This is a genomic window from Lampropedia aestuarii, from assembly GCF_004803635.1.
Taxonomy (GTDB): Bacteria; Pseudomonadota; Gammaproteobacteria; order Burkholderiales; family Burkholderiaceae_C; genus Lampropedia; species Lampropedia aestuarii.
In genome coordinates, this window is record NZ_SSWX01000026.1 from 1 (window position 1) to 56,074 (window position 56,074).

Sequence of the window (56,074 nt, forward strand, 5' to 3'; positions counted from 1 at the left end):
CTTGCTGCGATCAGCGAAGCCCTCTACTATAACACAGAAATTCGAAGTATTTTAAAAACATTTCAAATTTCTTTTCTTTGCCAGAAAATTCGATCTCTCAAACCCTCATCAGCAAAGCCCGCTATTGTATCACGGTTTTAAGACTCTCGGAAAAATTTTTCTTCGAATCCTTTCGCAACCTCTGCATCGGTCTCTTGCGAAACCAACGCTGTCTGTCGCGAAGGGCGCAACTATAGCGCAGTTTTGGCGCCATGAAANGCCCAAATTCTTCTCAAACAGCCGGTCGCGGCCTTGCACAAGAAGCCCTCGCTAAAAGCAAGTACTTAATAAGCTCGACATAGAACGCACGTGCATCCGCTTGCGAAAAGCGAATACAGAGCACCAATGGCTCACGGCCTACCCACTTGATGGATCGGTTAGTATCATCGCCTCTGAGTGAAGGTGATCACGGCCCTGTTCTGCCATGGCCATGCCTTCCCACCAAAACAACATCAACTTCGTTTCCACGCATGCGCACACCTGCCGCCTCTGACGCCTCCACGTCCACCACTTACAACCGCACACTTTCACTGCTGAAAGCACTGTTGGCCAATGCATCGATTACGCCGGACGACGCTGGCTGCCTGCCTTTGATTGGGCAGCGCTTAGAGGCCTTAGGCTTTCAACTTGAGTGGATGAACGCAGGCCCGGCCGATGCGCGTGTTACCAACTTGTGGGCTACACGCAACTCGACGCAGGCCAATGCCCCCACGGCGGTATTTGCTGGCCATACCGACGTTGTGCCCACCGGCCCTTTGACGCAATGGACCAGCCCACCATTTGAGCCTACAGAACGTGATGGGCGCTTGTTTGCCCGTGGAGCCAGCGATATGAAGGCTTCAATTGCTGCCTTCATTGTGGCCACTGAGCAATTGCTGGAACAGCACCCGGATGTGCCATTGCGTTTGGCCTTTTTATTGACCAGCGATGAGGAGGGCCCTGCGGTGCACGGCACGACCCATGTTGTGGAGAGCTTGCGCAGCCGTGGTGAGCGCTTGGATTACTGCATCGTGGGCGAACCCACCGCCGTCACTCAAACCGGCGACATGATCAAAAATGGCCGCCGCGGCTCACTCAGTGGCCGCTTGACCGTCAAAGGCATCCAAGGCCATATTGCCTACCCGCATCTGGCACGCAATCCTGTGCACCAAGCCTTGCCAGCCTTGGCCGAGCTGGCAGCCATCAGCTGGGATAGCGGCAACCAGCACTTCCCCCCTACCAGCTGGCAAATCAGCAACGCCAAAGCCGGCACTGGCGCGACCAATGTGATTCCAGGTGAGTTCATCGTGGACTTCAACTTCCGCTTTAGCACCGAGTCCACCGAACAGGGCTTGCGCGAACGTGTCCACGCCGTGCTGGACAAACATGGGCTGGAATACCAATTGAATTGGACGCTAGGCGGCCAGCCATTCCTCACAGGCGTAGGCACCTTGGTCGAAGCAGCCCAACAAGCGATTGCCGACGTAACAGGCCTGCGCACTGAGCTGTCGACTACCGGCGGCACCAGCGATGGCCGCTTTATTGCGACACTGTGCCCGCAAGTGATTGAACTGGGCCCCCCTAATGACAGTATCCACAAGGTCGATGAAAACATCGCTTTGCGTGAGTTGGCTCCACTCACACACATTTATCAAGCCTTGCTGGAGCAATTGGCTAGGCGCTAAGCAAGCCACCAATTGACTGAGCTTGCAATCTTGGAGCCTGTTGACGATCTTTCGCAGACAGCCTTGCCCGTTTGACACTGCCTATTTTGCGTTCCTTGCGCGACTGCGTAGAGATTGTGAACAGGCGCTTAGATGGCCAGTCTGTATGCAAAGCGGCCTTCAGGCCAGCTTCTGCTGTTTTTCTTTTATGGACTCTTTGCCTTTATGAGTACCACCACCTCGACCACACTGCGCCAAGCGATTCACGCCACCGCCGACCAACTCACTGCTGCCCAAGTCGCTTTTGGCCATGGCACAGACAATGCCTTGGATGAGGCTGCTTGGCTGGTTTTATGGGTTTTGAAACTGCCGCTCGATAGCGACTTCAACACTGAAATTGGCGAGCAACTACTGGATGCAGACCAATCACAGCAGCTTGCTGCCCTCGTGCAGCGCCGCATTGAAGAGCGCAAACCTGCCGCCTATCTAACCCAAGAGGCCTGGTTGTATGGTGTGCCTTTTTATATCGATGAGCGCAGCATTGTGCCGCGCAGCCTGATTGCCGGCCCAATTGTCGATGGCACGCTGGACTACTGGCTCAACGAGCGCACGCACAAGGTGTTGGACATGTGCACCGGCAACGGCAGCTTGGCCATTTTGGCTGCGCTGGCCTGGCCCGATGTCCAAGTCGATGCACTCGACATCTCCAGCGATGCCTTGGCCGTGGCACGCATCAACGTCGACAAGCACGCATTGAGCGAGCGCGTGCAACTGATCAAATCAGATGGTCTGCAAGCGATTGAGCCTGAGCAGCGCTACGATTTGATTCTGTGCAACCCACCGTACGTCAACAGCCAGAGCATGCAGGAATTGCCCGAAGAATTCAAAGCCGAGCCGTCGCTGGCACTGGCTGGGGGCTCAGATGGCATGGACTTTATTCGTCCGTTGCTGCAAGCCTTGCCAGACAGAATGAGTGACGAGGGCATTTTGGTGCTTGAAATTGGCCATGAAAGACCCTACTTTGAAATTGCATTCCCGAATTTGAATCCGATTTGGCTAGAGACACCAGGCGGCCACGATGCCGTTTTGGTGCTGACAAAAAAAGAACTAGCCAATGCGCTATTTGATTACAATTAGTATCAAATACCTCTCATTCTTTGCAAGACTGCGTCACGCACGCTGAACAAGCAGAGGAGCGCTGTGGATATAGCCCATCGATCTGCCTGGTGCAGATCTGTCCATTTCAGAAGTTTGAGTCTCTCACCAACGAAAAAGGAATACCAGCATGACTAACACCCAACTCTCTCCTCTGCGCACAGCCGCAGCAGTGTTCTTGTGCAGTGCAGCCGCACTTGCCCACGTTCAGGCCAGCGCCCAAACGCCAGCGCCTGCCCCACGCAGCGAGTTGAACATGAGCCTAGCATTGGCCAACCAATTGGTCAGCGACACCGTCAAGGCTTGCACCGAGGCGGGCTATGTCGTCTCCGCCGTGGTGGTGGATCGTGCTGGTGTGATGAAAGCCATGCAACGGGCCGACAATGCTGGCACGCACACCGTGCAAGCCGCTGAGCGCAAAGCCTTTACCTCGGCCTCAGCCAAAGCCCCCACCTTCCAAATGATGGAAAATGCACAAAAGAATCCGGGCGCAGCCAACCTGACCGATATTCCTGGCTTTTTGCTGCTGGGCGGTGGCGTGCCCGTCAAGAGCGGTGACCAAGTGATTGGTGCCATCGGTGTGGCGGGTGCTCCTGGCGGCCACTTGGATGACCAGTGCGCCAACAAGGCACTGGAAGCATTCGCCGCCGGCAAATAAACTGCCGGGACTCAACATCTAAGCACGGCATTTGAAGCCAGCTCCCGCTGGCTCCCTTGGTCATTACAGACACTAAAACCACACAGCGAGGCAAACTCAAAGCCTCGCTTTTTTATTGCTTGACCACCGAGGGCAACCACACACTGGCTTTCAAACCGCGCCCGCCCTCCCCCGAGTCGAGCTGCAAGTGCGAGCCCAGCAGCCGTGCATAGCGGGCCACCAAAAACAGGCCCAGACCCGCCCCCTGGCCCAGCAACTCGCCATCATCGCCTTGGGTCCAGCGCTGCATCATCGCCGTACGCACCGAAGCAGGAATACCAGGCCCGTCATCCTCCACCGAGATGCTGCACATTTTGGTCTGCAGATTCACGGCCACCGCCACTGTTACTGTGTCACCGCCATAACGCAAAGCGTTGTCGATCAAGTTATCAAGCAAACCAGTGACCAGTGCAGTATCGGCCTGCACCCAGCTGCCCAAAGCTTCGCTTTCGTCCAGGCCTTGTGCGCCCAAATCCACACCATGGGCATCGGCCTTGTCCAGGTGGCGCAATACCATTTGGCGCACCAACTCAGCCATATCGACATCAACGATGTGCAGGGTCACTTGGTCCTCATCGAGCATGGCCAAGTCCAGCAACTGGTTGACGAGGCGCGCTGCGCGCTCGGTACTCGTGACAATTTGGCTGAGTTGCTCGCGCTGCACAGCCGAATCTTGCCCTGCCAGACCAAACTCGGCCATCGCCTTGATACCAGCCAAGGGCGTGCGCAATTCGTGCGCGACATTGCCAGCAAACTCCCGTTGCAACGCGATATTGCGGTCGAGCCGATCAATCAAATCATTGAGCGCTTTGCCGACTTGCTCGACCTCACGGCTGGTGGTTGCCACTTCCAGCGGCGACAAGTCCTTGGCATCGCGCACGAGCAAGGCATCGTGCAGTTGCGCAAGCGGCTGCAAATCACGCTCAATCCGATCCCAGAGCCAAATGGTCAGCGGAATCAGCATTAAAAAAATAGGTAATGAACCAAACCACATCAAGCGCTGCACCATATGGTTTCTGGCTTGAGTGGTGTGTGCGACAACGACAAAAAACTTCTTATCACCGATGCTTTGACGCAGCGCAATCGAACGCATCGAGCGACCGGCATAATACAGGTAGCCGTAGCGGTACTCCTGAAAATAACTGGGCAAAAATGCGTCTTGCAAATCAACCCCAAGCAGCGGTTGGCCAATGCTGCTGAGGATGGAGTACACCACCATCTCCACAGGCTCATACAGCACGGTCTCGAGCTCTTGCTCCGACAAGTCCAGCTTCAACTCACCATCGGCCTGCATTTGCAGGCGGCTGCTTAGCGCATACGCGTGGTCGAGCAAGGTGCGATCAAACACGCGGCCGGTAAAGTCCTGCGCGACCCCCAGCATCACGGCAGTCGCACACAGCCAGGTCACAATCAATGGCAGCAACACGTGGCGCAACATGCGGTTGCGCAGCAAAGGGGCATTTTTGGCTGCCAACGCCGCGTGTTTCATGGCTTACAGGCTTTCGGCCTCAAGCAAATAACCAATGCCCCGCAAGGTTCGAATCGCTGCGCCACTGCCTTGCAGTTTTTTGCGCAAGCGGGAAATAAACGCCTCCAGCGCGTTATCTCCCAAAGATTCGTCAAAACCAGAGAGTTTGTCCGACAGGCTGCGTTTATTGACCACATGCCCCGGTGGAGTCATCAACTCCCACAACACCTCGAACTCACGCGCGGGCAAGTCGAGCAACTTGCCTGCAATCGCAAAACGACGCGCGCGACGGTCTAATTCAAGCTGGCCCAGCACCACCGTATCCTCGGTGCCACGGCTGCGCCGCACCAAGGCACGCAGACGCGCCTCGACCTCAGCCAGATCGAATGGTTTGCCCAAGTAATCGTCAGCGCCAGCGTCCAGGCCGGCGATGCGTTCTTCGGTGCGGTTGCGCGCTGTCAATACCATGACGGGGGTGCTATCGCCGCGCGCACGCGCTTCTCGTAAAAGCACCAGGCCATTTGCAGCTTCCACCACGTTGCGTTGTGTCAGGCTGGCCTGTGCCGGTAGGTTCAAGTCCAATAAGACTGCGTCAAAGGGCTGGATTTCCCACAAATGTCTGGCATCTTGCAGGTTCGATGCCGCATCCACTCGGTGGCCTGCCATCTCCAGGCTGCGCTTCATGACCTCGCGCAGCACTGAGTCGTCTTCTACTAATAAGATTCGCATAGCCAGAAAGGATACCAGCACTGGCAACACTTGCACCTCTTGTTAGCTCGCTTGTGCGAGACGTTCTGCCGTTTCAAGCTGCTGCTTGGCCTTGATGCTGCTGCGCACGGTCGACCAAATGGCCCATAACAGCAAAGCCGCAGTGATCGCTAGCAAGGAGGCACTGATCGGGCGTTGCACGAAAATAGCCGGGTCACCACGCGAGATCAGCATCGCACGGCGCAGATACTCTTCCAGCATCGGGCCAAGGATATAGCCCAGCAGCAGCGGCGCAGGCTCAAACTTCAGCACCATCAATGCATAGCCCATGATGCCCAAGACCGCGACCGAGTAAATATCAAAGACGTTGTTATTGACGCTGTAGACGCCCAAGGCAACAAACACCAAAATGGCTGGATACATCCAAGAGAATGGAATACGCAGCAAAGCCACCCACAAGCCAATGGTTGGCAAATTCAAGATCACCAGCATGATGTTGCCAATGGCGAAACTCACCACCAAGCCCCAAAACATTTCCGGTTGTTCGGTAATGAACATCGGGCCGGGCTGAATACCGTGAATGATCAAGGCGCCCAACATCACCGCCATCACTGCATCGCCAGGAATACCGAGCGACAAGGACGGAATAAAGGCTGTTTGCGCTGCTGCATTATTGGCCGACTCTGGCGCACAAATGCCTTCAACTGCCCCCTTGCCAAAACGGCTTGGGTCCTTGGCCACACGTTTTTCAATCGCATACGACAGAAATGAAGCAATCGATGGGCCAACTCCCGGCAACGCACCCAAGGCAGCGCCCAGACCCGAGCCACGCACCATCGGCATGACCGTGGTCTTGAACTCTTGCTTGGAAGGCACCATCGAGCGCAATGGCACTTTAGCCACCTTACCGGTCAAGTCACTGGAATTGACACAACGCACGACTTCAGCCACCCCAAACAGGCCCATCGCCAAGGCCACCAGGCTGATGCCATCCATCAACTCAGGCACGCCAAAATAGTAACGTGGCACGCCAGAGTTCACATCGGTGCCAACCATGCCCAGCAGCAAACCAAACACCACCATCGCCAAACCTTTGGCAGCTGAGCCAGAGCTGATTGAGGACGCAGCAACCAAGCCCAGCAACATCATCGAGAAGAATTCAGCCGGGCCAAAGCTCAGACCGATATTGGCAATCAGCGGCGAAAACAACACCATCAAAATCAAACCGCTCATCGCTCCCACCAAAGACGCAATGGTGGTGACAAACAGCGCAATCCCGGCCTTGCCATTTTTGGCCATTGGATAGCCATCCAAACAGGTCACCGCTGAAGATGGCGTGCCTGGCAGGTTCAGCAAAATCGATGCGGTTGAGCCGCCATACTGGGCACCGTAATAAACACCGGCGAGCATGATGATCGCTGCGGTCGGCGTCATATGGTAGGTCAGTGGCAACAGCAATGAAATCGCAGCCAATGCACCAATGCCGGGCAACACCCCGACCACTGTGCCCAAAAAGACACCAAAAAAGCAATACCAGAGCGTGACCGGTTCAACCGCCACTTGCAGCCCCAGCCAAAGGTTTCCTAATAATTCCATGTGATCAATTCCTTAGCGAGGTTTACAGGCTCCAAGGCCAAATCGGCAAGACCATTTGCAAGCTGATGGGAAAAATCAGCGTGGTCAGCAATGCAACAACAGCGCAAACAGTCAACCGGGTACGCAAGTTCATTGCCGAGGGCACCAAGGACACCAGCGAGGCCAAGAAAGAAGACAAGACCACACCGACTGGATACAGGGATACAGCAAACAACACAATGGCTGCAACACACCAAAACAAATTATTCCACTGCACCACCACTGCAGAGCCTTTGCGCCAAAAGGCTGGCAGCGCCACCAAAATGCCCAGCACTGTCAGGGTCCAGCCCAGCACCACAGGAAAATAGCCTGGGCCCATGCGTGCACTGGTGCCCATGTCGTACTGCCCGCCATACAGCGCGAAAAATAAACCAGTCGCACTCATCAGCAGACCGCCGACGATGTCATGGATATCTCTGGTTACCTTCATGGTTTAACCACTCCAATCAAAAAATGAATTCCCCCGCACACGGTCATTCAAAGCCATGCCCTAAAAGGCTTTCAAGGACAACAAGTTCCTTCTTGGCTTACAAATCACCGAACAAACCGCCATGCATGCACCTGAGACAGGCGTTGCCACTTGTCAGCAAACTGGCGTGGAGCGCAAGAATAAAAAAAACACCTGACTGCAGCCTGAGCATGCGCAACTTATAGGGAAATCCCCATAAGAGCCAAACACACTTGGCCCTTGCACGATGGCGATCTGCACGCATGCGCACAAGCTGTGCCACATGCGCGCTCTTTGCATGGCGCCACAGCAAATGGCTTGTTCGCTCAACGCCCACGTATAATTGCGGCTCATTTCCGAGGAGCGTTGCAGCAATCGCCCAGCATTGGCACAGATTGCGAGGCTCGGACTTCATGCTTGTTGGCAAACCCGTCTTTGATGCAAAGAGGGATTGGCCAGGCATTCGCAACGACGCTCAACCGCTTGCATGCGCAAGCTGGAAAGCAGTCTTCCTCGATTTCCGTATGGCTACTTTTCATGCTTGGCGCGTGCAGCGGCATCGTCCACCTGTTGCATAGAAAGCACGTGTTAACCATGAACGCTCATACCGACAACCTGGCGCTACAAAGCGCCATCGCCGATCCATCTCTGGCTCCTTGGGGCCGCAAAGAAATCAAAATCGCCGAAACAGAAATGCCCGGCCTGATGGCCATTCGCCAAGAATATGCCGCAGCACAGCCGCTCAAAGGCGCACGCATCACCGGCAGCCTGCACATGACGATTCAAACCGCTGTGCTGATTGAGACCCTGCAGGCACTGGGCGCGACCGTGCGCTGGGCTTCCTGCAACATCTACTCTACGCAAGACCACGCAGCAGCGGCCATTGCCCTCAATGGTGCCAACAACGGCCAAGGCACACCGGTATACGCCATCAAAGGCGAGACACTCGAAGACTACTGGGATTACACCCACCGCATCTTTGAATTCGCAGGCAAAGGCGAAGCCGGTGAAGGCCCCAACATGATTTTGGATGACGGCGGCGATGCCACCTTGCTGCTGCACCTGGGCAAACGTGCTGAAAAAGACCTGGGCGTATTGGCCAATCCAAAAAGCGAAGAAGAGCGCATCTTGTTTGCTGCGATCAAAACCAAACTCGCAGTAGACGACAGCTGGTACAGCCGCAAAGCCGCTGAGATCATTGGTGTGACCGAGGAAACGACCACTGGTGTGCACCGTTTGAACGAGATGTCGGCCAAAGGCGAATTGCTGTTCCGCGCCGTGAACGTGAACGATTCGGTGACGAAAAGCAAATTCGACAACCTGTACGGCTGCCGCGAATCGTTGGTTGACGGTATCAAACGCGCCACCGATGTGATGATTGCAGGCAAGATCGCCGTGATTGCCGGTTACGGTGACGTGGGCAAAGGCTGCGCACAAGCGATGGCCGCACTGCGCGCGCAAGTCTGGGTGACTGAAATCGATCCAATCTGCGCATTGCAAGCGGCCATGGAAGGCTACAAAGTCGTGACGATGGAGTACGCTGCTGACAAGGCCGATATTTTCGTCACCACCACGGGCAACAAAGATGTGATCCGCCACGAACACATGGTGGCAATGAAAAACGAAGCCATCGTCTGCAACATCGGCCACTTCGACAACGAGATCGATGTCGCCTCGCTGGAGCAGTACGAGTGGGAAGAGATCAAGCCGCAAGTTGACCATGTGATCTTCCCAGACGGCAAGCGCATCACCTTGCTGGCCAAAGGCCGCCTGGTGAACCTGGGCTGCGCCACTGGCCACCCCAGCTACGTGATGAGCTCCTCGTTTGCCAACCAAACCTTGGCGCAAATCGAACTGTTCACCAAGCCTGACCAATACCAGGTTGGCCAGGTCTATGTGCTGCCCAAACATCTGGACGAACACGTTGCTCGCCTGCAATTGTCCAAACTGGGCGTAGAGCTGACCGTGTTGTCGGCTGAGCAAGCGGCCTACATTGGTGTGCCGCAACAAGGCCCTTACAAGCCCGACACCTACCGCTACTAAGCAGCGCAGAGCACGCCGAAAAAATATGGCACTGGCAAGACTTTGCCAAAAGCCTTATTCTTTTGGCGTGTGGTCATTGCCTGGCCATTGAAGCCGCAGGCAGCGCTCTCGCATTGCCTGCCCCTACTACGCTGCTGTAAGAAAGGTCTATTCTGATGCTCGAACTCATTCTCGTGTGGTTGCTCAGTGCCGTCGCCCTGATGGCCGTTGCCTACTTGATCCCAGGCGTTCAAGTCAACAGCTTCAAGTCCGCGTTGCTGGCTGCCGTGATCATCGGCTTGATCAATAGCTTGTTGCGGCCAGTCCTGGCGTTCATCTCCTTCCCAATCACAGTACTGACCTTGGGGCTTTTTTATCTGGTCCTGAACGGTCTGCTGTTTTGGCTCGCTGGCAGTCTGATTCGCAGCTTTAAAGTCGAGGGATTCTGGTCTGGTGTATTTGGCGCCATCACCTATGGCATTATCAACTGGGCCCTGATCAGCATCATTTTGCCTTCAACGCCCTAAACCATTGGCGCTAACGCGCCATTTCTTTTTTGAGCCTTCTTGATGTGTGCAACTTCACTTGCATGGCCATCAGGAAGGCCCATTTGCTTCATGAACTCGACACCCACCTCCACTCGCCGCACTCCCGTCAGTTTGGAGTTTTTCCCGCCTAAAACAGACGCTGGTGCAGACAAACAGCGCCAGGCCCGTGCCGATCTGTATGCCTTGCAACCAGAATTTTGCTCTGTCACCTACGGCGCCGGAGGTTCCACACAAGAAGGCACCTTCCGCAATGTGGCGGAAATTCTGGCCGAAGGCCAGCAAGCGGCCTCGCACTTCTCGTGCATTGGAGCGACACACGAGAAAGTACGCACCGAGCTGCAACAGCTCAAAGCCATGGGCGTGCAGCGCCTGGTCGCTTTGCGCGGTGATCTGCCCAGTGGCTACGGCCTAGGCGGGCAGTTTCATTACGCCAGCGATCTGGTGGCCTTTATTCGCGCTGAAACCGGCGACCACTTCCACATCGAGGTAGCCGCCTACCCTGAAATGCATCCCCAAGCGCACTCGCCCAAGCAAGACCTGCAGGCCTTTGCAAGCAAGGTCCACGCTGGGGCGAACTCGGCCATTACCCAGTACTTTTTCAATGCGGATGCGTATTTGCGCTTTCGCGACGAGGCGCAAGCGCTTGGCCTGGCAATCCCGATCGTGCCAGGCATCATGCCCATCATGGGATCGAGCCAATTGCTGCGTTTCTCCGATGCCTGCGGCGCAGAAGTGCCGCGCTGGATGCGCACCCGGCTGCAATCGTTTGGCGATGACAGTGCATCGATTCGGGCCTTTGGCCTCGACACCATCACCGATCTGTGCGCGCGCCTGATCCGTGAAGGCGTGCCAAGTCTGCACTTCTACACAATGAACCAAAGTCCCTTGGTGCTTGAAATCAGCAAACGTTTGAACTTAGTTTGAACCTGACTCTCATAGTCAAGCTAGCCCAACTGAAAGGATTGATACGAGTTTTAATGCAGGCATGGACCAACTCCCTGCCTGCGCTTTCGCCCTCGCACAGCGGCTCATTACCGCCCCTATTAGCAAAGGGATGGCCTACAGCCAAAGTGCCCAAGACCTGTCACGCACCTGCGCGCGCATGCATGAACGCGCAGGCCAAGCAGGCCGCTCGTTTACACCTCATGCCCAACTCATCCCCTCCCCCTTGTAGTGGCCTGCTTGGCACGCTACTGCGCAACGGCTTGCTATTGAGCGCCGTAGTGCTAAGTGCCTGCACAACCGCTCCTTCAGAAGAGGTGGCCACGCCCATGGAGGCCACGCGCTTCCTGGATCTCGACATCATGCCGCCTGTCTATGAGCTGCTGCTGCCACCATCGGCCATGCCCTATCGCCTTGGTCTGCGCGCCAGCCCTGAATCGGTCAGAAGCAACCTGGTGCCAGGCCTGCATGATTGGTCGCAGCCTGAGCCACAGGACCTCTACCAAACCGGCTTGGCTTCTTGGTATGGCGACAAATTCCATGGCCGTTTGACCGCCAATGGTGAGCGCTACGACATGAATGCAATGACGGCCGCTCACCCCAGCCTGCCATTCGACACCAACGTCTGTGTGCGCAGCCTGCTCACCGGCAAGGAAGTGCAGGTGCGCATCAATGACCGCGGCCCTTTTGTTGGCCGACGCGTGATCGATCTCAGCCGCGCTGCCGCAGAGTCCCTGGGCATGCTCTCGCAAGGGCTTAAAACTGTGGCGATCTGGATTCCGGACGAGGAAAGCCCAGTCTGCGGCGACGGTGTCGTCGCCCTCCAAGGCAAAGGCACAATCCATACCGCCCAAAACGAATAGCCCTCGTTGAGGACCTGCTTAAACCGGCCTGTACCTGCGCTACAAAGCCCCACCATACTACCCAATCGCGCTGACACTTTTCAGCGCCGCTCACCTGCAAGACTGCCTGCCATGCACATCGGCTCTATTGAACTGGACAACCATTTGTTTGTCGCCCCGATGGCGGGTGTGACCGATCGCCCGTTTCGCATGCTCTGCCGGCAACTGGGCGCAGGATACGCCGTCAGCGAAATGGTGACATCGCAGCCCCATTTGTACGCCAGCTTGAAAACTTCACGCCGTGCCAACCACGAAGGTGAGCCTGGCCCGATCTCGGTGCAGATTGCCGGCACCGAGGCGGCCATGATGGCTGAAGCGGCGCGCTACAACATCGAGCGTGGTGCACAAATCATCGACATCAATATGGGCTGTCCTGCCAAAAAGGTCTGCAATGCCTGGGCTGGTTCAGCGCTGATGCAGAACGAGCCCTTGGCCATTGAGATTGCCGAGGCCGTCGTCAAGGCCTGCCTGCCCTTTGGTGTTCCGGTGACGCTCAAAATGCGCACCGGCTGGTCGAGCGACAACAAAAATGCCCCCGTATTGGCAAAAGCCTTTGAGTCAGTGGGCATCCAAATGCTCACCGTACACGGCCGCACCCGAGAGCAGGGCTATAAAGGCCAGGCTGAATACGCCACCGTCACCGCAGTCAAACAGGCGGTGCGCATCCCCGTCGTCGCCAATGGCGATATCAACAGCAGCGAAAAAGCCGCCCAAGTCTTGCAAATCACAGGCGCAGATGCCGTGATGGTCGGCCGCGCAGCCCAGGGCAGGCCTTGGATTTTTCGTGAAATTGCGCATTACCTGGCCACCGGCGAACACTTGGCTGCGCCGCAAACGCTGCAGGTGCGGCAGTGGCTGCTTGACCACTTGCTGGAGCATTACAGCCTGTACGGCGAGCACACCGGCGTGCGCTCAGCTCGCAAGCACATCGGCTGGTATATCAAAGGCATTGCAGGCCAGGACAGCTTGCGCACGCGTATCAATGCCGAGCAAGATTGCCAGCAGCAATGGCAGGCCGTGGCCGATTTCCTTGAAGATTTGGCACGCACACAGCCTGTTTGGCCTATGGCTCAGGCAACAGCCTCCACTGAACCAGTTGCTGACGACGAGGCTGCCTGTGGCAGCTGCTCAAACCACACAGCAAACTGAAAAATACTCCGAGAGCCCATGTCTTGGCGCGACAGCAGGCCTGGCCTTTCCTCCAACACGCAGGCAATAGCAATCAAAAGACAGCTGCGTAAGAACCACCGCCTGCCTTCATAGTTGCAAGCTGGGCGCTATGCTCCCATGCAATCACCCGCGCATTTTCCACGCCTGCATAGTATGCTTTGGCAGATTCGTCTGCGCCTGCTGTGTGATCATCAACGCGTTCACCGCATCGACGGCGCGACAGCTGCGGTATAGTGCCGCCTCGTCCAAAAAACCCCAAACAAGGGGGATACCTCAGTATGAAGCCAACTATCAGTGATTGCGTCCGGGATAACTTACAACAGTATTTCAAAGATCTGGATGGCCAAGATCCAGTCAACGTCTACGACATGGTGATCCATCTGGTTGAAAAGCCGGTGCTCGAAGAGATCATGGCCCGCGCCAATCACAACCAATCCCGCGCAGCGCAATGGCTGGGTTTGAACCGCAATACATTGCGCAAAAAACTGCAGCACCACGCATTGCTCGACAACGACAACTAAGGCGCAAGCCCTGAGCAGATTCACCCGCCCACAATGACCCCAGTAGCATGAGGGCAAGCGCTTGCCAGACATTTAACACAGCACCGCCAATGTTTGAACAATCGTTATATCCGACTAGGGCATTTGCTATTGGCAACTGCCCTTATTTGGCGTTACAGTCCTTCGGCTTTACCGCGTTGGGCTGACAGAGTGCATCCCGGGCACAGCACAGACACTTTTTTTCTATTCACTTCTACTCGGAGCTCTCATGAAGTCCTTCATCCGTCAAAGCACACAATGGTTGGCGCCTGCCTTGCTCAGCATGGCCGCTGCCGCAGCCCTGACCGTGGCAGCCCCAGCTGCCGCACAAGCGCCGCTGAAAATGGCCTATGCGCTGAGCCAACAGTCGCATTACGGGGCAGCCGGCAATGCATTTGCCAAAACCCTGGATGAAGGCAGTGGCGGCAAATACAAAGTACAGCAATTTGCCAATAGCGCCTTGGGCGGTGAGCGCGAAGTGATTGAAGGCCTGCAATTGGGCACCATCGACGTGGCGGTGCTGTCCACTGGCGCGACGATGAATTTCGTGCCGTCAGCGGCCGTGTTTGATGTGCCATTCCTGCTGCGTGACCTCGACCATGCCCGCAATGTGCTGGATGGCGAAATTGGCCAGAACATGCTGGCTGAATTCAACAAACGCGGCCTGGTCGCCTTGGCCTGGGGTGAGCAAGGTTTCCGCCACCTCACCAACAATGTGCGCCCAGTGAGCACACCGGAAGACGCCAAAGGCCTGAAAATCCGCACCACTGAGAACCAACTGCACATTGCTGCATTCCGTGAAATCGGCATTCTGCCAACGCCTATGGCCTGGCCAGAAGTGATGACTGCGCTGCAACAAGGCACGATTGACGGTCAGGAAAACCCCCTGTCGGTGATCACATCGGCCAAGCTGTCGCAAGTGCAAAAGCACCTGGCGCTGACTGGCCATGTGTACGCGCCTGCCGTGATCATCGTCTCGCCTTCGGTGTATGAAAGCCTGTCAGCAGAAGACAAGGCGCTGTTCCAAAAAGCCGGTAAAAATGCTGGCCAGGCAATGCGCGATTTTGTCTCCGACGTGGAAATCTCAGGCGTTGAGCAACTCAAAAGCGAAGGCATGCAAGTCACCGAAGTGGATCGCGCCGCATTCGCCAAAGCCGTCGAGCCTGCCTACAAAGACTACAACAAGCGTTTTGGCGAAAAGCTGATTGAGCAAATCCGCAACACACAATAAGCGCTTAGAGCCTGTTTACCATCTCGACGCAGCCGCGTTGAAGCACCAAGGGATGCGGTGAGCGCCAACAAGCGGCTTGCACTGCCTCTTTTTGTGCCTTGCATGGCTACACAGGGACGGTGGACAGGCTATTGAGAGAAGGGCCTGGCAGCACTCCGCTGCACGTATGGATGCGTGCCAGGACAAGATTGTTCGACAAAGGCCCGTGTTCTCAGTCTAAAATTGCCCCTTCGTCTCATGTGCGCTGGCTGCGCCTCTGTCCTACAGGGCTGTGGCGCGCCCTTTGATTTTCCATCAAACAGGAATCTGCTCTGATCGCCCCCACAACGGTCGCGATTAGCCAGTGATGCCATTGAGCGTGCCCTGTGCTTTGCAGCTACCTCTGCATCAAGCAGGAACACCCAAACCTTGCCTTGCTGGGTGGTGACGGTCACAACGACCACCGCTTGCCACACAAAGGTGGAGACCCTTTTCATGACTCTCATCCATCGCATCGACAAAATCCTGTTTGGTTTTGTCTCTATCGTGGCCCAAGCCCTGTTGTGGCTGGCTATTGCTGCAGGCTTTTTCCAAGTCATCTCGCGTTTTGTGTTGCACTCTCCACTGGATTGGAGTGAGGTGCTGACCCGCTCGGCCATTATCTGGGCTGTGATGCTGGGTGTGGCATTGGCCTTTCGCCAAGGCTCAATGATTGCTGTAGAGTTTTTGCGTGAAAAACTGCAAGGCACCGCCAAGCGGGTACTAGAGGGCTTGGTGACATTGATCTGCCTGGGTTTTCTGGTCTTTCTGACCTGGATCGGCGGGCAAATGGCCTACCGCGTCCGCTTTCAAAGCCTTGCCGGGCTGGAGGTCTCGATCTCCTGGGTCTACCTGGCCATTCCGGTTGGCGCAGGTTTGGCCGCAATCGCCTTGCTGCTGCGCTGGCTGACCCCAGACGCGCCCGAATCTCAAGCCCCTGTGCGCAACGATGCACAAGGCTGATATCCATCTTGACCTCCAACTGACCCCTCTTACGAAAGACCGATCATGCCGCAGTTGATGATTGTCTCGATGATGATTTTCTTTGCCTTGTCACTGCCTGTGGCAGTGGCCATTGGCTTATCCAGCATCACCGGCATTGCTTATGCCGGTATCAATTGGCTGGTCGTGCCCCAGCAATTGTTTGCCGCACTGGACAAGTTCCCACTGATGGCGATTCCCTTCTTCATTCTGGCCGGCAACCTGATGGAGTCAGGTGGCATCTCCCAGCGCATGGTGAATTTTGCCAAAAGCCTGGTCGGCGGTATTCAAGGCGGCTTGGCGATCACCTGTGTGCTCACTTGCATGATTTTTGCGGCCGTAGCCGGCTCCTCCGTGGCCACGACCTTTGCCGTTGGTGCCATTTTGATTCCGGCCATGGTCAAGCATGGCTACCCGACACCTTTTGCCGCCTCGCTGCAAGCCACCGCTGCTGAACTAGGGGTGATCATTCCACCATCAGTGCCAATGATTTTGTATGCGGTCTCGACCGAAACCTCCACTGGCGAGATTTTCATCGGCGGCGTCATTCCTGGCCTGCTGATTGGCTTGGCCTTGATTTTGTACGTATGGCTGTATGCCCGCAAACACGGCTTGGGCAAGAGCGATGGCCAAGATCGCATGGCTGTTTGGCCTGCCTTCAAAAACTCTTGGTTGGCATTGCTGATGCCGGTGATCATTTTGGGCGGCATCTATGGCGGCATATTCACACCGACCGAGGCCTCGGTCGTCGCCGTGGTTTATGCGTTGCTGGTCAGCCTGTTCATTTACCGCACCTTGAGTTTCAAAAAGCTAGCGCCAGTGTTCCACCGCTCGGTCGTGGGCACTGCGGTGATCATGTTCATCATTGCCAACGCTGGCGTATTCAGTTTCTTGCTCAACCGCGCAGGCGTGCCTGACATGCTGGGCCAATGGATTGGCGGTTTGTTTGACAGCAAATACCTGTTCCTGATGGCCGTCAACCTGGCCTTGTTCATCATTGGCATGTTCATTGAGACTTCGGCCTCCATTGTCGTGCTGGCTCCGCTGTTGCTGCCAGTTGCAGTCCAATTTGGCGTTGACCCGGTGCACTTCGGTATCATCATGATCGTCAACTTGGCCTTGGGCATGGTGACACCGCCAATGGGGGTCAATCTTTTTGCCGCCTGCTCGATTGCCAAGATATCGTTAGAGCAAATGGTCAAACCGCTGATCCCGTTTGTCGCCGTGATCATGGGCTGTTTGATGCTCATTACCTATATTCCGGAAATTTCGCTGTACCTGCGCGATGTGGTGTACCGCTAAGCAACAAGGCGCTGAGCCCGTATGAGTGAACCCCAATCGCCCGCGTTTGCCTTTTTAGAGCCGGGCGATCCGTTTCCCGCGCCTGGCACCGTCACCGAAGAACTGGGCCCACTGGCCATTGGGGGCGACTTGTCGGTGAGCACCTTGGTGTCCGCATACAGCCAAGGCATTTTCCCCTGGTATTCATCTGGCCCGATTCTGTGGTGGTCGCCCCAGCCCCGTATGGTGCTGCAAACAGGGCAATTCAAACTCACAAAATCGTTGCGCAAAACCATTGCCAATCTGCACCAGACGGGCCGTTTGCAGATTCAGGTTGATGGGCACTTTCAGACCGTGATCGGGCGCTGCGCCCGCGTGCCGCGTGCTGGTCAAAACGGCACTTGGATCGGCCAGGACATACAAGACGCCTATGGCGAGCTGCACCAAGCAGGCTTCGCCCATAGCGTAGAAACCTGGCTCGATGGCGAGCTGGCCGGCGGGCTGTACTGCGTCAACATCGGCAAAGCGGTATTTGGCGAGTCGATGTTCAGCCTGCGCTCCGATGCCTCCAAGATTGCGCTGGCAGCGCTGGTGGCGCTGTGCCGCAAACACCGGCTGCCGATCATCGACTGCCAACAAAATACCGCGCATTTGGCCTCTTTAGGCGCGCAAGAGATGGACCGGCAAGAATTTCTCACCCGCGTGGCCACACTGGCGCAGCAGCCCACGCCAGACTGGTCGTTCACGCCCAGCGATTGGCAACATTTACACCCGCATATTTTGCGCTGAGCCTGCCTGCCCGCGCCCGCAGCGGGCATCCATCATGCGTCAGCACTTGTTCCAGCACACACTGTTTATCCCACTAACATGCCAGCGGCAAGTTGTTGATAATAGCGTCTGATATGAACGAATCTGCCCACTTCCCCTTGCAGTTTTATGCGACGGCGCCCTACCCCTGCAGCTACCTGCCTGGGCAAACCGCGCGCTCGCAAGTAGCCTCACCAGGTGAGCTGGTCGATGGACGCGTTTATTCATTGCTGGTTGAGCGCGGGTTTCGGCGCAGCGGCCTGTTCACCTACCGTCCATACTGCGATGCCTGCCAGGCCTGTCAAACACTGCGCATTCCGGTGGCCGATTTTGTGCCCAATCGCAGCCAGCGCAGAACCTGGCGTGCCCACGCCCATTTGCAAACGCGTTTGATGCCCGCGTTGATGCACGCCAAGCATTACGCGCTCTACCAAAGCTACCTGAAAGCACGCCACAGCGAAGCAGGAATGGACAATGACGACCCCGCCGATTACGAGCAATTTCTGCTCAGCAGCCGCGTTGACACGCGCTTGTTGGAGTTCGTTCAAACTGATCCGAACGCGCCGCTGTCACCCCAGCTGCGGATGGTCAGCGTCATCGATGTCCTCGATCGCGGCTTGTCTGCCGTTTATACCTTCTACGACACCAATGCCTCCAAAGGTTTGGGCACCTACTCGATTCTCTGGTTGATTCAATGGGCTCGCCGCCTGGGTCTGCCCTATGTCTACCTCGGTTATTGGATTGCAGGCAGTGCAAAAATGGCGTACAAGGCCAATTTTCATCCGCATGAAATTCTTAAGGACGGCATCTGGCAGCGCATAGAGCACAGCCAGACTCCTGGCTAAAATCTCTCAGCTGCACGCAAAACAAGCCACTGCGGCCAAGAAACCCTGCGAAGCGGGCACCACGGATGCCCGAATCACAGCCTGAGCCATTTATTGCTGGAGAACAGCGTTAAGATAGCCTTATCTACACCCATTGCAAAGCCATGCGTCACAACGAAGCCCCTGCGCGGCAGACCCCCAGCATTCAAGTCTTTGAGCGCATGTATGCGATCCTGGACTATCTGGCTGGGCATTCACAAGCGGTCTCGCTCAAAGACATCAGCGAAGCAACGGGCCTGCATCCGTCCACCACCCACCGCATCCTCAACGACTTGGTCATGGGGCGCCTGGTCGAGCGGCCAGAATCGGGCTCATACCGCTTGGGCCTGCGTCTCTTGGAGCTGGGCAACCTGGTCAAGGCCCGCTTGAGCGTGCGCGATATCGCGCTGCCTCTGATGCGTGAGCTGCACCGCACAACCCAGCAAGCGATCAACCTGTCGATCCACCAAGGCGATGAAATCGTCTATATCGAGCGCGCTTTCAGCGAGCGCTCTGGCATGCAGGTTGTGCGTGCCATTGGCGGCCATGCGCCCTTGCATCTGACCTCGACCGGCAAGCTGTTTCTGGCCGCACAAGACCCCCACTGGGTGCGCAACTACGCCACCCGCACCGGTTTGGCAGGCAATACCCGCAACAGCATCACCAAGCTCGATGTGCTCGAGCGCGAATTGCACCGCGTACGCCAAAGCGGTGTGGCGCAGGACAAGGAGGAGCTGGAGTTGGGGGTCAACTGCATTGCATCGGGCATTCATGACGACCAAGGCAAGCTGATTGCCGGCCTGTCCATTTCAGCCCCGACCGGCCGCCTGGAAGAGAGCTGGGTGCCCAAGCTGCAAAGCACGGTGCGCGAAATCTCTGCGGCTTTGGGCAATCCTGCGCACGTTGGCGTCTGAGAGCCTGTTCAAAGTCTTCGCACAGCCGCGTTGGAGTCGAAAAGGATACGGTGTGCCAACATGTACCGATCGCTATGGCAAGGCGTGCATCGAATGCCACTGTCGGTAAGTACTGCCTGCAGGGCGTAGGGCACCACATCAATTACCTTGCGCAGGAATTGCGCAAGGGCCATCTTGTCAGCCGATAAGTATTACGCCATCAAAACCAGCGCTCAAGCACCAAGACAATACAAATCGAATGCCTGCGGTAGCGCGGCCGGTTACTGCGCGGACACCACACCGGAGACCGCATCGACCGGCAGAAACTGAATAAACGGCCCAGCCACCAAGCCTTGCCCATAGCCGATCACAGCACGCCGGTACTTCTCTGTGCCATAAACTGCCATCAGATCCAAACGGGCAATGATTTTGCTCATTTCGCGCTCGAAGCTGAGATTGCGCTGCGCTTCGCCAATCTCATTGGCCAGCAGCAGTGGCGAGCCATCGGCCTTGGTGCGTGAGGACAGCACCCAAGCGGCAATTTCCATGTTGCGCGCGGCGTTATGCACGGCCTGTGGGTTCAGGCCATCGACCATGGTGTAAAAGGTTTTACCGCCATGGGCGGTGACCATGGTATCGGCAGCGGCATAAATAAAAGCCGCGACACGGTCATCTTCAAACTCTGGCTCCAAGGCCTTGGAGAGCGCCTGTACATCTCTGGCTTCACCCAGAGGCGCCCAGCCCTGGCGGTTGAGCACCGTCAAGCGCACAAACTCAACCGCGGCTTCACGCGAGTCGGCAGTTTTAGGCCATTCGCCGGGGTTGCGCTTATACAGCTTGTCCATCAGGCTGAACAGGCTGTCAAGGTTTTGCTGCATCGCCAGCGTGGCCATACGGTTGGTGTCAGACTGCAGCAACTCGCCCTTGCGAAAACGCTCACCCGCTACCTCGCCATACGGTGCAGGCGTACTCGAACAAGCCAAAAGTGCCTGGGCGCACACCACGCATGCTGCAATGGCGATCGCTCTGCGGCTACGCACGCGCGCTTTGCGCTCGCCTAAGAACGTGTTTACGGTCTTTTCGCAGTCGTGCAAGGCACAAAAAAATGGCAGTCGGTCACGCATGATGCAAGAATCATAGCAGTGCCAAGTGCATGGCTCAATGCGATTGCCAGGCTGGCCCCAGAGGCTGGCGGTTCCTCAAAGGAAATTTAACAATTTAAAGACAATACCAGCCAACCGCCGCTGCATTGGCGCCCCTTATCGACTCAGGCCGCCTTGGTGCAATACACCACGGTGGAAGATCAATGGTGCAGCCGCCTGAATGGCATCGGGCGCAGCCATTTGCGCCAAGTCAGCAGGATTGGGGCCGCGGTAGCCCACCTGCTCGACTTCACCGATGAAGATCGTGTGGTCGCCTGCCAAATGCTCGACAAATCGCTTGCACTCAAACCAGGCCAGCGCCCCGGTCAACAAAGGCAAGCCACTGGCGCTGAACTCCACGGCAACGTCTTTGAAACGGTCGGGGCTGCGCGAGGCAAACTGCAATGCCAATGCATGCTGGTCAGCGGCCAACACATTGATTGCAAACCGCGGATGCTGCAAAAAGGCCTCACGGCTGGATGCTGTATTGACCAGGCTCCACAAGATCAGCGGGGGATTGAGCGACACCGGCGAGAACGAGCTGATGGTCAGGCCCACGGGCGCGCCCTGCGCGTCCAGCGTAGTCACCACCGTCACACCAGTAGCAAAATGGCCGAACGCATCGCGCAAGTGCCGCGCGTTGAATTCAGACTTCAAGTGCGCCGCAATTGGCATGCCAACGGCAGAAACCACAGGCTCGGTCATAACACCTCCATGCATGCGGTAAAACTGGGCCAGCACCCTGTCGTATCAGTCCTCTGCATGGGCCACCACCAACGCATCCAGGGCCTGCTGCAGCTCAGGCGTGGACGGCGTGCTCTCCAACTGGTCTGCCAGCGCCACCAAGGCTTGCACGCCCTGGCTCTTGAGTACTTTCACGGCAGCACCCGCGTCTTTGCCACTGGCGTAAGCCTTGCTTTGCAGCAGCAACTCGCCCTTGGCTGACACCAGTTTGAAGTAGAACTGGCCGTCGCGCTCGCGGTACTGTTTGACCTGCGGTGCAGTAGCCGTCTCTTTGGCCTGCTTGACTTCCAACTGGGTGCGCAAATCACGCAAGCCCACGGCTTTTTTCATCTCGGCCAGCAGCGGCGTGGCCACCGTGCGGGCTTTTTCTGCACCCTGGAGCAAAATCGCCTCGATCTTGCCTGGGTCTGCCATCAACTCATCAAATACGCTGCGCATCGGGCTCAATTCGGCATCTACGCGCTCGAACAATTGCGCTTTGGCATCGCCCCAGGCAATGCCATCGGCGAACGCCTTGGCCATGCTGGCAGTTTCCTCGGTGCTGGCAAAGGCTTGGTAAAGCTGGAAAATCGCCGAGCCCTCAGTGTCCTTGGGCTCGCCTGGTGTGCGCGAGTCAGTGGCAATGCCCATGATGAGCTTGCGCAATTGCTCACGCGGCGTGAACAAAGGAATGGTGTTGCCATAGCTCTTGCTCATTTTGCGGCCATCCAAACCTGGCAATGTCGCCACTTGCTCGTCCACCACAGCTTCTGGCAGCACCAGCAATTCCTGGCCTTGGCCGTAGATGTGGTTGAAGCTCGCTGCCATATCGCGCGCCATCTCGATGTGCTGCACCTGGTCGCGCCCGACTGGTACTTTATGCGCCTTGAACATCATGATGTCAGCGGCCATCAGCACTGGGTACATGAACAGGCCTGCGGTCACATCTGCATCGTCATCCAAGCCGGCTTCACGGTTTTTATCCACCGAGGCTTTGTACGCATGGGCACGGTTGAGCAGGCCTTTGCCTGTGACGCATGTCAGCAGCCATGACAGCTGGGGAATTTCCGGAATATCGGACTGGCGGTAGAACGTCACCTTGTCGGTATCCAGGCCGCAAGCAATCCAGGTCGCGGCAATCTCCAGCGTCGATTGCTGCGTTTGGGCCGGGTTTTGCGACTTGATCAGGCTGTGCAAGTCGGCCAAAAAATAAAAATTGTCGACATCCGCGCCCCATTGCGAGCGCACCGATGGGCGAATAGCGCCAGCGTAATTGCCCAGATGCGGGATACCAGAGGGCGTGATGCCAGTCAGAAAACGGGTGGTCATACTCAAACTTCTATCAACTCAAAAAAACGAGATGGCTTGCGAACAGCAAACCAGCAGGCAAATCAGGGCCGCTCAACCGACAAACCAGCGCAGCGGCGCAAGGTAGATCGACCCAAACCAGCTCACCAGTGGCGAGAGCCAAAACCGATCCAGCACGCCCACCAACAATAAACCGATCACAATGAAAAAACCAAATGGCTCAAGCCGCGCCAGCATGCTTGCCGGCTTATAGGGCAGCAAGCCCACTGCAATGCGCCCACCATCGAGCGGTGGGATCGGGAACAGGTTCAAGACAGCCAACACCAGGTTCAGCGTGACTCCGTAATAGGCCATGCGGATGAAAAACTCCTCTCTCAAACCGACAGCTGCCATGCCCACAAGCAGTACCGCCCAGAAAAAGGCCTGGACAAAATTCGACGCTGGCCCAGCCAGCGCAATCCAGATCATGTCCTGCTTGGGGTTTTTCAGGTTGCGCGTATTGATCGGCACCGGTTTGGCATAACCAAACATAAAGCCGCCACTGGTGGCAAAAAACAGGATCAGCGGCATCACGACCGTGCCAATCGGGTCAATGTGCTTGAGCGGATTCAAGGTGATGCGCCCGAGCATTTCAGCCGTTCTGTCACCAAAGCGCCGCGCCGCATAGCCGTGCGCGGCTTCATGCAAGGTAATGGCAAGCAACAAAGGCAGGGCCATCATTGCGATGGCTTGGATGGTATTGGATGTGTTCACAGCAAAGGGATTTTCTCAGAAGTTACAAGCACGCATGGCAACGCAGGTCAATGCCGGCGCTGGCATCAGCGCCGACGGCCAGCAAACAGCTGCGCTCACAGTGACAAACCAAGTTTGGTCCAATCGCCCTGGCCTGCGCGCAGCACGCTGGCATCGCCGCCGCCTTCCATCGTTGTCAAGTCCAGCACCGTGGTTGGCTTGGCCGCCACCGAGCCCGCATCGACAATGCCGGCCAGATCTTTCTCCAGGCGGCCGCGGATCTCGGCTGGGTCATTCAAGGGCATGTCTTCGCCAGGCAAAATCAAGGTGCTGGCCAATAGCGGCGCGCCCAGGATATCCAGCAAATCCCGCACCACCGGGTACTCGGGCACCCGCAAACCAATTGTTTTACGCTGCGGGTGGCTAACGCGGCGCGGCACCTCTTTGCTGGCTTCGAGCACAAAGGTGAACGGCCCTGGTGTGGCCTGCTTGAGCAAGCGGAACTGGCGGTTGTCAACCTTGGCGTAACTGGCCAGCTCTGACAGGTCTTTACAAATCAGCGTCAGCAAGTGCTTGTCATCGACACCGCGAATGCGGCGAATCTGGTCAACGGCATTTTTATCATCGAGCACACACACCAAGGCGTAGCTGGAGTCCGTTGGAATGGCGAGCACCTGGCCTTGCTGCAGCAAAGCGACCGCCTGCTTGAGCAAGCGGGCCTGCGGATTGTGGGGGTGAACTTCAAAGTATTGCGCCATATGCCAAGGCCATTGAGGACAAAAGAGCGATTTTGCACCAGTTTTGCTTTGTCTTGTGCACGCTTGCAGCATCTTGTCGCGGCGCGCACGCACCAGCCAGCGCGTTCAGCCAAGCAAAACCCTGCGCACCACCACTTGGCATTGCTGCTGCGGCACTGGTGAGCCAGTACAATTTCAATCCCTTATTCATGCGTGTGGAGCCCCTTCACATGCAGCATCAGACCCAACGAGGCAGGTAGCCATGAGCATCAAAAGCGATAAATGGATCAGAAAAATGGCCACTGAACACGGCATGATTGAGCCATTTGAGCCAGGCCAAGTGCGCCAAGTTGATGGCCAAAAAATCATCAGCTACGGCACCAGCAGCTACGGCTATGACATTCGCTGTGCACGCGAATTCAAAGTCTTCACCAATATCCACAGCACCGTGGTTGATCCGAAAAATTTCGACGAAAAAAGCTTTGTCGATTTTGAGGACGATTACTGCATCATCCCGCCCAATAGCTTTGCATTGGCGCGCACGGTCGAATACTTTCGCATTCCGCGCAATGTGCTGACGATTTGCCTGGGCAAAAGCACATACGCGCGCTGCGGCATCATCGTCAATGTGACACCATTCGAGCCAGAATGGGAAGGCTATGTGACGCTGGAATTCTCCAACACCACGCCGCTGCCAGCGAAAATCTACGCTGGCGAAGGCTGCGCCCAGGTGCTGTTTTTTGAAGGCGATGAGCCGCCCGAGATCAGCTACAAAGACCGCGGCGGCAAATACCAGGGCCAGCACGGCGTGACCCTGCCGCGCACCTGAATTGGCAGCCAAGTCCGGCCTCAATAACCGGGCTTGGCGTTGTCGCGTTTTTTCGAAAACAGCCCCGTGCCTCGTGCACCTTGCCTGGCAAAGCGCTCGCGCCTGGCAACCTTGGGATCAACCAGCAGCGGCCGGTAGGCTTCAACACGGTCACCACTGACCAACACCTGCTCTGGCGGCACTATGCGCCCCCAGACACCCCACTGCCAGTGCGCCAATGCAGGCCCAGCCAGCGTGGCCTCAACCACCTCTTGGGGCAGGCTGCTGGCGTGCTGCTGCCACTGCGCAGTCCCAATGGCCACGGCCTGGTGCAAACAGGCTCCAGCGGGCAAGACCTGCTGCCACACCAGCACTTGGCGCGGCGCCAGACACAGCGCGATTTCAACCGCAATCGACATCGGGGCCTTTCACTTGCAATGCCACATTCCGCACCAGTCCAGGCAGCTTAACGGGCCGGCTGGTACAGGCTTTGGGCGCGTTTGACAAACGCATCCACCATGGTGTTGGCGATCTTGTCAAACACGGGGCCAACGATCAGGCGCAGCGCCACCGAATCAAAATCATAGCGCAGCACCAATCCCACTTTGCAGGCTTGCGATTGCTCGGCCGACTGCCCGCCCACCGGCTGAAAAGTCCACTCGCCTTCGAGCGTAGAGAAGGGGCCTTTGAGCAGCTTCATCAGCACTTTTTCTTGGCCAATATGCGTATTGCGCGTCACAAAGGATTGGCGCAATTTGGAAATCGCTATGCCCACTTCGGCCGTCATGCCATCGGCATCACGCTCCATCACACGGGCGTGGTCGCACCACGGCAAAAACTCAGGGTAACGGGCCACATCCGTGACCAAAGCAAACATCTGCGCGGGGCTGAACCAGACCAGCGCAGATTTCTCAACTTGTTTCATGCCAATATCAGAGCAAGGAATGCAGCCAAGCCAGCACATTGATTGCAGCGTTTGCATACAATGCTTGGTTTCGCTGCGTAATTCGTGGGATAGTTGCGAAATAACGGCAGATTTTACTGCCCACAACCATTACACAGCAGGAGTTCGCTTCTAATAACACCATGGCCACCAAGAATAAAGCCCCCAACAGCCGCATTGCCGAGAACAAACGCGCCTTCTACAATTATTTTATTGAGGAGCGTTTTGAAGCCGGCATGGTGCTCTATGGCTGGGAAGTCAAAGCCTTGCGCAGTGGCAAGGCACAACTCACCGATGCTTACGTGCTGATCCGTGACGGCGAAATTTTCCTGATCGGCGGTCAAATCAATCCCCTGCACACGGCCTCGACCCACGTCAGCACCGAGCCTGACCGCACCAAAAAACTGCTGCTCAAAAAAGACGAAATCAAACGCCTGATCGGCAAAGTCGAGCAAAAGGGCTATACCCTGGTGCCACTGACCCTGTATTGGAAAAATGGCTACGTGAAATGCGAAATCGCCTTGGCCAAAGGCAAGGCCGAATACGACAAACGCAGCACGATCAAGGAGCGCGAAGGCAAGCGCGAAGTCGAGCGCGCGATGAAGTCGCGCAACCGCTAAACGCGGCGCTGCATGACTTGGCTTGGCAACCCCAGGAGCCAAGCCAGGCCACCAGCCACCACAACAGCCCATGGACCAAGCTGCTGATGATGGCTCCCAAGGCACGACAAAGTGCAGCCGATGTGCCATCGCCCAATTGCTGGGCGCGCCCCTGCCGACCAGTGGCCCATGCGCATCTCGGCGCTGCACAGGCCAGGTTGAGGCCTGGAGCTCAGCCCTGAGGGCCAGCTGCACCGCCCCCATTCCATGAATAAGAGGTTTTAAGTTCCCTGTATGCAACTTCCTGTGAATACCTTCAAACAAGCCCTTGCTGGATCTGACACGCTCTTCGGCATCTGGGCAAGCCTTGCCAATGCGTATGCGGCCGAAGTCGTCGCCACCACCGGCTACGACTGGATGCTGGTCGATGGCGAACATGCGCCCAACCACGTGCCTAGCATGCTGACCCAATTGCAGGCGATCGCGCCTTACCCGAGCCAGCCCGTGGTACGCGCCGTCAATGGCGATGCAACGCTGATCAAGCAACTGCTGGACATTGGTGTACAAACCCTGATGGTGCCGATGGTCGAGACCGCCGAGCAAGCCGCAGCACTGGTGCAAGCCACGCGCTACCCACCAGCGGGCATTCGCGGCGTAGGCGGCGGTCTGACCCGTGCCACGCGTTGGGACAGCATACCCAACTACATCACGACGGCCCATGAACAGTTGTGCCTGATTGTGCAAATCGAATCCCGCCTGGGTGTGGCCAACGCTGCCGCGATTGCCGCCGTTGAAGGGGTGGATGCAGTCTTCATCGGCCCGGTTGATTTGTCCACCAGCATGGGCTATGCAGGTGACTCCAGCCAGCCCGAAGTGCAAGAGACGATCCAACGCACGATCGAGACCGTCCTGGCCCAAGGCAAGGCCTGCGGTATTCTGGCGCCCCGCGTTGACGACGCCAAGCGTTATGCCCAATGGGGCTGCAAGTTCGTTGCTATCGGCATCGACATCAGCCTATTGCGCCAAGCGGCGACTCAGAACCTGGCATTGCACAAGGGCCAGGCTGCGCCAACCACCAGCGCCTCACCCACCTACTGAGCAAGCCAAGCCCGTGCACGGCCACACAAAGCTGCGGTAGGCAAACTGTGGAGCCATGCAAGGCCACTACGCCGATGCGCACCAATTGGGTATGGGCAGCGCCTACGGCACCCATGGCCAGCACGAGTACAAGCACTCACCAATCTCCCCACATCCTGTGCTGACACCGTTCTCAGCACATGGTGCACAAGGCCGCAAACGGTATTGGCTGCGGCCTTGTGCATGCAGGCTCTAGCAGGCCTGCACACGCCCCGTGCACATCACGCAGCCAAGGCGGCCAAAGCGTTGCCCAGCTTTGCTCTCGTTTGCAGCAAGACCGGTGGCACGCCCTCTGCCAACTGCGCAAACAGCGCATCGTGCAATTGCAGCTCCTGCTCCCACGCGTCTGCGTCGATGTGCATCACCGAGGCAAACTGCGGCTCATCAAAGCGCAGGCCACGCCAATTGATTTCAGCATATTGCGGGCTGATGCCGAACAGGTTTTCAGCGCCAGGCACCCGTCCTTCGAGGCGATCGAGCATCCACGCCAACACGCGTAAATTCTCGCCATAACCGGGCCAGACGAACTGGCCTTGCGCATCTTTTCTGAACCAGTTGACGCAGAAAATCGGTGGCAGGCCCGCTGCGCTGTTGTGCTGCAAGCGCTCGCCCAGCGCCAGCCAGTGGGCGAAGTAATCGCCCATGTGGTAGCCGCAAAATGGCAGCATTGCAAACGGGTCACGCCGCACCACGCCTTGCGCGCCAAACGCCGCAGCGGTTGTCTCAGAGCCCATGGTCGCAGCCATGTAAACGCCCTCTTGCCAGTTGCGCGCTTGCGTGACCAATGGAATCGTCGAAGAGCGCCGGCCGCCAAACAAAAAGGCATCGATTCTCACGCCAGCTGGATCATCCCAGGCAGGGTCCAAGGCAGGGTTATTGGTGGCAGCGACGGTGAATCGGGCATTCGGGTGCGCCGCTTTGGCGCCCGTTTCTTTGGCCAACTGCGGACTCCAGTCCTTGCCCTGCCAGTCGATCAGGTGCGCGGGCACCGTGCCCGTGTCTTTCTCCAGCCCCTCCCACCAGACATCGCCGTCATCGGTCAGTGCCACATTGGTGAAAATCACATCGCGCCGCAAGCTGGTCATGCAGTTCGGGTTGGTAGCCTGGTTCGTGCCCGGTGCCACACCAAAGTAACCGGCCTCCGGGTTGATCGCACGCAAGCTGCCGTCGGCTTGCGGTTTGATCCAGGCAATATCATCGCCAATTGTCGTGACTTTCCAGCCCTCAAAGCCGCTGGGCGGCACCAGCATCGCGAAATTGGTTTTGCCACACGCCGACGGAAAAGCCGCGGCGACATGGTATTTTTTACCAGCGGGGTTTTGCACGCCCAAGATCAGCATGTGCTCGGCCAGCCAGCCTTGCTCACGGCCCATGCTGGAGGCGATGCGCAAAGCCAGGCACTTTTTGCCCAGCAAGGCATTGCCGCCGTAGCCAGAGCCGTAAGACCAGATTTCGCGTGTTTCTGGGTAGTGAACAATGTATTTGGTTGCAGGATTACAAGGCCAGTGGGTCTGGTCTTGCTCGCCTGCCGCCAAGGGCGCGCCAACGGTATGCATGCAAGGGACAAACTCGCCATCGCTCCCCAATGCGTCCAGTGCCGCCTGGCCCATGCGGGTCATCAGCTTCATATTGACAGCCACATAGGCGCTGTCGGTCAGCTCGACACCGATGTGTGCAATCGGGCTGCCCAATGGGCCCATCGAAAACGGCACGACATACATCGTGCGCCCCGCCATGCAACCGTCAAACAGCGGCTGCAAGATGCCGCGCATCTCTTGCGGTGACTTCCAGTGATTGGTCGGGCCTGCATCTTCTGGGCGCTCCGAGCATATAAAGGTACGGTCCTCGACCCGCGCCACGTCAGATGGATCAGTGCGGGCCAGAAAGGAATTGGGCCTTTTGGCCGGATTGAGGCGAATCATCGTGCCGGCCGCGACCAGCTCCTCGCACAGCGCCTGGTACTCGGCATCACTGCCATCGCACCAATGAATGGCTGCAGGTTTGCACAGCAAGGCCATCTCCTCAACCCATTGACGCAAACGGGCATGCGCCACAGAGGCAGGCACGCGCTCTGGTGCTGCTGCCACAACAGGGATGCTCATCATCACTCTCCTTGGTAAATCGATCTGTCATTGCGCATGCAATCGCATGCAAAAAATAACTGCGCCGCAGCGCGTGTTCTGCTATAAGTGGTCTTTATTAGGGATGTTTCATGTATAAAACGAAATTGTTGCGACAGGGTACTGGTGTGTAGCCGTCCCATAATAGGTGGGCGTCCAACGCGTCTGCGTAACAATCATGTTGCAATTGAGCCTATCCAGTACCGCGCTCATGAAATTCTAGGCACAGCTTCAGCAAGCGGGAATTGGCTGTTTCCCCGATGTTCAGACGCATCCAATGCACTGGACAGCGATTGGCCCTCTTAACATTGTTTTGCCACCATGGCCGCAAGGCCGATGCTTATGGACCAAGTACCTGCCCCTCACCTGACCCATTTGCTGTATTTGCATGGGTTTCGCTCCTCGCCCCAATCGGTCAAAGCGCAACAAACCAAAGCCTGGTTTGCCCAGCATTACCCCAACGTGGTGCTGGAAATTCCACAGCTGCCGCCCTCGCCTCACGATGCGGCACAGCTGATTCAAAGCATTCTCAATAACTGGCCACAGCTCACCATGGCGGTGATGGGCTCATCACTGGGTGGCTACTACGCCAGCTGGGCGTGTTCACAGTGGCAGTGCCCTGCCGTGCTGCTGAATCCGGCGGTGAACCCGGCGCGTGATTTGGCGGCCTACATTGGCGAGCAAACTGCATGGGACAATCCAGAGGACAAGTTCTTCTTCAAAGAGCAGTACATTGAAGAGCTGCAGGAAATGGACAGCGAAAGCCTGCCCACCACAGCACCGCTGCTGGCCTTGATTGCCAAGGGCGATGAGGTGCTTGACTGGCAGGAAATGGCACAGCGCTACCACAATGCGCACTGCATTGTGCTCGAAGGCAGCGACCACGGCCTGACGCGAGAATTTGCACAATACCTGCCTCAGCTAGGGCAGTTCCTCTACGCTCTGGGCAAGCCTGAATCAGTGCCGCCAACGGCTGTCGCCTAGCAATTTGCTCCAAGCGGCTGTTCATCATCCCTGCGCTGCCGCATCTGTAAACCGCACGATAAAAAAAGCCAGTGGTGCAGGTGCACGACTGGCTTTTTTGCAGCGCCGCTCAGGCGCTGCGCTTGAGCGCTAAAGGCTTATTCAGAGCCGCTGCCAACGCTCTCGGAGGCAGGCTCAGCGGCGACCGCCGAGAGATCCTGCTGGTCATTCCAGCCGCCGCCAAGCACGCGGTACAGCGCCACCCGATTGGCCAGCAAGGTCGAGCGCGTCTGCAACACCGCTTGCTGAGCAGCAAAGAGCGAGCGCTGCGCATCCAGCGCATCCAGCGAGCTGGCTACGCCGCTGCGGTACAGCAAATCGGACAGCTCATAGCGCTGCTGCTCTGCTTCAACCAGGTCTTGCTGCGCCTGCAATTGGTTGCCCAAGGTGGCACGTCCAGCCAAGGCATCCGCCACCTCAGAGAAGGCCGACTGGATGCTTTTCTCGTACTGCGCCACGGCAATATCACGCGCTGCCTCAGCGCCCCGCAAATTAGCACGGTTGCGCCCTGCATCAAAAATAGGCAGCAACGCCTGCGGAGCCAATGACCAGCCAAAGGTGCCGCTTGAGAACAAGTCAGACAAATGGCTGCTGGCCGAGCCAGCACTGGCGGTCAAAGAAATGCTGGGGAAGAACGCCGCACGCGCTGCACCAATATTGGCATTGGCCGAACGCAAGCTCCACTCGGCCTGCTGAATATCGGGTCTGCGAATCAGCAAATCCGATGGCAGGCCTGCCGGTACATCGGCAAACACATCCAGTGGCAAGTCCGAAGCTTGCAGCAAGCGCGGCTCAATCGTTTGGCCGACCAGCAAAGTCAAGGCGTTGACGGCCTGGGCTCTGAGCCTGAGCTGCTCAGCCAAGGTCGCGCGGGCACTGGCCGTGAGTGATTCGGCCTGGCGCATTTCCAGCGCCGAGGCCACGCCACTGTCAAAACGCAATTGTGTGAGCTTTTGTGACTCTTCCCGTGTTTGCAGGGTTTGCTCGGTCAGCTCGACCATTGCCGTGGCAGTCTGCAGGTTCAGCCAGGCACTGGCCACACTGGCAATCAAGCTGGTTTGTACCGCTTCTCGCGCATAGGCAGTGCTGAGAAAGTTGGCGCGCGCCGCTTCGGTCAGGCTGGCCAAGCGGCCAAAGAAGTCAATCTCCCAACTGCTGACCATCAAACCACCAGCGTAGCTCGAACTGATCGTTGAGTCATTGCCGCTGCCGCCGCCAGTGCTTTGGCGCTGCGCGGACAGGCCAGCGCTGATGGTTGGAAACGGCCCGGCCCCAGCCAAGCTGTATTGCGCACGGGCTTGCTCAATCGAGAGTGTGGCCACGCGCAGGTCACGGTTGTTGCTCAACGACAAGTCAATCAACTCACGCAATTGCGCGTTATCGACAAAATCCTGCCAGCGCGCCAGCTGCTGGCCTTCGCCGCCCTGCAAGCCAGGGTCGGTCAGGCCATTGGTTGGGTACTCGGAGGCCACCGGCGTGGCAGGCTGCTCGTAAGCGGGCATCATCGAGCAGCCCGCCATGAAGGCTGCCAACGCCAATGGCGTGAGTCGTCGCATCAAGAAAGAGGAGGTCATACGTTGATTAAGCATGGCGAATAGGCTCCTGTGGTGCATGGGGTTGCGCATCCTCTGGCACATGGCGCTTGCCATCGCCAAAGATCTTGCGCACAACCACATAAAAGACCGGCACAAACAGCAGCGCGAAAATGGTTCCGGTGATCATGCCGCCAATCACACCTGTACCAATCGTGCGCTGGCTGGCGGAACTGGCACCAGAGGCGATGTACAAAGGCACAACACCAAAGGTAAAGGCCAAGGACGTCATCAGAATAGGACGGAAGCGCAGGTGCGCAGCTTGCAAGGCCGCTTCAAGCGCAGACATGCCCTCCGCTTGCAGGTCTTTGGCAAACTCGATAATCAAAATCGCATTCTTCGCAGAAAGCCCGATGATGGTCACCAAGCCGATCTGGAAGTACACGTCCCTTGGAATACTGTGCATCGCAACAGCCCCAACCACCCCGAGCACGCCCAGCGGCACAACCAGAATCACGGCCAATGGAATCGACCAGCTCTCATACAAAGCGGCCAAACACAAGAATACAGCCAGAATAGAGAACGCATACAAGACCATGCCTGCCGAGCCCGCGAGTTTTTCTTCTCGCGACTGGCCAGTCCACTCATAGCCAAATCCGTCTGGCAGCTGCGCGACCAGCCGCTCCATTTCCTCCAAGGCTTGGCCGGTACTGTATCCAGGCTTTGTTTCGCCAGTGATACTCATGGCCGGATAGCCGTTGTAGCGCACACCTTGCATCGGGCCGGTAATCCAGTGCGCAGTCGTGAAGGACGACATTGGCACAGACACGCCCTGGTTGTTCAACACCGTCAAAGCCAAAATGTCTTCTGGTTGCATCCGTGCTTCGGCCTGCGCTTGCACCATGACGCGCTGCAAACGTCCACGGCTCAGGAAGTCGTTGACATAACGCGAGCCCATCGAGGTCGACAAGGTCTGATTGATCGCCGCAAAGTCCACCCCCATGGCCTGGGCCTTGTCACGGTCGATCTCCAATTTCAGCTGCGCAGCATCCTCCAGACCATCTGGACGCACACCGGTGACAATCTTGCTTTGTGCCGCCATGCCGAGCAACATATTGCGGGCATTGAGCAAGGCTTCATGCCCTTGTCCTGAGCGGTCTTGCAAACGCAGCGCAAAACCAGAAGAGCTGCCCAATTCAGGGATGGGTGGCGGCGACAGCGTGAACATGAAGGCATCGCGGAACTGGCTCAATGCCCCCATCGCACGGCCAGCCAGGGCGCTGGCGGAGTTGTCGGCGCCTTTGCGCTCGCTCCAGTCCTTGAGCGTCACGAACATCAACCCAGCATTCTGGCCTTGGCCTGTGAAGGAGAAGCCCAGAATCGAGACCACGTTAGCGACTTCAGGCTGTTTGCTGAAGAAGTCTTCAGCCACCTTAATGGCCTCAAGCGTACGCTGCTGTGTCGCGCCTGGCGGCAATTGCACGTTGTTGATCAAATAGCCCTGGTCTTCATTGGGCAGGAATGACGATGGCAGGCGCTGGTAAATCAACCCCACAGCCGCGCCGATGGCCAAATAAATACCCATCATGATCCAGGCGTGGCGTGTCAGGCGCCCCATCAGACCCTCATAGCTTTTGGCAGAGCGTGTGAAGCTGCGGTTAAACCAGCCAAAAAAGCCACGCTTTTCCATGTGGTGACCTGCTTCAACTGGTTTGAGGAAGGTCGCGCACAAGGCCGGTGTCAGGGACAGCGCCAGGAACGCCGAGAACGCAATCGCGGTCACCATCGTGATCGAGAACTGGCGGTAAATATTGCCGATCGAGCCGCTGAAAAAGGCCAGCGGCACAAACACGGCGATCAACACCAGGGTCACACCCACAATCGCACCGGAGATCTGGCCCATGGCTTTGCGCGATGCAGCCAGCGGCGAGAGCCCTTCCTCGCTCATGATCCGCTCGACGTTCTCCACCACAATAATCGCATCATCCACGACGATACCAATCACCAGCACCATGCCGAACATGGACAACACGTTCAACGAGAAGCCCGCCGCATACAAAACGCCCAAGGTGCCCAGCAAAGCAATCGGCACGACAATCGTGGGAATCAGGGTGTAGCGCCAGTTCTGCAAGAACACGAACATCACGACAAACACCAAAGCAATGGCTTCAAGCAAGGTCATGGCCACTTGCTTCATCGAAATTTCAACGAATTTCGAGGAGTCATAAGGAGCGAGCCACTCCACGCCTTTAGGGAAGAACTGCTCTTGCGCAGCCATCGCCTCCCTGACCCCTTTGGAAGTCGCCACCGCATTGCCGTCATTGGACAGCTGCACACCAATCGCGACGGCCGGCTTGCCGTTGATGCGTGAGCCAAACGCATAGCTCTCAATGCCCAGGTCAACGGTGGCGACGTCTTTCAGACGCACGACCGAGCCATCGGCATTGGCGCGCAACACAATGTTCTCAAACTGCTCGGCACTGGTGAGCTGGCCATCGACCACCACGGTGGCAAAAATGGTTTGTCCTGCTGTATTGGGCAAGTCACCGAGCGAGCCGGCAGAAACCTGCGCATTTTGCGCGGTAATCGCAGCGCTGACATCAGCCGCGGACAGGTTAAAGCCAGTGAGCTTGGCGGGATCCACCCAAATACGCATTGCGCGTTCGGCCGCAAACATTTGTGCTTTACCCACACCAGGCGTGCGCTGGATTTCAGGCAGGATGTTACGCGAGACATAATCGCTCAAATCGTAGACGCTGACTTCATCGGAGGTGGAAATCAGGCCCACCACCATCAGGAAGTTCGACGAGGCTTTCTCGACCTGAATACCTTGCTGCGTCACCGACGCTGGCAAGCGAGGCGTCGCCTGACTCAAACGGTTTTGGACATCGACCTGGGCCAAATCGGCATTCGTGCCCGGTTGAAAGCTCAAGGTAATCGAGCCCGTGCCGTTGGCCTGGCTGGTGGACTCCATATAAACGAGTCCAGGCGAGCCATTCATCTCGCGCTCAATCACAGCCAGCACGGTCTCTTCCAGCACCTGCGCCGAAGCACCAGGGTATGAGGCCGAAATGGAAATGGTCGGTGGCGCCACCGCCGGGTATTGCGCCACCGGCAGGTTCTGGTAGGACACCAAACCCACCACGATGATGAACAACGCTACGACCCACGCAAAAATGGGCCTATCAATAAAAAACTTAGCCATTGCTTACGCTCCGATTACTGCTTTGCAGCTGGCGCGGCGGCGCCCTGAATGGGTTCTACAGTGGTATTGGCCGCAGGCTGTTCAGCGTCAGGGGCAGAGATCAGCGACTTCCATGGCACCGGCTTGACCTTGACATTAGGGGGCATCATTTGCAGACGCTGGAAGCCGTCCACCATGACCTGCTCGCCAGCCTCCAAGCCAGACTCCACCAACCAGGTGTTGTTGCTGGCTGCACGCACTTTGACTGGTTTGACCTGGCGATTGCCTTCGGCATCCACCACAGTGACAGTGTCGCCTTGCTGCGTACGGGTGACCGCTTGTTGCGGGATCGCAATCGCATTGTTGACCTGGGCCTGCTCAATGTTCACCCGCACATACATGCCTGGCAGCAGCAATCGATCCGGGTTCGGAATTTCAGCGCGCAAAGTGACTTGACCAGTGCTGGGATCGACCGAGATTTCAGAGAACAGCAATTTGCCAGCCACACCGTAATCGGAGCCGTCTTCCAGCACGATTTGGACTTTGGCTGCATTTTCTCCTTCAATCTTGAGCAATTGGCCTTGTTGCATGAGGCGTTGCAAGGCCAAGGCATCGGCACTGGACTGCGTGAAGTTCACATAAACCGTGTCAATTTGCTGAATCAGCGCCAGTGGCGTGGGCGTGCCATCGCCCACCAATGCGCCCTCCGTCACCAAGGCCTGGCCGATGCGGCCAGCAATCGGTGCGGTCACGCTGGCGTAACCCAGGTTGATTTCTGCAGTGCGCACCGCAGCACGAGCCACGGCCACATTCGCTTGAGCGGCTTTGAAGGCGGCATCGGCATTGTCAAACTCTTGTTGGCTTACCGCATTCACAGCCACCAATGGGCGGTAGCGGTCTGCCAGGGTTTTGGCTTGCCCCAAGTTGGCCTCAGCGCTGGCCAGGCTGGCCTTGGCGCTTTGCAGCAATGCCTGGTAAGGCTCGGAATCGATCTTATAGAGCAGTTGGCCGGCCTTGACCTGGCTGCCTTCTTTGAATACGCGCTCCGTGACAATGCCCTGCACCCGAGCACGCACTTCGGCCACACGCGAGGCTTCCACACGGCCTGGCAGCTGCGTGACCAAGGCAATTGTTTGCGGAGTTGCAATCACCACGCCTACTTCTGGCGTTGGCATTTGCTGGGCCGCGCCCGCAGGTGCGACACCTGCGTCCTCTTTGTCAGACAAGCAGCCTGTCAAAAGAACCGCTAAACCAATGCACGACAGCATGGCAGGAACGCGCACACGCTGGATGAATGAGGTGCCTGCCAAGCGGCTGGATGTTCGTGGATGCGACTGTATCTGCATACAAAAAACCTTTGTGGACGGAATAAGACTATACGGATAGCAAGCTCTGCGCGTCAGACCGTCCACGATCATGGTCAGCTGCCTAGCAGTTGCTAAAAAATAAAAATACTAACGTCTGCAAGCTTACGCAAGGATTACTTGCGTGAGAAAAAGACAACACTTGCCTGGCAAGCGCAGGAAGCAAACAGCCGTCTTACTTCAACAAAACCAGGGGAAAACAATAGGTATTTTTCCCCAAATGCTTGAGTCAAGTGCGGGAGTATACATACATTCAAGAATGTATATTGGATAATCCCTATGAAATTCCTAGGGAAGCATCTGCATTACCCTCAATGCTGGAAAGAGGTTGGGATCAGGATGCGCCGCAATGGCTTGCCGCACTCGTTATGGGCGGCAAGCCATTGCGCAGCGAAACGCCTGAGACACCGCTCAGACCACAACCGGCAGCGGTGCAGTGCCCCCTAGGCAAAGTCAGACTAACAAGATGCTTTTTGACAGAGTGTGAGCAGCTTGTATGACGGATTGACCATGGCTTTACTGATTGTTGGCACTATTTATGGCTCGTAAGACAAAAGAAGACGCACAAGCGACCCGCAACCAGATTTTGGATGCGGCCGAGCGCTTGTTCGACACCCAAGGCGTATCGCGCACCACACTGCAAGCGATTGCCAGCGAGGTGGGCGCTACCCGTGGCGCGGTGTACTGGCACTTCAAGGACAAGGCCGACTTGTTCAATGCAATGATGGAGCGCATTGAATGGCCGATGGACAAGGAAACGCTGTGCCGCCAAGACCCGCACAGCCTGCTGCTCAAACTGCCGCCGCTGGTGGCTCTGCGCAATGTGATTCTTGAATGCCTTCGCAGCATTTCTGGCGATGGGCAAGTGCAACGGCTGCTCAATATTTGCCACTACCAGATCGAATTCACCGACGACATGTCATCGGTGCGCGAGCGTATGCTGCAGGCGCATAAGAATTTTTATGAGCGGCACTTGATGGCCTTTTCCCACCCCAAAGTCGCTCCCGAGCTAAAACATGGCTTCTGTCCAGAACTGCTGTCATCCGTGCTGAAAAATGCCATTTTGGGACTGATTTCCACTTGGCTACTAGAGCCGGAGTCATTTGATCTGGTTGAAGTTGGCGACAGCACCATGGATTTGATCCTGCACGGTGCAGGCCTTAACCCTGCGCTGGCACGCATGGAAGACGGCAGCGCCTGCCCGCTGCTGCAGCACAAGCCCCTGACCGGTAAACACGCCAGTGATGTGTCGTCTGCGCATTAAGCGCGCATTGATCAACGCACAACGCTGGCTCTGCCCCCTCTGATTGGAGTCTATTCAGGCAAAAAAACAAGCGCCCATATGGGCGCTTGTTTGCATTTCAACTCCGATGTTCAGGCATTACTGCGACGCACCGCTGGATTCTTCACGGTAGCCATTCCATTGCCCGCTGCCCTCACAGCAATCACCCCAATTGCGCGCCTTGGAGGTTTGACCAATGCCCGGATTAAATGTATTGGTTGGGTCCAGCTGCTGGTAAAAGCCTGCCAAACTGGGTTTGGCCACATACAAATGCCCGACGTTGTGCTCGGCCGGGTACTCGGCGCGGCGGGCGTCGAGCAACTTCCACATGCGGTGCTCCATCTCAATCGGATCAACGCCTTTTTTGACGATGTAATCCTGATGGAATACATGGCAGAAGAAATGGCCGTAGTAGAGCTTGTGGATGATGTCATTTTCCATCTCGACGGGCAATTGCTCGACCCAATCGCGGTCATTGCGGCGCAAGGCCACATCCAAAGCCAGGATGTCTTGCACTTGCTTCTGGTGGGCTTCGCGGTAGCGAATGGCCGCCCCTGCAATGGCAAAGCGGTGCAAAAAGGCTTTGCGCCCCTCTTCGGCGTCGCATTCAAAAAACGCCCCGCTGGTGCTGCTGGCAAAGAAGTTCTTTAAGAATTCACGTGCCACCTCGGCCGTGTCGTTGGAGACACGCACCAGCAAGTGGTGCTCAAAACGGTCTCGCCACTCTTGCATCCGCGCGGGCAAATGGCTGGGCATTTTATCGGTGACCGCTTGCACGACGCGATCGCTCACACCACGCAGGCCCAAGCGCTCAAAGAAACCATCCACGCGGCTTTTCATTGCAAAGGCCTTTGGCACCTTGGCCGTGCCAAAGCGGTCAATCAGCAAAAACGTGTCTTTGCCATACTTCTCGCCAATGTCATACGCTGTGCGGTGGATGTACTCTCCGGCAATTGGCAGGCGCGGCAAGCTGGTCAACATGAAGCGGCGCACTTCAGTCAAATCGTCCGGGTTATTGCTGCCAATATAAAAGACGGTGCTTGGCTCCTTGGGGAAGGTATCAAGCCGCACCGCAAACAGGCACAGCTTGCCAGCCGAGCCCGATGCTTCAAACAAACGCGATGGATCGGCATTGAAGCGCGCTGGGCTGTCGGCATCGACTTGGCGCACATCATCGCCATAACGGGCATCAGAGGCAGCGCGCCCAGTGTCGTTGTGGACATCGGCTGCGGTGTATTGGCCGTTTTGCAGGCGTGTGAGAATTTCCTCAGGCGTCTCACCCAGGTCAATGCCCAAATGGTTGATCAACTCCAAAGTGCCGTCAGCGCGCACCTGGGCATACAAGGCCAGCTGTGTGTAGGCGGGCCCACGGCGCACCAAGGCGCCACCTGAGTTATTGCAAATACCGCCGAGCACCGAGGCGCCAATGCACGAAGAACCGATCACCGAATGCGGCTCGCGATTCAATGGTGCCAGCGTTTGCTCCAGCCGATCGAGTGTTGCGCCAGGCAGGCACACGACCTGCTCGCCCTCGTTGATCACCTGCACGCCAGGAATGCGCAAAGTGCTGATCAGCACAATCTCACGGTCATAGGCATTGCCATCGGGTGTTGAGCCGCCGGTCAGACCGGTATTGGCCGCTTGCATGATGACAATGCGATCGGCGGCCACGGCCGCTTGCAGTACCTGCCACTGCTCCAGCAACGAGCCTGGCTGGACGACAGCCAAAACCTCGCCTTCGCCCGTGCGGTGGCCTTTGCGAAAGCGTCTGGTGCTTTGCTCATCGGTGAGCACATGGCGCTGCCCTACAAAGCCGCGCAACTGCGCCAATAATTGATCAGCAGACACGCGAGCGGCTGCCATTTGAGAGGAGGAAGAGGTCATGGTCAGATCAATCGATCAAAAACAATCGACAAGCGCCTGCGCACCCATGGCGGGTGTGCAGGGTACAAAATATAGGCAGCGGCAGGTGGCCTGTGGTGGGCCCCGCGATGGTGCTGCTCAAAATACGGCGACAGGCACATGTGTGCGCATGCGTACAGCCGCACAATATATCAAGATTCAGGCACCAATAAAGTTGGCGTGATGTCGGCAATGCGATTCACACTGGTCAACGTCATGGCCACACGCATTTCTTTTTCAAATAAATCCAGCACATGGGCTACGCCGGCCTGTCCAGCGGCGGCCAATGCATACACAAAAGCGCGGCCAATCAGCGTGCAATCGGCCCCCAGGGCAATCATGCGCACCACATCCAGGCCGTTGCGGATGCCAGAGTCAGCCAGAATCTTGATTTGCCCTTTGACTGCATCGGCAATCGCTGGCAGGGCATGCGCGGCCGAGAGCACACCATCGAGCTGGCGCCCACCATGGTTGGAGACCACAATGCCATCGGCACCAAAACGCACCGCGTCTTTGGCATCTTCGGGGTCCAGAATGCCTTTGATGACCATTGGGCCTTTCCAGAAATCGCGAATCCATTCCAAATCCTTCCAGGAAATGGAAGGGTCAAAATTGGCCCCCAAATAGCCGATGTAGTCCTCCAGCCCCACCGTTTTGCCCAAATAGCGGGAGATATTGCCCAGATCATGCGGCTTGCCATGCAAGCCCACATCCCAGGCCCAAGTGGGATGCATCACGGACTGCCAATAACGGCGCATGGCGGCATTAGGGCCACTCATGCCAGAGTGGGCATCGCGGTAGCGCGCGCCAGGCGTTGGCATATCAACGGTAAACATCAAGGTCGAGCAGCCTGCCGCCTGGGCCCGCTCCAGCGCATTTTTCATAAAACCGCGGTCTTTGAGCACATAGAGCTGGAACCACATCGGCCGGCTGAGCAGAGGCGCCACTTCTTCAATCGGGCAAACCGACACGCTGGACATGCAAAAAGCAATGCCTTTGCGGTCCGCGGCCTGCGCGGCCTGTACTTCCCCGCGCCTGGCAAACATGCCGGTCAAACCCACCGGCGCCAAGGCCACTGGCATGCTGAGCTTTTCGCCAAACAATTCAATGCTGGTATCGAGTTGGCTCATGTCCTTGAGCACACGCTGGCGCAAGGCCACATTGGCCAAATCCTCGACGTTGCGGCGCAAGGTTTTTTCTGCGTAGGCGCCCCCATCAAGGTAATGAAAAAGAAAAGGGGGCAAGCGCTTCTGGGCTGCCGCACGGTAGTCACTGGGCGATGAAATAATCATGGTGTTCTCTCAAATCAAAGCACTGGCGGCGCATCCTGCCGATGCTGCTAGCGCACACGTATTAACACGACCACAGGCTGGCACAGAGCCTCTTATCTGGCGATGACCGGGCTGCGAATGGCATCGGGCAAGCTGCGATAGCGTTGCTGCCTGGCCTCATCATCGTCATAGCGCCTAACAGTGTCTCGCACAAAAACCAGGTGCTCTTGCACCGCATCTCTGGCACCGGCGGCGTCGCCCTGCACAATCGCCTCCAGCAGGCTGGCGTGTTGCACGGTCAAATCATCAATGGCCTCTGGCGTGGCCAGCATGAACATCGTGTTTCTATTGTGCATAACGCTGGTGAGCACCAATTCAAACAAGCCATGCATGACACGCAGCAGCACGACATTGTGCGAAGCCTGGGCAATCGCGAGATGGAATTGCGCATCGGCGCGCGATGACAGCTCGCGGTTACCGCTTTTCTGGTGCATCAGCATCACATCAAAGCAGTGGCGAATGCGGTCCTTGTCAGCTGTCGTTGCACGCAATGCCGCATGCCAAGCGGTGGCACTCTCAAGCGCCATGCGCGCCTCCAGCACGTCGTAGCGGTACTCGGGGTCGCTGGAGAGCAATGCAGCCAAAGGCGCAAACGTATCGGGCAGCAAAAACGACGACACATGGCGCTGCTCTTTCACATAGGTACCATCGCCTTGGCGACTCTCCAGCACCCCTTGGCTGACCAGCTTTTGAATCGCCTCGCGCAGCGAAGCCCTGGAGACGCCGAGCTGTTCTGCCAAACGCCGCTCGGCAGGCAGCTTTTGTCCGGGCAATACATCGCGACTCTCCACCAAAGTCAGCAAACGCTGCAATACCACATCCGAGAGCTTCATCTGACCTCACTTGCGCACATCGTTTCATCTCAAAAAAAATGGCGCAACACCCGCTTGTGTGCTGCGCCACCATGCTGACACTGGGCCTCAACGCGGTCTGCGTTGAGGCCATGAACAGGCTCTTAGCGTGCGGCTGCAACCAGAGGCTGTCCTTTCCAGAACGAGAGTCCGCCAAAGAACAACACCAGCCAGACTGCCGCAGCGATCCACCAATTCAAGCTGCCAGTGATCAAAGCCTGACCAATCAAACCAGCTTGAACACAATAGAACGCCATCGGAATCAGCGTTTTACGCACCACTTCGCCTTCACGGTTCATCATACCCACAACAGCACCGGCAGCAACCACGTTGTGCACACAAATCATATTGCCAGCAGCACCACCGACCGCTTGCAAGGCCACCACCACCGCCGACTGATCAACCGTCAAGGCAATTTGCTGCGCCGTCGAGAACTGGAAGTAGGCAAACATCATATTGCTGACCGTGTTGGAGCCGGCAATGAAGGCCCCTAAACTGCCCACCCAAGGCGAGACATTCGGCCAGGCCTGCCCTGCCAAAGCGGCAGCACCTTGAGCCAGCACAATCGGCATGCTGACGATCGAGCCATCCGCGGCAGCGGAGTTGATGAAGACCTGCACCATCGGCACGGCCAGCAGCAAGGCCGGCGCGGCATCCACCATCGTCACGGCAGAGTTCTTGATGCCACGGCCAAACTGCTGCATGTTCATGCCAAAGATGGCAATACAGGCCAGCGAAGCCAGAATCAAGATAAAGCCAGGCGAGTACAAGAACTGCGCAGAAGCGGCAATCGGGGTGTCGAACAAGTTCGCAAATCGAATCGTCGTCAAAGGCCCAGTCAAGAAGGCTTTCAGCTCAGGGATGGTGCGTGTGAGAATCAGCAAGGCCACCACCAGCACATATGGCGAGAAAGCGCGCAGCACCGAGAATTTTGGTGCGACTTGTGCATCCGCATCGGTCGCCGCCAGAGTGCCCAGCCATTTTTCTTCCCATGCAGCACGTGGCGGGAAGTCAAACTTGTCCTTGGGAACAAACCAGCCTTTTTTGGCCGCTGAAACCACGATCACCAGACCGATCATCGCCCCTACCATCGATGGGAATTCAGGCCCCAGGATGCGGGCGATGAAGTAGTAAGGCACAGTGAACGCCAAACCAGCAAACAGCGCGAATTTCCAGGCTTTCAGACCTTCAGCAAACGATTGCTTCTGACCAAAGAAACGCGTGAGCATCGCGCACAGCAACAGCGGGATGAAGACCCCGACAGAAGCATGAATAAAGGCCACGTTCTCAACGATTTGCTGCAAGTAATCGAGCGGCTGCATCGGCGCAATGACGGCGGCCACGTCGGCCTTGTTGTCAATGCCAGAGCGCACGCCCACCAACATCGGGGTACCAACCGCGCCAAACGACACCGGCGTGGACTGGATAATCAGCACCGACATCACCGCAGCCATCGCCGGGAAACCCAGCGCCAGCAACAGTGGCGCGCCCACAGCAGACGGCGTACCAAAACCAGAGGAGCCTTCAATCAGAGAGCCAAACAGCCAAGCCACGATGATGACCTGCACGCGGCGATCGGGCGAGACATCCATAAAACCTTGGCGAATGGCCAGCAGCGCGCCACTTTCTTTCAAGGTGTTAAGCAACAAAATCGCACCGAACACAATAAACAGCAAAGTTATTGCCGTCACGATACCGTTCACCGTCGCAGCAGCCACAACCGCCGCCTGTGCTTGCCACACAAACAAAGCCAATAAAGCCGTCACCACGTAAGCCGAGCCCATGGAGAACTTGGCCGAACGCCCCAGCACCACCATGAGCAAAAATACGACAGCAATTGGCGCCAACGCCATCAAGGTATAGCCCACACTCATACGCCTGCCTCCATCAATCAGTATTCACAAGAAATCGGCTTAGAGCCTGCTCATCATCTCGTCGCAGCGGCGCATGGCACACAACAGAGGCAACACCGCAATACGCTTTTGGTACCTTCTACTTCGGGTTGAAGCCCAACAGGCGTATCACATCCTTTGGGGCCTCAACGCGACTGCGTGAAGATGATGGACAGGCTCTTACAGCCACGTCGGTCTCTCAATTGCACATAAAAAAAGGCCCCAAGGCCCTCAGGACCCAATCAAACAACATGATGTGATCCGTGAATCTAAAGATAAAAAATTGTAAATGGTCATACCATCCTGTCTAAACAGGGGTAAACCCGCAATCCGCCAATATCCACGGATGCAAAAATACTGTTGAAAATCAAGCAATTACTTTTTGAAAGCAGCTCTTCACCAGTAAAAAAGGCAGAATGGTCATACCAATCTGCCTTTTTACCCCCTGCTGTGGTTGTGCTAGCGTTTGCAGGCCTTGGATGTCTTTTTACCGCATTGCAAAAAGACTACGCGCAATGCAGCAAAATTAGCCGCCACAAAGCCCAAGTGGCTAGCGGTGATTGACCAGCAACTTCTCGGTGATATCAGCCACTTTATTAACGCTGGTCAGTGTCATGGCGACACGCATTTCTTTCTCAAACAAATCCAGCACATGCGAGACCCCGGCCTGACCGGCAGCGGCCAGCGCATAAATAAAGGCGCGGCCAATCATGGTGCAATCAGCCCCCAAGGCCAGCATGCGCACCACATCCAGACCATTGCGAATGCCTGAATCGGCCAGAATCTTGATCTGGCCTTTGACCGCATCGGCAATCGCGGGCAATGCACGGGCTGACGACAGCACGCCATCGAGTTGGCGTCCTCCATGGTTGGAGACAATGATGCCGTCTGCGCCAAAACGCACGGCATCTTTGGCGTCTTCAGGATCGAGAATGCCTTTGATCACCATCGGTCCCTTCCAGAACTCACGAATCCACTCGATGTCTTTCCATGAGATGGACGGATCAAAGTTGGCCCCCAAATAGCCGATGTAGTCTTCCAGGCCAACGTTCTTGCCCAGATAGGCCGAGATATTGCCCAGGTCATGTGGCTTGCCATGCAGGCCCACATCCCAGGCCCATTTCGGGTGCATGACCGATTGCCAGTAACGGCGCATCGCCGCATTCGGGCCGCTCATGCCTGAATGTGCATCACGGTAGCGCGCACCAGGCACAGGCATATCCACAGTGAATACCAGGACGGAGCAGCCCGCTGCCTGGGCTCGCTCCAGGGCATTTTTCATAAAACCGCGGTCTTTGAGCACATACAGCTGGAACCACATCGGACGGCCCAGCTTGGGCGCCACCTCTTCAATCGGGCACACTGAAACGCTGGACATGCAAAACGGAATGCCTTTTTGATCAGCCGCTTGCGCCGCCTGCACCTCGCCACGACGCGCATACATGCCTGTCAAACCCACCGGAGCCAAACTGACTGGCAGCGTCAGTTGCTCACCAAACAATTCGATGCTGGTGTCGAGTTGGCTCATATCATTGAGCACCAACTGGCGCAGCGCCACATCGGCCAAATCATCGACATTGCGCTTGAGCGTTTTCTCCGCATAAGCGCCGCCATCGATGTAGTGAAACAAAAATGGGGGCAAGCGCTTTTGCGCGGCTTTGCGGTAGTCACTGGGGGAGGAAATAATCATGGCATCAGCCTCAAACTGCACCTGCCCCACGGTCTGCGGAGCAGGCTATAAAAAATACAGGTGAATAATCAGTCACCAGCGATATGCGAACCCGGCAATTTGATTTGCTCAGGCGTGCGCGCATAGCGGGCGTGCCTGGCATCATCGTCCTGCATGCGGCGCAAGGTCTCGCGCACATAGCCCAAATGCTCATCAATCATGGCCCGCGCGCGCGGCGCATCCCCATCCAGGATGGCCTGCATCAGACCGTAATGCTGCTGCGTCAGCTCCTCCAGGGAGCCTTGCGCAGCCAAGGTAAACATCGCTCTGCGGTTGTGCGCCACCGTCGAGAGCACGACCTCAAACAGGCTGTGCATGACGCGCAGCAACACCACATTGTGCGAGGCCTCGGCAATTGCCAAATGAAAGCGCGCATCGGCTTTGGCCGATAGCGCACTATCGCCTTTTTTCTGGTGCTGCACCATCACATCAAAGGCGCGGCAAATGCGTTCCTTGTCACTTGGCGTAGCCCGCAGCGCCGCATGCCATGCAGTGCTGGCTTCGAGCGCCGTGCGGGCCTCCAGCACATCGTGGCTGTAGTCGGGGTCACGGCTGAGCAACTGCGCCAATGGCTCAAAAGTATCGGGCAGCAAAAACGACGGGCTTTGCGTTTGCACGTAAGTGCCTGCCCCGCGCCGGCTCACCAGCAGGCCTTGGCTTACCAGTTGCTGTACCGCCTCGCGCAAGGACGAGCGCGAGACGCCCAGCTCTTGCGCCAGCTGGCGCTCGGCCGGGATGCGGCAGCCTGGCTGCCACTGCCCACTGTGCACAAAAGTCTGAAGCCTTTTTGCGACCTGCTCTGCCACACGCATGTTCATATTTGCAAACGCCCGATTAAAACCATTAATGGCCTGGAATCATCCATGGCAAGACATAGGCTTGCAGTGTCGTGATGATGCCAACGATGGCGGCAAACGCCAAGCTGTGTTTGACCGTAAAGCGGAACAAATCAGATTCTTTGCCAGCCAGACCAACGGCCGCGCAAGCAATCGCAATCGATTGCGGCGAAATCATTTTCGCGGTAACACCACCGGTGGTGTTGGCCGTAACCATCAGCACTTCGGGCAGGTTCAGCTGCTGCGCGGTCGTTGCCTGCAAAGCGCCAAACAAAGCATTGGCTGAAGTGTCAGAGCCTGTCAGGAACACCCCAATCCAGCCCAGGAATGGCGAGAAGAAAGTAAAAGCACCCCCGGTATGCGCCAAGGCCAAAGCCAAGGTGGTCGACAAACCCGAGTAATTGGCAATGAACGCAAACGCCAGCACCATGCCGATCGAGTAAATCGGAACCGCCAACTCTTTCAAAGTCTCACCTGCCGTCTCAACCGCCTTGGCCGGCTTGAGGCCCAAGAACACAATCGTGATCAGGGCGGCAATCACAATCGCCGTGCCAGTGGCGGAGAACCAGTTGAACGAATATACCGCGCCATAAGGCGTTGCAGCATCCACCACCGGCGGCATTTTTTGCACCAGGTTATGCAAGAAAGGCACCGGGATATTGATGACCCAGCTGGCCAGTGCGCCGTTCGCTGCAAACAAGGCTTTGAAAGGCTTCAAGCTCCAGATCGTCACCATCGCCGTCAGGATGATGAACGGCGACCATGCCTTGAGCACTTTGCCAAAGGTCAGTTGCACCGGTTTGGCATTGGCTTGTGCCTGCGCAGCGGCCACTGCTGCGGGGCCCCCTTCGGTTTCAAAACGGAAAATACGTTTGGGTTGCCAGACTTTCAGGAACAAAGTCAGCACCACCAAAGAAACAATTGCCGACGTGATATCGGGCAGCTCCGGGCCAATGTAGTTGGCGGTCAAGAACTGCACCACAGCGAACGTGCCACCGCCAACCAAAACTGCTGGCCAAGTTTCTTTGACACCGCGCCAGCCGTCCATGATGGCCATCAGCCAGAACAACACCAAAACCGTCATGAAGGGCAATTGGCGGCCTGCCATTTGGCTGATCTCCATCGCATCTACGCCCGAGACCTGCCCGGCCACGATGATTGGAATGCCCATCGCGCCAAAGGCCACCGGTGCGGTATTGCCAATCAGGCATAAGCCCGCCGCATACAAAGGCTTAAAGCCCAGGCCCACCAGCAGTGCCGCCGTGATCGCCACGGGCGCGCCAAAGCCGGCAGCACCTTCTAAAAAGGCACCAAAACAGAAACCAACCAAGATCAGCTGCAAGCGCTGGTCGGGCGTGATCGACAAAATGGATGAACGGATGATGTCGAACTGCCCAGTTTTCACTGAGATTTTGTAGAGAAAAACCGCTGCGACAATAATCCAGGCAATCGGCCACAGGCCATAGAAAAAGCCATACAGCACTGAAGCCAGGGCATTGGCTACAGGCATTTTGTAGAAAAGCAGTGCGACAGCCATCGCCAGCGCCACTGTAATAGTCCCCGCCACATAGCCTTTGAGGCGCAGTTTCGTCAACGCCAAAAAGAAAAAGATGATTGGAATAAGCGCCACAAGCGCCGAGACCCAAATATTACCTGCCGGGTCGTAGTTGTGTTGCCAGAGTTGATCCATTGCCTGACTAGCTGAGTATGAAAGATTAAAAAGTGCCGCCTTTGCCAAGTGCTTCCCGATGTTGCGCTGGGTCTGCCGATCTCCTCTGCACCGCCAGCCTGAAGCCCTTTAAAAACTGCACCGCACTGCCACCAAACCAGTGCTTCTGTGAAATACCTTGCTTTTTTGCAGCACTTGCCAATAGCGAAACAGCATCCAGCAACGCTGCCAAAAGACACGCAACCGCTTTCACGATCCCATCCCCAGCCAGAACACAAGTCCAAATTGGTATGACCAAAAGACACTTTTTTAAGTGCGCGCCCATTTTAAAGACCAGAAAAGACCTTCTCATTAAAGGGTAAACCCTTAATTGCTTCGCATTTTGGAATATTTTGATGCTTTGGTCTGACCAAAATGGTCGACTAGGGCTGGTACACATTCGCACACGCGGGCCACACCGGCCAAAAGACTGCGCCTGATGCGCGTTGCAACTGTGCGCGGTTGTGTTGCACCACTCAGACGCAGGCCAAAACGCACCAGACCAAGACCCGGTTATCCCACGGCAGGCGCCTTGGGGCAGCCAATGTGGTGAATGGATTCAAGATGGCTGCTCGCCCACGGATCTCCACGGCTTGCCTCTCCAAGGTGCTGCCCTTGGCTTGCTCGCCAAGCTTAGCTTGGCAATTCATCTTCGCTTCTACCAGCGTGCGGCGGTGATGACCGCCCCAATCTTTCCAGATTGCCCGGCCTATATGTCGACAGGCCGCCAACATGCCGACGACATGCGGCAATGCCCAGCAACTGCGATCTGCTTGAGCAGCTCTGGCACGACTGGAGCGTCTCCCACATCGTTGGTCGTGACCCCAATGGCCCGTATTGGCAAGTGGCCCTCGTCCATACCGATATGCACTTGTCGCCATTGGTGCCTGCGTTCTGCACACGTGCTTTAGGTCGTCCATTCGCCCTCACCCAAGAACTGCATGCCTGTGGCGTCGACGAGTACATGCGGCCCTCCAGAACTGGGCGTCTAGCGCACATTCACCTCCAAGTCCTTTTGCCTGCGACACGGCGTGCTGTAACTGGGTGCGTGCACGGCAAGCCGCTCAACTTGATCAGTGGCAGGCGCTTTGAAAGCGCTTGCAGCGTCTTTGGATCTTGGGGTTTGGAGCCCAGATGGCACGCTGCCTTGTCAAAAACCTCGCCGGGCAGACCAGCCCGACTGCGTTTTTGCCGCGCAAGGTATCTATCTGGGCTCCAGCGCGGTCTGCGGAGAGATGAGGGGCAAGCTGCTTAAATCAGATGCTTACGCACCTTGGCCGTCAGCCATTCGCTGACAACCACAGTCAGCAAAATGGCCAACAAAATCAGCGTGACCTTGGGCCAGGCCAGCGTCCCCAAGGCCGCCTCCAGCTTGACGCCAATGCCGCCTGCCCCCACCAAACCCAGCACGGTCGATTCGCGGATATTGATGTCCCAGCGAAACAGGCTGACCCCAGCCAAAGTCGGCGCGGTTTGCGGTGCAATGGCCCAGGCCATGACCTGGGTGCGGCTAGCGCCTGTGGCTTCAATGGCCTCGACCTGCTTGGTATCGATCTCTTCAATCGCTTCATACAACAGCTTGCCGACAAAGCCAATGGAGCGCAGCGCAATCGCGATGATGCCGGCCAATACACCAGGGCCTAAAACAGCGACCAGCAGCAAGGCCCAGATCAAGGAGTTGATCGAGCGTGAGCTGACAATGACCAAGAGTGCCACAGGCCGCACCAAACGCACGCTGGGCGTGGTGTTGCGTGCAGCCAAGAACGCCACAGGCACGGCCATGATCACACCCAGCAAGGTGCCCAAGGTGGCGATGTTGAAGGTCTCCCACATCGGCTGGAGAATTTCAGAGGTAAAGCCCCAGTCCGGCGGGAACATGCGTGAGCCCACGTCTTGCACCTGGCGTGGTGCATCGGCGACAAAGGCCCAGATCGTGTCCTTGGTCATGACCTGAAAGGCCCACGAGACCAAGGCCAAACCCAGCACCCAGGCCATGAACAGGCCAACTTCTTGCTTGGTCGTGCGTTTGCGCCAGGCCATCGATCGCGGGCTGCGCGGTGCATGCGTAACAGCAGCTGCTGCGTGCTGCGGGGAAACAGTAGATGAACTCATGCCTGCGCCTCAATCAAAACGTTTGCGGATCCAGCCAGAGGCGTATTCAGCCAACATGACAATGCCAATAATCACCAAAATCACCGCTGCAGCGGTATTGAACTCATAGCGGTCCATCGCGGTATTGAGCGTAGCGCCAATGCCGCCGGCGCCCACAATGCCGACCACCGCCGATTCGCGGAAGTTGATGTCGAGCCGGTACAAGGACAGCCCCACCAAACGCGGCAGCACCTGCGGATAGACGGCATACACCAGCACCTGCATATAGCTGGCACCGGTAGCGCGCAGCGCTTCGAGCTGGCTGGCCTTGACCTCTTCCATGTCTTCGGCCAGCAACTTGGCCATGAAGCCAATAGTGGCAATCGTCAGCGTCAGAAAACCGGCAAACGGGCCAAAGCCAAACATCACGACCATGAAGATCGCAATGATGATCTCGTTGAGCGTGCGCGAGAGCGCAACCACGGTGCGGCAGAACAAATAGACCGGCAGCGGTGCCAAGTTGCGCGCAGCGCCAACGGCAATCGGAATCGCCAATGCCACGCCCACGGCAGTCGAGGTCAAGGCCATTGTCAAGCTCTCGACAAAACCAACCACGATGTCGTGCTGCCGGCTGACAAAATCAGGCTGTGCAAACGCCGCAACAAAACGCCAGCCACGCACCAGACCTTCAGAGACGCGTTGCCAGTTAATCTCCAGTGACCCCAAAGCCAGCACCAACCATAACAAGGCCAGGCCCATCAAGCCGTAGCGCAAAGCGGCATTGGCAATCCATGGCGGGCGCTTCCACTGGGTTGGCCATGCACGAGTGGCCATCGCTGCACCGTGGCCGCCGATCGCGCCCTGCACATTCAATACGGGCGCATTCATGGTGTCACCGCCTGGGCCATCACCGCTGTGGCGGCGAGGCTATACGCTGCATCTGCCGGACCCGATCGCGTGCTGCGCTGCGCTGCAGGCTCTGCAGCTTCATCCGACTCCTCGGCTGCGGCCACGTTGCGGGTAATCGCCGTCCAATCTTCATCACCATAAATGCGCGTCAGCACCATCGCATCCATGCCTTTGGCCGGGCCGTCATAGACGATTTCACCGGCCTTGAGGCCGACAATGCGCGGCAAATACTGGGTGGCCAGCACCACATCGTGGATATTGATGATGGCAGCCAAGCCACGCTCAGCGCACAGCTCCATGATCAGACGCATCACCTGGCGCGAAGTTTTGGGGTCCAGGCTGGCGGTCGGCTCATCGACCAGCAGCAAGCGTGGCTCTTGCATCAGGGCACGCGCAATGCCCACGCGCTGGCGCTGACCACCAGAGAGTGCGTCGGCGCGTTTGTTTTCCATGCCAGCCAAGCCGACACGGTCGAGCAGCTCGTACGCACGGGCAATGTCTTTGCCATCAAAGCGGCGCGTCCAGCTTTTCCAAAAGCCGGTGTAGCCCAGGCGGCCTGACAGCAGGTTTTCCATCACGCTCAGGCGCTCGACCAGTGCGTATTCCTGAAAAATCATGCCAATTTGACGGCGTGCACGGCGCAGGCCTCGGCCAGAGACATGGGCCAGGTCCACACCGTCCAGCGCAATCGTGCCTGCTGAAGGCGTCACCAAACGGTTGACGCAGCGAATCAGGCTCGACTTACCGGCCCCAGAGGGACCAATCAGGCCCACCACTTCTCCTGCACGCAGCTCCAAAGAAACACCTTTCAGCGCGACATCGTTATTGGCATAGCGTTTCTCTAAGGAGTCAATCACCAACATGGCTCATCCATTCTTTAAGCGATCAGCGCTACCGTGCGAGTACAGGCCACGGGTGATGCAGCACTTGCCCATGGCACAGCATGGGCAGGAGTCTTTAACGGCAGCGCACGACAGAATCTGTCGCGGCGTCCACATCACGCACAATTTGCCACTGGCTCTGGTAGCTGATCGGAACAAAACGTTGTTGGGGAGGCGTGCTTGCCGCGAACTCACGCTGCAGCGCACTGCCTTCCCAGTCGAAAGTAAAAAAAGCTTTTTCAATGGCCTCGGCCAGCTCGGGCTTCAAATCATGGGCGTAACCATAAGCAGGGGTTGGAAATGGTTCAGACTCATACAACAGCCGCAAATCGGCCACATTCACTACGCCCCGACCTGCCATGCGCTGGGCAATACCACTGGCTACTGCCGCTGCGTCGTAATCCTGGTGCACCACGCCCAAAATGGAATTGTCGTGCTTGCCTGAGAACATCGCCTGGTAATCCTTGCCCTGCTGCAAGCCAAATTGGCCCGCCAGCAGCGCCACAGGGGCTTTGTAGCCTGAATTGGACGACTCCGAGGTAAACGCCAGGCGCTTGCCTTTGAGTTCAGCCACGCTTTGCAATGGGCTGTCTTGGCGCGTGATGATTTGCATCCGATAGCCATAACTGCCATCTTTGGCAGCCATCATGGCAAACGGCACAAAACCGGCGCAATTCACAGCCAAAGGCACAGCCCCCGTCGCCAAAGCAGCCACATGCAAACGCCCTGCGCGCATCGCCTCGACTTCAGCGGCATTGCTTTGCACGGCAAAGTACTGCACCTTTTTGCCTGTGACCTCTGACAAATGGTCCAAAAATCCCTTCCACACCTCGGCAAACACCGCTGGATCCTCTGCCGGGCTAAACGCAAACACCAGCGTTGCAGGATCACGCCACTGCTGCGCATCCTGCGGCCGATCAGCCACCAAATCGCCATTGCGATCCTGGTAGCGCGTATCCAGCGCAGATGCTGTAGCTGCGGTCTCAGCCATGGCCAAAGGCCCTGCGCCCAATGCCAGCAGCGCAGCAGCAAGCCCGCGCCGCGCCGTCACGCCACGCACGCGACGTACCTTGGGCTGTACCACAGGAGACAAGCATTGAAAAAACGATTCAAAAGAGGGGGAGCACAACATGGGCATTCTGCGCAACAGCACAGTGGCGATTGAAAACCGCACATGCTAGGCCGATTGTGCATGCCTGACAACCAGCGCGCGCGCTATCCATGCTTGGCCCCACCACTTCAGGCCAACTACAGCTTATTTGCAGGTGTACTCAACGCCCATCGCCTGGTCAATATCGCGCACGACTTGCCAATGCTCTTTATAGGTGATTGGAATGAATTTTTCCTGCGGTGGCTCAGACACGTTGAATTCTTTGGCCAAGCCTGTTCCTTCCCAGTTGAAGGTGAAGAAGGCTTCCTTGACCTTTTCAGCCAGTTCAGGCTTGAGGTTGTAGGCATAGCCATAACCCGTCGTTGGGAAAGTCTGCGACTTGTAGATCGTCACGGTTTGCTCAGGCTTGACCACTTCGCGCGCTTGCATGCGTTGCAGCACCGAATTGGCAATCGCGGCGGCTGGGTAGTCTTGATTGGCAACACCAATGATGGAATTGTCGTGCTTGCCAGAGAACACCGGCTCGTAGTCCTTGCCCGCTTCCATCTTGAACTGCTCGCGCAGCAAAGCAGAAGGTGCCTTGTAGCCGGAGTTGGACGTCTCAGACGTAAACGCCATTTTTTTGCCCTTGATGTCTTCGACTTTTTCAATGCCGCTGGCTGGATACGTGATGATTTCCATCTCATAGCCATAGCGGCCGTCGTTGGAGGCCATCAACGTGAACGGCACAAAACCAGCGCAATTCACAGCCAATGGGTTCGAGCCGGTATTGAAGCCTGCGACATGCAAGCGGCCTGCACGCATGGCTTCCAATTGCGCGGCATTGTTTTGCACCGGGAAGAACTGGACCTTCTTGCCAGTGGTGGCAGACAAATGGGTCAAAAACTCATCCCAGACCTTGGCGTACACAGCGGGGTCTTCGACAGGCGTGTAAGCAAACACCAGCGTCTCTGGGTCAACCCACAGCTTGGGATCGGTCGGCGTATCAGCGACCAGGTCGCCATTGCTGTCCTGGAAACGGGCATCCAAAGCCTGAGCTTGTGTGCCCAGCAACAAGGCTGCTCCAGCGCAAGCCACGCTCAGCAATGTGCGCAGCGTATTGGGTGCTTGTGGGGAAGTCAATGCGGTCATCTCATCTATCCTGTGGCTGTATGAAAAAAGCGAAGGATAGAAACCCAATGTGACATGGGCGTGAATGTCTATAAAAAGTCAAAAAAACATCCAAGTGCTTTGAAGCCATCGCTATGCCCGGTAACTATCTTGCATCTGCTCGCTTTTTTAGTGCCGCTAACACCACCCTTGGCTTGAATGGCTTGGCTTTGACTCGGCTTTGTTGCATAAATCAAGCGCAGGCCAAAACTCCCCAATCCCAGTGACATCCTCCCCAAGAGTCAGAGCGGAGATCAAAGCTTCCTCGGCTCCACTTAAAGAACTTGTCCGGCGCTACAACATCCATCTCTTCAAGAAACTCGCGCTTGCGCGTTCTCTTGCTGCTCAACTCAAATCCACTTCCAAGGCTTGTTTTTTTCATAAAAAGAAATATCTCACAGTCTCAACCACTGCCACCCACCTTTTGCAGAGTTTCCTTAGGTTTCGCATCCTGGACGATTACTCGCGCTTAGAATGAACCTCCCTCAAAGAAAGCACTCTAAATAAAAAAAATATAACTAAAAAACTAATACAATAAAGAAATAATTCAATAAAAAAATTAAATAAAAAACCAAAAAACAAAACAAAAGTACAATAAATCGCAAACGAACCAAAAGCAAAAACAAATAAAAATTTTTCCATTATTTTCGCATCAGACTTCCTATAAACCATCAACCCAGAAACAATCAATAAAACAACTGAAAACACAGTCATTAATTGGAAAAAAAACTAAAATTCGGGGCTTGAAATATCAAAAATATAAAAATAGCCAATATGAAAAATATTTTTTCCTTCATTAACCTTATCAACCTAACCTCCACACATTTTAATTGCATCAATAGAGAGATACCACCTCATATACTCCGGAGAACTTTTTGCGATTCCATAGAGTTTCGGCAAAATCCTTCCTGCATTAATATATTTCATCAAGCTTCTTGGACTCAAATGAATTTCATCATACTCAAAACTCGCGGAAATAGTAGGACTAACCGCGGATATCTCAAATGAAACTTTACTTTCAGAATCACAACTGAATCGACCAGGGTTTTATAGATAGTTC

Annotated in this window: 48 protein-coding genes, 1 pseudogene and 1 riboswitch; of the genes and pseudogenes, 20 read left to right on the forward strand and 29 right to left on the reverse strand. The window is 56.6% G+C overall.

The window, feature by feature from the left end; genetic code table 11:
• Nucleotides 1–509 precede the first annotated feature (509 nt).
• The 3 genes from dapE to E8K88_RS15615 all read left to right on the forward strand — a co-directional run bounded on the left by dapE (nucleotide 510) and on the right by E8K88_RS15615 (nucleotide 3,495).
• The gene (dapE, locus tag E8K88_RS15605) at nucleotides 510–1,703 is read left to right on the forward strand and encodes a succinyl-diaminopimelate desuccinylase (protein ID WP_136407607.1); all 1,194 of its coding nucleotides are present in this window, start codon (nucleotides 510–512) and stop codon (nucleotides 1,701–1,703) included.
• Nucleotides 1,704–1,907: 204 nt separating this feature from the next.
• Nucleotides 1,908–2,819, forward strand: a complete 912-nt coding sequence (gene prmB, locus E8K88_RS15610; RefSeq protein WP_136407608.1) for a 50S ribosomal protein L3 N(5)-glutamine methyltransferase — start codon at nucleotides 1,908–1,910, stop codon at nucleotides 2,817–2,819.
• A 148-nt stretch (nucleotides 2,820–2,967) separates the two neighbouring features.
• Nucleotides 2,968–3,495, forward strand: a complete 528-nt coding sequence (locus E8K88_RS15615) for a GlcG/HbpS family heme-binding protein (RefSeq protein WP_136407609.1) — start codon at nucleotides 2,968–2,970, stop codon at nucleotides 3,493–3,495.
• A 112-nt stretch (nucleotides 3,496–3,607) separates the two neighbouring features.
• On the opposite strand, the gene E8K88_RS15620 is transcribed toward E8K88_RS15615, so the two are convergent.
• From E8K88_RS15620 to E8K88_RS15635, 4 genes are read right to left on the reverse strand one after another with little or no spacing between them, the layout of a single operon-like run.
• A complete protein-coding gene (locus E8K88_RS15620; protein ID WP_136407610.1) occupies nucleotides 3,608–5,023 on the reverse strand; it encodes a sensor histidine kinase in 1,416 nt (471 codons plus the stop codon).
• Nucleotides 5,024–5,026: 3 nt separating this feature from the next.
• Nucleotides 5,027–5,731 (reverse strand): response regulator transcription factor, encoded by a 705-nt coding sequence (locus E8K88_RS15625; RefSeq protein ID WP_136407611.1) that lies wholly within the window; start codon nucleotides 5,729–5,731, stop codon nucleotides 5,027–5,029.
• Nucleotides 5,732–5,773: 42 nt separating this feature from the next.
• The gene (locus E8K88_RS15630) at nucleotides 5,774–7,306 is read right to left on the reverse strand and encodes a tripartite tricarboxylate transporter permease (protein WP_136407612.1); all 1,533 of its coding nucleotides are present in this window, start codon (nucleotides 7,304–7,306) and stop codon (nucleotides 5,774–5,776) included.
• A gap of 22 nt (nucleotides 7,307–7,328) precedes the next feature.
• On the reverse strand, nucleotides 7,329–7,775 hold the full coding sequence (locus E8K88_RS15635; protein ID WP_136407613.1) for a tripartite tricarboxylate transporter TctB family protein: 447 nt from the start codon (nucleotides 7,773–7,775) through the stop codon (nucleotides 7,329–7,331).
• 370 nt (nucleotides 7,776–8,145) lie between these two features.
• A riboswitch (S-adenosyl-L-homocysteine riboswitch) is annotated at nucleotides 8,146–8,277 on the forward strand.
• A gap of 110 nt (nucleotides 8,278–8,387) precedes the next feature.
• On the opposite strand from E8K88_RS15635, the gene ahcY reads away from it, so the two are divergent.
• The 12 genes from ahcY (at nucleotide 8,388) to E8K88_RS15695 (ending at nucleotide 20,011) form a co-directional block, all read left to right on the forward strand.
• Complete coding sequence (ahcY, locus tag E8K88_RS15640; protein WP_136407614.1) at nucleotides 8,388–9,836, forward strand: adenosylhomocysteinase; 1,449 nt, start codon at nucleotides 8,388–8,390, stop codon at nucleotides 9,834–9,836.
• A 155-nt stretch (nucleotides 9,837–9,991) separates the two neighbouring features.
• Nucleotides 9,992–10,342, forward strand: coding sequence for a phage holin family protein (locus E8K88_RS15645; RefSeq protein ID WP_136407615.1), 351 nt, complete (start codon nucleotides 9,992–9,994; stop codon nucleotides 10,340–10,342).
• Between the two features lie 90 nt (nucleotides 10,343–10,432).
• Nucleotides 10,433–11,287: a methylenetetrahydrofolate reductase [NAD(P)H] gene (gene metF / locus E8K88_RS15650; RefSeq protein WP_136407616.1), complete on the forward strand. Its 855-nt coding sequence runs from the start codon at nucleotides 10,433–10,435 to the stop codon at nucleotides 11,285–11,287.
• Nucleotides 11,288–11,508: 221 nt separating this feature from the next.
• Nucleotides 11,509–12,168 (forward strand): septal ring lytic transglycosylase RlpA family protein, encoded by a 660-nt coding sequence (locus tag E8K88_RS15655; protein WP_136407617.1) that lies wholly within the window; start codon nucleotides 11,509–11,511, stop codon nucleotides 12,166–12,168.
• Nucleotides 12,169–12,279: 111 nt separating this feature from the next.
• Nucleotides 12,280–13,356, forward strand: coding sequence for a tRNA dihydrouridine synthase DusB (dusB, locus tag E8K88_RS15660; RefSeq protein WP_136407618.1), 1,077 nt, complete (start codon nucleotides 12,280–12,282; stop codon nucleotides 13,354–13,356).
• A gap of 299 nt (nucleotides 13,357–13,655) precedes the next feature.
• Nucleotides 13,656–13,898, forward strand: coding sequence for a Fis family transcriptional regulator (locus E8K88_RS15665; protein ID WP_136407619.1), 243 nt, complete (start codon nucleotides 13,656–13,658; stop codon nucleotides 13,896–13,898).
• A gap of 247 nt (nucleotides 13,899–14,145) precedes the next feature.
• Nucleotides 14,146–15,147 carry a TRAP transporter substrate-binding protein gene (locus tag E8K88_RS15670; protein WP_420813585.1) on the forward strand — a complete coding sequence of 334 codons (1,002 nt, stop codon included), beginning with the start codon at nucleotides 14,146–14,148 and terminating at the stop codon, nucleotides 15,145–15,147.
• A gap of 474 nt (nucleotides 15,148–15,621) precedes the next feature.
• Nucleotides 15,622–16,128, forward strand: coding sequence for a TRAP transporter small permease (locus tag E8K88_RS15675; protein WP_136407620.1), 507 nt, complete (start codon nucleotides 15,622–15,624; stop codon nucleotides 16,126–16,128).
• A 45-nt stretch (nucleotides 16,129–16,173) separates the two neighbouring features.
• Nucleotides 16,174–17,448: a TRAP transporter large permease gene (locus tag E8K88_RS15680; RefSeq protein WP_136407621.1), complete on the forward strand. Its 1,275-nt coding sequence runs from the start codon at nucleotides 16,174–16,176 to the stop codon at nucleotides 17,446–17,448.
• Between the two features lie 21 nt (nucleotides 17,449–17,469).
• Nucleotides 17,470–18,216: a leucyl/phenylalanyl-tRNA--protein transferase gene (gene aat / locus E8K88_RS15685; protein WP_136407622.1), complete on the forward strand. Its 747-nt coding sequence runs from the start codon at nucleotides 17,470–17,472 to the stop codon at nucleotides 18,214–18,216.
• Nucleotides 18,217–18,329: 113 nt separating this feature from the next.
• Nucleotides 18,330–19,079: an arginyltransferase gene (locus E8K88_RS15690; protein WP_136407623.1), complete on the forward strand. Its 750-nt coding sequence runs from the start codon at nucleotides 18,330–18,332 to the stop codon at nucleotides 19,077–19,079.
• Nucleotides 19,080–19,222: 143 nt separating this feature from the next.
• Nucleotides 19,223–20,011: an IclR family transcriptional regulator gene (locus tag E8K88_RS15695; RefSeq protein ID WP_136407624.1), complete on the forward strand. Its 789-nt coding sequence runs from the start codon at nucleotides 19,223–19,225 to the stop codon at nucleotides 20,009–20,011.
• A gap of 260 nt (nucleotides 20,012–20,271) precedes the next feature.
• On the opposite strand, the gene E8K88_RS15700 is transcribed toward E8K88_RS15695, so the two are convergent.
• The 5 genes from E8K88_RS15700 to E8K88_RS15720 all read right to left on the reverse strand — a co-directional run bounded on the left by E8K88_RS15700 (nucleotide 20,272) and on the right by E8K88_RS15720 (nucleotide 24,653).
• Nucleotides 20,272–21,114, reverse strand: coding sequence for a hypothetical protein (locus E8K88_RS15700; RefSeq protein ID WP_240754563.1), 843 nt, complete (start codon nucleotides 21,112–21,114; stop codon nucleotides 20,272–20,274).
• Between the two features lie 135 nt (nucleotides 21,115–21,249).
• Complete coding sequence (locus E8K88_RS15705; RefSeq protein ID WP_240754564.1) at nucleotides 21,250–21,837, reverse strand: flavin reductase family protein; 588 nt, start codon at nucleotides 21,835–21,837, stop codon at nucleotides 21,250–21,252.
• Nucleotides 21,838–21,882: 45 nt separating this feature from the next.
• On the reverse strand, nucleotides 21,883–23,184 hold the full coding sequence (locus E8K88_RS15710) for a tryptophan--tRNA ligase (protein WP_136407625.1): 1,302 nt from the start codon (nucleotides 23,182–23,184) through the stop codon (nucleotides 21,883–21,885).
• A 72-nt stretch (nucleotides 23,185–23,256) separates the two neighbouring features.
• Entirely contained in the window at nucleotides 23,257–23,916 is a 660-nt protein-coding gene (locus tag E8K88_RS15715) for a site-2 protease family protein (protein WP_136407626.1), read from the reverse strand.
• A 95-nt stretch (nucleotides 23,917–24,011) separates the two neighbouring features.
• Nucleotides 24,012–24,653: an L-threonylcarbamoyladenylate synthase gene (locus tag E8K88_RS15720; protein WP_136407627.1), complete on the reverse strand. Its 642-nt coding sequence runs from the start codon at nucleotides 24,651–24,653 to the stop codon at nucleotides 24,012–24,014.
• Between the two features lie 241 nt (nucleotides 24,654–24,894).
• Between E8K88_RS15720 and dcd the strand changes: the two genes are divergently transcribed.
• Nucleotides 24,895–25,461 carry a dCTP deaminase gene (gene dcd, locus E8K88_RS15725; protein ID WP_136407628.1) on the forward strand — a complete coding sequence of 189 codons (567 nt, stop codon included), beginning with the start codon at nucleotides 24,895–24,897 and terminating at the stop codon, nucleotides 25,459–25,461.
• Between the two features lie 20 nt (nucleotides 25,462–25,481).
• Here the strand turns inward: dcd and E8K88_RS15730 are convergent, their stop codons facing one another.
• A complete protein-coding gene (locus E8K88_RS15730; protein ID WP_136407629.1) occupies nucleotides 25,482–25,859 on the reverse strand; it encodes an RnfH family protein in 378 nt (125 codons plus the stop codon).
• 47 nt (nucleotides 25,860–25,906) lie between these two features.
• The gene (locus E8K88_RS15735; protein ID WP_136407630.1) at nucleotides 25,907–26,365 is read right to left on the reverse strand and encodes a type II toxin-antitoxin system RatA family toxin; all 459 of its coding nucleotides are present in this window, start codon (nucleotides 26,363–26,365) and stop codon (nucleotides 25,907–25,909) included.
• Between the two features lie 161 nt (nucleotides 26,366–26,526).
• Here E8K88_RS15735 and smpB point away from each other — a divergent pair, with 161 nt between their 5' ends.
• Nucleotides 26,527–27,003: an SsrA-binding protein SmpB gene (gene smpB, locus E8K88_RS15740; protein ID WP_136407631.1), complete on the forward strand. Its 477-nt coding sequence runs from the start codon at nucleotides 26,527–26,529 to the stop codon at nucleotides 27,001–27,003.
• 273 nt (nucleotides 27,004–27,276) lie between these two features.
• Nucleotides 27,277–28,080, forward strand: coding sequence for an aldolase/citrate lyase family protein (locus E8K88_RS15745; RefSeq protein WP_136407632.1), 804 nt, complete (start codon nucleotides 27,277–27,279; stop codon nucleotides 28,078–28,080).
• A gap of 260 nt (nucleotides 28,081–28,340) precedes the next feature.
• Here the strand turns inward: E8K88_RS15745 and E8K88_RS15750 are convergent, their stop codons facing one another.
• Nucleotides 28,341–30,221 carry a phosphoenolpyruvate carboxykinase (GTP) gene (locus E8K88_RS15750; protein ID WP_136407649.1) on the reverse strand — a complete coding sequence of 627 codons (1,881 nt, stop codon included), beginning with the start codon at nucleotides 30,219–30,221 and terminating at the stop codon, nucleotides 28,341–28,343.
• 360 nt (nucleotides 30,222–30,581) lie between these two features.
• On the opposite strand from E8K88_RS15750, the gene E8K88_RS15755 reads away from it, so the two are divergent.
• Complete coding sequence (locus E8K88_RS15755) at nucleotides 30,582–31,223, forward strand: YqiA/YcfP family alpha/beta fold hydrolase (RefSeq protein ID WP_136407633.1); 642 nt, start codon at nucleotides 30,582–30,584, stop codon at nucleotides 31,221–31,223.
• Nucleotides 31,224–31,360: 137 nt separating this feature from the next.
• Here E8K88_RS15755 and E8K88_RS15760 read toward each other — a convergent pair whose 3' ends face one another.
• The 3 genes from E8K88_RS15760 to E8K88_RS15770 are packed head-to-tail and all read right to left on the reverse strand — an operon-like array spanning nucleotide 31,361 to nucleotide 37,324.
• Nucleotides 31,361–32,836: an efflux transporter outer membrane subunit gene (locus tag E8K88_RS15760; protein WP_136407634.1), complete on the reverse strand. Its 1,476-nt coding sequence runs from the start codon at nucleotides 32,834–32,836 to the stop codon at nucleotides 31,361–31,363.
• 7 nt (nucleotides 32,837–32,843) lie between these two features.
• On the reverse strand, nucleotides 32,844–35,999 hold the full coding sequence (locus E8K88_RS15765; protein WP_136407635.1) for an efflux RND transporter permease subunit: 3,156 nt from the start codon (nucleotides 35,997–35,999) through the stop codon (nucleotides 32,844–32,846).
• Nucleotides 36,000–36,013: 14 nt separating this feature from the next.
• A complete protein-coding gene (locus E8K88_RS15770; RefSeq protein ID WP_240754565.1) occupies nucleotides 36,014–37,324 on the reverse strand; it encodes an efflux RND transporter periplasmic adaptor subunit in 1,311 nt (436 codons plus the stop codon).
• 556 nt (nucleotides 37,325–37,880) lie between these two features.
• On the opposite strand from E8K88_RS15770, the gene E8K88_RS15775 reads away from it, so the two are divergent.
• Nucleotides 37,881–38,606, forward strand: coding sequence for a TetR family transcriptional regulator (locus tag E8K88_RS15775; protein ID WP_136407636.1), 726 nt, complete (start codon nucleotides 37,881–37,883; stop codon nucleotides 38,604–38,606).
• A 117-nt stretch (nucleotides 38,607–38,723) separates the two neighbouring features.
• On the opposite strand, the gene dld is transcribed toward E8K88_RS15775, so the two are convergent.
• The 14 genes and pseudogenes from dld to phnD (E8K88_RS15840) all read right to left on the reverse strand — a co-directional run bounded on the left by dld (nucleotide 38,724) and on the right by phnD (E8K88_RS15840) (nucleotide 54,996).
• A complete protein-coding gene (gene dld / locus E8K88_RS15780; RefSeq protein ID WP_205880106.1) occupies nucleotides 38,724–40,508 on the reverse strand; it encodes a D-lactate dehydrogenase in 1,785 nt (594 codons plus the stop codon).
• 170 nt (nucleotides 40,509–40,678) lie between these two features.
• On the reverse strand, nucleotides 40,679–41,818 hold the full coding sequence (gene lldD / locus E8K88_RS15785; RefSeq protein WP_136407637.1) for an FMN-dependent L-lactate dehydrogenase LldD: 1,140 nt from the start codon (nucleotides 41,816–41,818) through the stop codon (nucleotides 40,679–40,681).
• A 92-nt stretch (nucleotides 41,819–41,910) separates the two neighbouring features.
• Nucleotides 41,911–42,690 carry a transcriptional regulator LldR gene (gene lldR, locus E8K88_RS15790; RefSeq protein WP_136407638.1) on the reverse strand — a complete coding sequence of 260 codons (780 nt, stop codon included), beginning with the start codon at nucleotides 42,688–42,690 and terminating at the stop codon, nucleotides 41,911–41,913.
• Between the two features lie 122 nt (nucleotides 42,691–42,812).
• Nucleotides 42,813–44,582, reverse strand: coding sequence for an L-lactate permease (locus E8K88_RS15795; RefSeq protein ID WP_136407639.1), 1,770 nt, complete (start codon nucleotides 44,580–44,582; stop codon nucleotides 42,813–42,815).
• Nucleotides 44,583–45,150: 568 nt separating this feature from the next.
• Nucleotides 45,151–46,290 (reverse strand): FMN-dependent L-lactate dehydrogenase LldD, encoded by a 1,140-nt coding sequence (lldD, locus tag E8K88_RS15800; RefSeq protein WP_136407640.1) that lies wholly within the window; start codon nucleotides 46,288–46,290, stop codon nucleotides 45,151–45,153.
• 68 nt (nucleotides 46,291–46,358) lie between these two features.
• A complete protein-coding gene (gene lldR, locus E8K88_RS15805; protein ID WP_136407652.1) occupies nucleotides 46,359–47,141 on the reverse strand; it encodes a transcriptional regulator LldR in 783 nt (260 codons plus the stop codon).
• 31 nt (nucleotides 47,142–47,172) lie between these two features.
• On the reverse strand, nucleotides 47,173–48,855 hold the full coding sequence (gene lldP / locus E8K88_RS15810) for an L-lactate permease (RefSeq protein WP_136407641.1): 1,683 nt from the start codon (nucleotides 48,853–48,855) through the stop codon (nucleotides 47,173–47,175).
• A 25-nt stretch (nucleotides 48,856–48,880) separates the two neighbouring features.
• Complete coding sequence (locus E8K88_RS15815) at nucleotides 48,881–49,186, reverse strand: hypothetical protein (protein WP_136407642.1); 306 nt, start codon at nucleotides 49,184–49,186, stop codon at nucleotides 48,881–48,883.
• A gap of 396 nt (nucleotides 49,187–49,582) precedes the next feature.
• Nucleotides 49,583–49,759: pseudogene (locus E8K88_RS18635) on the reverse strand (hypothetical protein); the annotation flags it as partial.
• A gap of 365 nt (nucleotides 49,760–50,124) precedes the next feature.
• On the reverse strand, nucleotides 50,125–50,985 hold the full coding sequence (gene phnE, locus E8K88_RS15820; RefSeq protein ID WP_240754566.1) for a phosphonate ABC transporter, permease protein PhnE: 861 nt from the start codon (nucleotides 50,983–50,985) through the stop codon (nucleotides 50,125–50,127).
• A 9-nt stretch (nucleotides 50,986–50,994) separates the two neighbouring features.
• Nucleotides 50,995–51,852 (reverse strand): phosphonate ABC transporter, permease protein PhnE, encoded by an 858-nt coding sequence (gene phnE, locus E8K88_RS15825; RefSeq protein WP_240754567.1) that lies wholly within the window; start codon nucleotides 51,850–51,852, stop codon nucleotides 50,995–50,997.
• Nucleotides 51,849–52,736 carry a phosphonate ABC transporter ATP-binding protein gene (gene phnC, locus E8K88_RS15830; protein WP_136407643.1) on the reverse strand — a complete coding sequence of 296 codons (888 nt, stop codon included), beginning with the start codon at nucleotides 52,734–52,736 and terminating at the stop codon, nucleotides 51,849–51,851. The genes phnE (E8K88_RS15825) and phnC overlap by 4 nt, the downstream gene beginning before the upstream one ends.
• A gap of 94 nt (nucleotides 52,737–52,830) precedes the next feature.
• On the reverse strand, nucleotides 52,831–53,838 hold the full coding sequence (gene phnD / locus E8K88_RS15835) for a phosphate/phosphite/phosphonate ABC transporter substrate-binding protein (RefSeq protein WP_240754568.1): 1,008 nt from the start codon (nucleotides 53,836–53,838) through the stop codon (nucleotides 52,831–52,833).
• A gap of 171 nt (nucleotides 53,839–54,009) precedes the next feature.
• Entirely contained in the window at nucleotides 54,010–54,996 is a 987-nt protein-coding gene (gene phnD, locus E8K88_RS15840) for a phosphate/phosphite/phosphonate ABC transporter substrate-binding protein (RefSeq protein WP_136407644.1), read from the reverse strand.
• Nucleotides 54,997–56,074 lie beyond the last annotated feature (1,078 nt).

Coding starts and splice junctions, on each gene's coding strand:
- dapE (WP_136407607.1), top strand. CDS start 510: ATGCGCACACCTGCCGCCTCTGACGCCTCCACGTCCACCACTTACAAC.
- prmB (WP_136407608.1), top strand. CDS start 1,908: ATGAGTACCACCACCTCGACCACACTGCGCCAAGCGATTCACGCCACC.
- E8K88_RS15615 (WP_136407609.1), top strand. CDS start 2,968: ATGACTAACACCCAACTCTCTCCTCTGCGCACAGCCGCAGCAGTGTTC.
- E8K88_RS15620 (WP_136407610.1), bottom strand. CDS start 5,023: ATGAAACACGCGGCGTTGGCAGCCAAAAATGCCCCTTTGCTGCGCAAC.
- E8K88_RS15625 (WP_136407611.1), bottom strand. CDS start 5,731: ATGCGAATCTTATTAGTAGAAGACGACTCAGTGCTGCGCGAGGTCATG.
- E8K88_RS15630 (WP_136407612.1), bottom strand. CDS start 7,306: ATGGAATTATTAGGAAACCTTTGGCTGGGGCTGCAAGTGGCGGTTGAA.
- E8K88_RS15635 (WP_136407613.1), bottom strand. CDS start 7,775: ATGAAGGTAACCAGAGATATCCATGACATCGTCGGCGGTCTGCTGATG.
- ahcY (WP_136407614.1), top strand. CDS start 8,388: ATGAACGCTCATACCGACAACCTGGCGCTACAAAGCGCCATCGCCGAT.
- E8K88_RS15645 (WP_136407615.1), top strand. CDS start 9,992: ATGCTCGAACTCATTCTCGTGTGGTTGCTCAGTGCCGTCGCCCTGATG.
- metF (WP_136407616.1), top strand. CDS start 10,433: ATGAACTCGACACCCACCTCCACTCGCCGCACTCCCGTCAGTTTGGAG.
- E8K88_RS15655 (WP_136407617.1), top strand. CDS start 11,509: ATGCCCAACTCATCCCCTCCCCCTTGTAGTGGCCTGCTTGGCACGCTA.
- dusB (WP_136407618.1), top strand. CDS start 12,280: ATGCACATCGGCTCTATTGAACTGGACAACCATTTGTTTGTCGCCCCG.
- E8K88_RS15665 (WP_136407619.1), top strand. CDS start 13,656: ATGAAGCCAACTATCAGTGATTGCGTCCGGGATAACTTACAACAGTAT.
- E8K88_RS15670 (WP_420813585.1), top strand. CDS start 14,146: ATGAAGTCCTTCATCCGTCAAAGCACACAATGGTTGGCGCCTGCCTTG.
- E8K88_RS15675 (WP_136407620.1), top strand. CDS start 15,622: ATGACTCTCATCCATCGCATCGACAAAATCCTGTTTGGTTTTGTCTCT.
- E8K88_RS15680 (WP_136407621.1), top strand. CDS start 16,174: ATGCCGCAGTTGATGATTGTCTCGATGATGATTTTCTTTGCCTTGTCA.
- aat (WP_136407622.1), top strand. CDS start 17,470: ATGAGTGAACCCCAATCGCCCGCGTTTGCCTTTTTAGAGCCGGGCGAT.
- E8K88_RS15690 (WP_136407623.1), top strand. CDS start 18,330: ATGAACGAATCTGCCCACTTCCCCTTGCAGTTTTATGCGACGGCGCCC.
- E8K88_RS15695 (WP_136407624.1), top strand. CDS start 19,223: ATGCGTCACAACGAAGCCCCTGCGCGGCAGACCCCCAGCATTCAAGTC.
- E8K88_RS15700 (WP_240754563.1), bottom strand. CDS start 21,114: ATGCGTGACCGACTGCCATTTTTTTGTGCCTTGCACGACTGCGAAAAG.
- E8K88_RS15705 (WP_240754564.1), bottom strand. CDS start 21,837: ATGACCGAGCCTGTGGTTTCTGCCGTTGGCATGCCAATTGCGGCGCAC.
- E8K88_RS15710 (WP_136407625.1), bottom strand. CDS start 23,184: ATGACCACCCGTTTTCTGACTGGCATCACGCCCTCTGGTATCCCGCAT.
- E8K88_RS15720 (WP_136407627.1), bottom strand. CDS start 24,653: ATGGCGCAATACTTTGAAGTTCACCCCCACAATCCGCAGGCCCGCTTG.
- dcd (WP_136407628.1), top strand. CDS start 24,895: ATGAGCATCAAAAGCGATAAATGGATCAGAAAAATGGCCACTGAACAC.
- E8K88_RS15730 (WP_136407629.1), bottom strand. CDS start 25,859: ATGTCGATTGCGGTTGAAATCGCGCTGTGTCTGGCGCCGCGCCAAGTG.
- E8K88_RS15735 (WP_136407630.1), bottom strand. CDS start 26,365: ATGAAACAAGTTGAGAAATCTGCGCTGGTCTGGTTCAGCCCCGCGCAG.
- smpB (WP_136407631.1), top strand. CDS start 26,527: ATGGCCACCAAGAATAAAGCCCCCAACAGCCGCATTGCCGAGAACAAA.
- E8K88_RS15745 (WP_136407632.1), top strand. CDS start 27,277: ATGCAACTTCCTGTGAATACCTTCAAACAAGCCCTTGCTGGATCTGAC.
- E8K88_RS15750 (WP_136407649.1), bottom strand. CDS start 30,221: ATGAGCATCCCTGTTGTGGCAGCAGCACCAGAGCGCGTGCCTGCCTCT.
- E8K88_RS15755 (WP_136407633.1), top strand. CDS start 30,582: ATGGACCAAGTACCTGCCCCTCACCTGACCCATTTGCTGTATTTGCAT.
- E8K88_RS15760 (WP_136407634.1), bottom strand. CDS start 32,836: ATGACCTCCTCTTTCTTGATGCGACGACTCACGCCATTGGCGTTGGCA.
- E8K88_RS15765 (WP_136407635.1), bottom strand. CDS start 35,999: ATGGCTAAGTTTTTTATTGATAGGCCCATTTTTGCGTGGGTCGTAGCG.
- E8K88_RS15770 (WP_240754565.1), bottom strand. CDS start 37,324: ATGCAGATACAGTCGCATCCACGAACATCCAGCCGCTTGGCAGGCACC.
- E8K88_RS15775 (WP_136407636.1), top strand. CDS start 37,881: ATGGCTCGTAAGACAAAAGAAGACGCACAAGCGACCCGCAACCAGATT.
- dld (WP_205880106.1), bottom strand. CDS start 40,508: ATGACCTCTTCCTCCTCTCAAATGGCAGCCGCTCGCGTGTCTGCTGAT.
- lldD (WP_136407637.1), bottom strand. CDS start 41,818: ATGATTATTTCATCGCCCAGTGACTACCGTGCGGCAGCCCAGAAGCGC.
- lldR (WP_136407638.1), bottom strand. CDS start 42,690: ATGAAGCTCTCGGATGTGGTATTGCAGCGTTTGCTGACTTTGGTGGAG.
- E8K88_RS15795 (WP_136407639.1), bottom strand. CDS start 44,582: ATGAGTGTGGGCTATACCTTGATGGCGTTGGCGCCAATTGCTGTCGTA.
- lldD (WP_136407640.1), bottom strand. CDS start 46,290: ATGATTATTTCCTCCCCCAGTGACTACCGCAAAGCCGCGCAAAAGCGC.
- lldR (WP_136407652.1), bottom strand. CDS start 47,141: ATGCGTGTGGCAGAGCAGGTCGCAAAAAGGCTTCAGACTTTTGTGCAC.
- lldP (WP_136407641.1), bottom strand. CDS start 48,855: ATGGATCAACTCTGGCAACACAACTACGACCCGGCAGGTAATATTTGG.
- E8K88_RS15815 (WP_136407642.1), bottom strand. CDS start 49,186: ATGAGAAGGTCTTTTCTGGTCTTTAAAATGGGCGCGCACTTAAAAAAG.
- phnE (WP_240754566.1), bottom strand. CDS start 50,985: ATGAGTTCATCTACTGTTTCCCCGCAGCACGCAGCAGCTGCTGTTACG.
- phnE (WP_240754567.1), bottom strand. CDS start 51,852: ATGAATGCGCCCGTATTGAATGTGCAGGGCGCGATCGGCGGCCACGGT.
- phnC (WP_136407643.1), bottom strand. CDS start 52,736: ATGTTGGTGATTGACTCCTTAGAGAAACGCTATGCCAATAACGATGTC.
- phnD (WP_136407644.1), bottom strand. CDS start 54,996: ATGACCGCATTGACTTCCCCACAAGCACCCAATACGCTGCGCACATTG.